The sequence below is a fragment of the Ectopseudomonas toyotomiensis genome, assembly GCF_900115695.1.
Taxonomy (GTDB): Bacteria; Pseudomonadota; Gammaproteobacteria; order Pseudomonadales; family Pseudomonadaceae; genus Aquipseudomonas; species Aquipseudomonas toyotomiensis.
The window spans coordinates 230687-286885 of record NZ_FOXK01000009.1; the positions used below are offsets into that span (position 1 = coordinate 230687).

Here is a 56199-nt window from a genome sequence, read left to right on the forward strand (position 1 = left end):
GCCGAAAAAGCCGGCCAGCACACCGAACACCAGCAATGGCAAGGCCAACGGGCTGAGGCTGAGATTCTGCCCCGCCAGCGCCAGCAACCAGATACCGCTGGTGGCGCCGAGGTTGGCGCCGAACAGAATGGCGATGCCGCCCGCCAGCTGAATCAGCCCGGTGCTGATGAAGGCGATGGTCAGCAGCGACACCAGGGTGCTGGACTGCAACAGCAAGGTGCCGCCAACGCCGAACAACAGACTCTTGAAGGCAGTGGACGTGCTGCGCCCGAGTATCTGCTCCAGCTTGCTGCCAGCCAGTTGGCGCAAGCCCTCTTCCAGGCACTGCATGCCGAACAGGAAGATCGCCAGCCCGGCGCAGAGTTGCAGCCAGCCCTGGCTGAACCAGAACGAGGCGATCAGCCCCATTACCACCAGCAGCACCATCACCCAGCGCAGGTACTTCATCACCACCGCTTCTTCCTTTTCTCGGCGTTCAAACGCAAACGGCCCCTCGCCTTCATGGAGAGGCGAGAGGCCGCGACAAACGGATTACAGCGAATCAGTCTTGCTTGTAGCCGCTGCTGGTGCAGCCCAGGCAGCGTACGAAGGCTTCTTTGCCCGGCGCTACCACGAGGGACTGCGCTGCCTCGCCGACGTTGCCACCCAGCGCGGTGAATGGCAGGCTGACGATGAAGGCTGCAGCACCGATCGCAGTGGCGCCGATCAGCAGGGGGCGGGCGATGACCAGATCACCAATCATGGCATAGCCCTTGGGCGCCTCGACGGTGTACAACGGATCACCGCTGGCGTTCTGCTGAACCACTTCCGCTTGCGCCGATAGCGCCAGCAGGCCAGAGGTCAGCGCCAGGACAACGGCGGAAGTGCGGAACGCTTTCATGGATCGATCCTTCAGATTATTCGGGAAAGTGCCAGTAACTATAACAGCGCATTGATAATTGTCAGCGTGACGGACGTCAATCGCCGTGAAAGGCATATTCCGGCTTTTTCGGCACGTATGGACGAAAGAATGCCAGCATGGCCGCCAGGTCGGCTTGCTCGTCACCAGTTGGCTGGAAGGTCGGACCGATCACCACCCGTCGATTCTGGTAATCCAGCGCACCCAGCACTATGGGTACACCCGCGCCCAGCGCGATATGGTAGAAGCCCATCTTCCAGCGCTCGACCTTCTTGCGCGTGCCTTCGGGCGACAGCACCAGAATGAACTCGTCATGCTCGCGAAAGGCCTGAATGGCCTGTTCGACGGTGTTCAACTTGCGGTCCCGGCGAATCGCGATGCCGCCCCAACTGCGCATGAGGCCGCCGAAGGGCCAGCGAAAGATGCTGTGCTTGCCGAACCAGCGGGCGTTGAGGCGCAGTACGAACTTCAGCGCAATGAAGATCACGAAGTCCCAATTGGACGTGTGGTGGGCGCCGATGGCGACGAACTTGTCGAGCTTGGGCAACTCGCCCTCGATACGCCAGCCCATGAGCTTCAGCACGCTGCGCCCCAGCCATTCGGCGGCCGGATTGCGTGGCAGGTAGTTACCGGACATCGATCAACCTCGGTGTTTCTTATTCTTTTGGCAGTGTGGTCTTGCTCAACGCTGGCACTTGGGACAGTAGACACTCGCGCGCTGTCCCAACTTCACCTCACGCAACGTAGTGCCGCAGACCTTGCAGAACTCGCCGCCGCGACCATAGGCGAACAGTTCCTGCTGGAAGTAGCCGGGCTGGCCATCCCCGCCGACGAAGTCGCGCAAGGTGGTGCCGCCACGCTCGATGGCATGAGCGAGGATGCGTTTGATCTCCTCGGCCAGGCGCAGGTAGCGCGCCCGCGAGATCGAACCGGCCTCACGGCGCGGATCGATACCGGCGGCGAACAGCGCTTCGGTGGCGTAGATATTGCCCACGCCGACGACCACGGCGTTATCCATGATGAAGGGTTTGACCGCCATGCTGCGCCCGCGCGACATCTGGAACAGGCGCTCACCCTCGAACAATCCGCCCAACGGCTCAGGGCCGAGCTTGCTGAGCAGTTCGTGGCGCAGCGGGTCTTCGCTCCATAGCAGCGCGCCGAAACGCCGAGGATCGGTGTAACGCAGGGCCAGGCCCGATTCCAGCTCGATATCCACATGCTCATGCTTGGCTGCGGCCAGGCCACACTCGACCAGACGCAGGCTGCCAGACATACCCAGATGACTGATCAGACTGCCGACTTCGGCCTTGATCAGCAGGTACTTGGCGCGGCGCTCGACGCACTCGATTCGCTGGCCGGACAGGCGCACGTCCAGGTCTTCTGGGATGGGCCAGCGCAGACGGCGCTCACGCACGATCACGCGGCTGACGCGCTGACCTTCAAGATAGGGGGCAATACCACGGCGGGTAGTTTCGACTTCGGGTAATTCAGGCATGGCAATACGACAGGAAAACGGCGGTGCGCCACCTTAGCAGGAGCTACGCAACAAGCGGTAGGGTAAGCCGCCTGCCCGCTCAGTTGCACGGCGGCGCATCCCCACGAAGACTCAAAGCACCGCTAGATCGCGGATGCTTTCGCGCAGGTTCTCGAAGTCATACTCCGACAACCCCAGATACTCGAGAATCGGCTGCGCGATGTGCTGCCACTCCATGTCGATGGCCTGCCCGCCCTGCACGCGATGCGTCTCGCAGATATGCTCGGCCATCTTGAGAATGCCCAGCAGCGTCTTCAACTGAGCGTCACGCCCCGAGTCATCGCTGAAGATCGACAAGGCGTTGTGGTGGTTGGCGATGACCTCGCAGAGGTGCTCCGGCAGGCGCCAGGAGCGCGCGGTGAAATAGCCGACCACGGCATGATTGGTGGTCAGCAGACGGTTCTCGGTATCGACCACGCGGCGCTCGTCACTGGCACTGGCATAGGCTTCCTCCAGCACCTGCATGTAGTTGGGAAAGCGCTTGAGCATCAGCGGAATGCCGCAGTCGTGGAACAGCCCAAGGCTGTAGGCTTCGTCGGGCGAGTGATAACCGAGGCGCTTGGCCAGGGTCAGGCAGGTCATCGCCACGTCCTGGGCACTGTCCCAGAAGCGGTTGAGCACCAGAATCGCTTCGTCGGTCAGTTCGCCTTTGATCGACTGCGCATTGATCAGGTTGATCACGGTGTTGCAGCCCATCAGATTGACCGCCTGCTGGATCGAAGCAATGCGGTTGACCAGGCCGAAGTGTGGCGAGTTGACGATCTTCAGCAGCGCGCCGGACAGCCCCGGGTCCTGACTGATCAGCTTGGCGATGCTGCGCAGATCGGGGTTGGGCATGATCTGTTCCATCTGCAGATCGACCATGATCTGTGGTTGCGGCGGTACGCTGATCCCCTGCAGGACTTGCTGGATCTGTTCGGCGGTAAGTTCGTAGGTCATGAAAGAGGGATCGTGCAGGGTGAGAAGTAGCGCACAGTCTAGCCAAAGCACAGGCCAGCCCGCAGTCGACTTTTGTAACCGCCGGCCCCGCGTGCAAACCGCTATAATCCCGCTCTTTTCCCCGCGGAGCCCGAACTCATGTCTTCCCTGCCCAGTCTGCGCCTGAAAGCCAACGCCGACCGACGCCTGCGCGCCGGCCACCTGTGGGTGTACAGCAACGAGATCGATGTCGCCGCCACCCCGCTGCATGGTTTTGCCGCCGGTGACCAGGCTGTTCTCGAAGCCGCCGGCGGCAAGCCGCTGGGCATCGTCGCCATGAGTCCGAACAACCTGATCTGCGCGCGCCTGCTGTCACGCGACGTCAAGCACGTGCTGGACAAATCCCTGCTGGTGCACCGCCTCAACGTCTGCCTGTCGTTGCGCGAACGCCTGTTCGACAAGTCCTGCTACCGCCTGGTGTATGGCGACTCCGATCTGCTGCCGGGGCTGGTGGTCGACCGCTTCTTCGACATTCTGGTGGTGCAGCTGGCTTCGGCCACCATGGAGGCGCACAAGGACGACGTGCTCGCCGCGCTGATCCAGGTGTGCAAGCCCAGCGGCATCCTGTTCAAGAACGACTCCAGCGCGCGCGACGCCGAAGGCCTCGAGCGCTATGTGGCGACCGCCTACGGCGAGGTGCCGGAGTGGGTAGCACTGGAAGAGAACGGGGTGAAATTCGAAGCCCCGGTGATCGAGGGGCAGAAGACCGGCTGGTTCTACGACCACCGCATGAACCGCGCACGCCTGGCGCCCTACGTCAAAGGCAAACGCGTGCTCGACCTGTTCAGCTACATCGGCGGCTGGGGTGTGCAGGCTGCAGCGTTCGGCGCCAGCGAAGTGTTTTGCGTGGACGCCTCCGGCTTCGCCCTCGACGGCGTGGAGCGCAACGCCACGCTCAACGGTTTCGCCGAAAAGGTCACCTGCGTGGAAGGTGACGTGTTCGCCGCCCTGCGCGAACTGAAGTCCGCCGAAGAGCGCTTTGACGTGGTGATCGCCGACCCACCCGCCTTCATCAAGCGCAAGAAGGACATCAAGAACGGCGAAGCGGCCTACCGACGCCTTAACGAAACCGCCATGCGCCTGCTGAACAAGGACGGCATCCTGGTCAGCGCCAGCTGCTCCATGCACCTGGAAGAGGACAACCTGCAGAACATTCTGCTGACCAGCGCCCGCCATCTGGATCGCAACATTCAACTACTCGAGCGCGGCGCCCAGGGCCCGGATCACCCGGTGCACCCGGCGATCAACGAGACCCGCTACATCAAAAGCCTGACCATGCGTCTGCTGCCCAACAGTTGAGCAACCTGCACCTGCCGAGTGCGTTTCGGCAGGTGCCTCTTTCCCCCTCTCGCTGTTACCTCCCCCCACACCCGCCTCGCATCTCGCCCAGCATCGACTAGGCTTCAACCTGCATAGCTGAGCGCTATCAGCCGACCACCGGTTAACTGGCTTGCTTATTGCTTTTGGCTATCAACATAACGAACGCTCCCCACGAAGGGGGCGAATCGACTCAGAAGTTGGAGCCTTGGCCACGAGCTGACTCCATATTGCCGATAGCGGGGAGGACTATGACTGCGCAAGCTGGGAACGACGCGTTCCTGCGATTCACCAACGTCAAGAAGACCTACGATCACAAGACCCTGGTGGTCAAGGACTTCAACCTCAACGTGGCCAAGGGCGAATTCATCACCCTGCTCGGCCCCTCAGGCTCAGGCAAGACCACCTGCCTGATGATGCTCGCCGGCTTCGAGGACGTGACCAGCGGCGAGATCCTGATCAACGGCCGCAACGTCACCAGCATCGCCCCCTACGCTCGCAACATCGGCATGGTCTTCCAGCAGTACGCGCTGTTCCCGCACATGACCATCCGCGAGAACCTGGCCTACCCACTGAAAATCCGCAAATTGCCCAAGGACGAGATTCGCGCCAAGGTCGAGGAGTATCTCGCCCTGGTCGAACTGCAGGCCTTCGGCGGCCGTTACCCCGCCCAGCTTTCCGGCGGCCAGCGCCAGCGCGTGGCCCTGGCCCGCGCGCTGATCTTCGCCCCGGACATCGTGCTGATGGACGAGCCGCTCGGCGCACTGGACAAGAAACTGCGCGAGCAGATGCAGTTCGAGATCAAGCGCCTGCATGAGCAGCTCGGCTTCACCGTGATCTACGTGACCCACGACCAGACTGAAGCGCTGACCATGAGCGACCGCATCGCCGTGTTCAACAACGGCGTGGTGCAGCAATGCGCCGCGCCGCACGTGCTCTACGAACGCCCAGCCAACATGTTCGTCGCCGACTTCATCGGCGAGAGCAACAAGCTGCCCGGCGTGATCGAGGCGGTCGAGGCTGATCGCGTCCAGGTGCGCCTCGACGATGGCGGCCTGGTCAGCACGCTGAAAGCCAATTGCACCGAAGTCGGCCAGGCCACCACGGTGTCGGTACGCCCGGAAAAGCTCAACTTCACCGACCGCCTTGGCGACGCCGGCAACCAGGTCAAGGCCCGCTTCGTCACCCGCCACTACGTCGGAGAATACATTCGCTACCACTTCGAAACCGCCAGCGGCAGCGAGCTGGTGGTGAAGAATCTGAACGACAGTTCAGCCCCGCAACTCAGCGCTCAGGAAGAGATCGCCCTCGCCTGGCTGCCGGAAGACAGCCAGGCCCTGGACCGATCAGAAGTGCCGAAGACGCTCTGACCCCACAACTAGTAGAAGCAAATGGAGCACAGCAATGGCTAGATCACTGACTACCAGCTTTTCCACCTTCGCCCTGGTGGCGGCATTGGGACTCACAGCGGGCAACGCCACAGCCCAGGACAGCCTCACCGTGGTGTCCTGGGGCGGCGCCTATGGCGCGGCGCAGAAAAAACACGTCATCGACCCCTACCAGGCAGAGTCCGGCGTCAAGGTATTGTTCGAGGATTACTCGGGCGGCGTCGCCGAGATCAAGGCCCAGGTCGAATCTGGCAACATTCAGTGGGACGTGGTCGACTTCGAAGTGATCGACCTCGAGCGCGCCTGCTCCGAAGGCCTGCTGGAAACCCTCGACCACAGCGTGCTGCCGGCCGGCATCGACGGCACCCCGGCCGCCCAGGACTTTATCCCCGAAGCCCTGGCCAGCGAGTGCGCGGTGGGCAATATCGTCTGGTCGGTAGTATTCGCCTACAACCAGAACACCATCGGCGGTACCAAGGCTGCCAGCATTGGCGACTTTTTCGACACCGCCAAGATCCCTGGCAAGCGCGCCATGCGCAAACGCCCACAGGTGAACATGGAATGGGCACTGATGGCCGACGGCGTCGCGCCTGAGGAAGTCTACGAAGTACTGGCCACCCCGGAAGGCCAGCAACGCGCCTTCGACAAGCTGGCCAGCATCAAGAAGGACATCGTCTGGTTCGACTCCTGGTCGCAGGCGCCACAACTGCTCAATGACGGCGGCGCGGTGCTGGTGCAATCGGCCAACGGCCGCTTCTACGACGCCATCGTGCAGGAGAAGAAACCCTTCGAAATCGTCTGGGATGGCCACGTCTACGACCTCGACGCCTGGGCCATCGTCAAGGGCACCAAGAAGAAGGACCTGGCCATGGAGTTCATCAAGTACGCCACCGGCTCCAAGCCCCTGGCCGGCATGCCGGACGTGGCCTACGGCCCGACCCGCAAGTCGTCCATGCCGCTGGCTGACCAGAGCGCGACGCCGCACCTGCCGACCGCTCACCTGGACAAAGGCATCCAGGCCGGCTCCGAGTTCTGGGCTGACTATGGCGAGTCGCTGGGCGAGAAATTCAACGAGTGGCTGTTGAAGTAAACGCCATCAGCTCCCCTCTCCCACTTGTGGGAGAGGGGTTGGGGGAGAGGGTATCGGCCTCACCAGATCCCCTTGATTGCGCTCGGCGGGTTACGCCGCGCCCATCACTCGCATCGCCTATCTGGCCAGGCGTCATGCGCGGCTAACCCGCCTTACAACGGATCGGAGTCATACCTTGTCATCCCTGACCACCAGCGAAGCCGGCCAAGCCGCCAGCGCCCGTCGCAAGAAACGCCTCGCCGCCTTTCTCTTCGTGGTGCCGCTGCTGCTGTTCATCATCGTCACCTTCGTCGCCCCGATTGGCAGCATGCTGTGGCGCAGCGTGTATCACCCGACCGTGGCCGAGCTGATTCCGCAAACCCTGGCCGAGCTCGAACGCTGGGAAGATCACAAACAACTGCCGGACGAAAAGACCCTGCAGGTATTCGTCAGCGAACTGCACGCGCTCAACGAGCAGCGCCTGTCCGGCAAGCTGTCCGAAGAGTTCAACCGCGCCTATACCGGCATGTCCAGTGTGGTCAAAGCCACCGCGCGGCGCATCGGCCGGATGGATGCCGAAGCGCTGTCCTCCGAGGGGGTCGAAGCCCTGCTCGCCAGCCATCGCAACTGGAGCAAGCCCGAGCTGTGGTACGCCATCGAGCGCGCCGGCAAGGTCTACACCTACGACTACTACCTGACGGCCCTGGACCTGGAGATGCACCCCGACGATGGCATCCAGGTGCGCCAGGACACGCAGATCTACCTGCAGCTGTATTCCAAGACCCTGAACATGGCGCTGGTCATCACCCTGCTCTGCGCCCTGCTCGGCTACCCGCTGGCCTACTACCTCGCCGGCCTGCCATCGAACCGCGCCAACCTGCTGCTGGTGCTGGTGCTGCTGCCGTTCTGGACCTCGCTGCTGGTGCGCACCACCTCATGGATCGCGCTGCTGCAGACCAATGGCGTGATCAATTCCACGCTCATGGGCATCGGCCTGATCAGTCAGCCCTTCGAGATGCTCTACACCTCGTTCGCCACCGTGGTGGCGATGACCCACATCCTGCTGCCGTTCATGATTCTGCCGCTGTACAGCGTGATGCGCGGCATCGACCCCAGCTACATGCGTGCAGCACTCAGCCTCGGCGACAAACCGATCCCGGCGTTCGCCCGTATCTACTTCCCGATGACGTTGCCCGGGCTCAGCGCCGGGGCGCTGCTGGTGTTCATCATCTCCGTGGGCTACTACATCACCCCGGCACTGGTCGGAGGTACCGACGGACAGATGATCAGCAACATCATCGCCTTCCACATGCAGCGCTCGAACAACTGGGAGCTGGCCGCCGCGCTGGGCTCGCTGCTGCTCGGGCTGATCCTGTTGCTGTACTGGGTGTACGACCGCTTCGTCGGCGCCAGCAACATCAAGTTGGGATGACGAGACAATGAAGATCCCTGCCTACTACGGTTTCTGGCACCATCTCGGCAACTGGCTGCTCAAGGTCAGCTCCTGGCTGGTGCTGCTGTTCCTGATCCTGCCGATCCTGGTGATCGTACCGCTGTCGTTCAACGCCGAGCCCTTCTTCAGCTTCACCGAGGGCATGCTCACGCTGGACCCCGAGGCCTACTCGCTGCGCTGGTACCGGGAGATCTTCAACGATCCGAAGTGGATACTGGCGATCAAGAACAGCTTCTTCATCGGCATCCTCTCCACCATTCTGGCCACGATTCTGGGCACCTGCGCAGCCGTAGGCCTGGCGCGCGACGAGATGCCGCTTCGCCGCTTCATCACCGCCCTGCTGCTATCACCGATGATCGTGCCGCTGATCATCACCGCCGCTGGCATGTTCTTCTTCTACTCCAACCTCGGCCTGGCCGGCGGCTATCTGGGTGTGATCCTGGCCCACGCGGCGCTCGGTACGCCCTTCGTCATCATCACCGTCACCGCCACGCTCACCGGCTTCGACTACAGCCTGGCACGCGCAGCGCTGAATCTCGGCGCCACGCCAGTACGCGTATTCTTCGACGTGATCATGCCGCTGATCCGCCCCGGGGTGATTTCCGGCGCGCTGTTCGCCTTCATCACCTCCTTCGATGAGGTGGTGGTCATCCTGTTCATGGCTGGCCCACAGCAACGCACCATTCCGCGGCAGATGTTCTCGGGCCTGCGCGAGCAGATCAACCCGAGCATCCTGGCCATCGCCACCCTGCTGATTCTGGTGTCCATCGCTTTGCTGGTAACCATCGAACTGCTGCGCCGCCGCGCCGAGCGGATGCGAGGGATCGAGATACCGGACTGATACCCGCCCCGAAGGGCGAACATGACGCAGAACACTTCCCCTGTTCGTCCGAAGCCCATCACCTTTATTATCGGCGGCCTGCCCTGCCTATCCACCAGCTTCGAGCACGACACGCCCTGACCATGGATGCAACCCGAGACGTACATGAGCAGCGCCTGGTGGAGCAGGAGCATGCTCTGCTGTTCGAACGCCCGCATGCGGGGTCGCGCAAACCCTACGAACGGGACAAGCCACCGCCCCATGTGCTGGAAGACCGGCGCATCCTGCGCGCCATTCGCTACATTGAAGCCCACTTGGACCGGCCGCTCTCGCTTGATCGTCTGGCGGCTCGCGCCAGCCTGAGCACCTTCCACTTTCAGCGCCATTTCCGCGAGGTAATGGGCGAAAGCCCAAGCGAATACATTCGTCGCACCCGCCTCGACCGCGCGGCGATTCACCTGTTGATCTACCCGGAGTCGGTGCTTTCCATCGCGCTGTCCGTTGGCTACTCCAGTCATGAGGCCTTCATCCGTGCCTTCCATCGCCAGTTCGCCCTGACGCCCACCCAGTACCGTCAGTTCGCGCGCCAGGCCAGCATCCCCGCCACAGCTGAGGAACATCGTCGGGCAAGCGAAGTACAGATCACTCACCTTCCCGATCTGGCGCTGCTGAGCATGCGTTTCTACGGCAGCTATGCACGAGTTGCGGAGCACTGGCGACACTTTGCCGAAGAACTGCAACGTATCGGCTATCCATTGGATAACGCCAGGGCCATCGGAGCCATCACCGACAACCCGGAGATCACCCCCAACGACCTGGTGCGCTACGACTGCGCTGTGGTCGATCTCGGACTCCCCATCGGTGACGCCCCACTGAGCCGAATGAGGCTGCCAGCCGGACGTTACGCCTGCCTTCAACACCGAGCACCCTACAACCAGGTATTCGCGGCCTATCGCACCCTCGCCGTGGCCTGGCCGGAAAGCTCCGGTGAGCGTTTTGTCCCCCAGGGCGGCTATGAACTCTATCGCCAGCCCCCCTGGTCAGGTGATGCCACGCAATGTCTGGATATCGCCCTCGGCCTGGAGAGCTGAGGCAAACACCGCAAGTTCTATCAAGCTACATCCAGGTCACACGACCTAGGCTTCCTCTTTGTCTTCGGCCTGATGCAGATCACTCAGGCCTGGGCAGCCGTCTCCCAGAAGGAAGCTGATCGCCATGCGTGTTGCCACGAGCCTGTTGTCCGTCGCCTTGCTGGCCGCCGGGAATATCCTCACCAACTCGGCTCTGGCAGCCGTAGCGCCGGATGCTGGTCAGACCCAACAAAGTCTCGACCAGAAGCCTCTGCAGTTACCCAAGCGTCAATCCATAGACATCAATCTGCCCGACTCACCCGGTGATCAGGAGCAAAGCGCTGGGCCGAGCCTGCAAGTCACAGGTTTCGTCCTCGAGGGCAACAGCGCCATCCCCAATGAGCAACTGCTGACGCTGCTCGATGACCTGAACAATCGCACCCTCACACTTGGCGATCTGCAGGGCGCCGCCAATCGCATCACCCGCTTCTACCGCGAACGCGGTTACCCGCTGGCACGCGCCTATCTGCCCGCCCAGGAGATCGATGGCGGCATGGTTCGGATCGCTGTGCTCGAAGGCCGCTACGGCCAGGTGCAGATCAACGACCAGGCCGGCCTGGGTGGCAGCGCCCTCGCGCCCCTGGCGGCACTGCAAGCCGGCGATGCGGTGCAGGCCAGGCCGCTCGAACGCAGCCTGTTGCTGCTGCAGGACACTCCCGGCGTCGAGGTGAAGTCCACCCTGCGCCCCGGCACCAGCACCGGCAGCACCGACCTGCTGGTGAATATCGAGCGCGCACCGCTGCTGTCCGGCTCCATCGACGCCGACAACTACGGCAACCGCTTCACCGGTCAGTACCGCCTTGGCGGCACACTCAACATCAACAGTCCACTGGGACTGGGTGACCGTTTGACCCTGCGCGCCATGGGTTCGGACGAAGAACAGAATTACGGCCGCATCGCCTATCAGCTACCTGTCGGCCCCTGGTCGACTCAGCTCGGCGTGGCCTATTCGGACATGGACTATGAGCTGGCCAAGGACTTCGAAGACCTCGATGCCCATGGCAATGCACGCATCGCCAGCGTCTTCGCCCTGCAACCACTGATGCGCTCGAGGGATTTCAACCTCTATGTGCAGGCCCAATTCGACGACAAGCGCCTGCAGGACGACATCGACCTGTTCGACCAGCAGAGCGAGAAACGCTCGCGCGTGGTCATCCTGACGCTCAACGGCAACAGCCGTGACACCCTGCTCGGCGGTGGCATCAACAGCTTCGCCCTGGCCTGGAGCCAGGGCAGCCTGAACCTCGACGATGCCACTGCGCAGCGTATCGACGACCTCACTGCCGGCACGGCCGGCCGCTTCCACAAGCTCAACCCCAGCCTGGTTCGCCTGCAACGCCTGAGCGAGCGCTTCAGCCTCTATTCCCAGCTGCAAGGCCAATGGGCCGACGGCAACCTCGACAGTTCGGAAAAGCTCTACCTGGGCGGCGCCTACGGTGTACGCGCCTACCCGCAGGGCGAAGCCTCCGGCGACCAAGGCTGGCTGGCCAATCTCGAGCTGCGCTATGCGCTGACCGATGCCTGGCAGCTCAGCACCTTCGTCGACCATGGCCAGGTGCGCCTGAACAAGGACAGCTGGGCCTCCGGCGAGAACCATCGCAGCCTTTCCGGTGCCGGCCTGGGCGCACGCTGGGCGGCCCACGGCTGGCAGGTCAGCGCCGTGACCGCGTGGAAACTGGGCAACAGCGAGCCGCAGAGCGATGTCGACCGCAGCCCGCGCGTATGGGCACAGGTGGTGCGCTTCTTCTAACGCTGCAAACCCTTGATGGTTACACCGCAGGCCGAAACGCAGCACTCCGCAGCCAGACGATTGATAAGGGGACATCCATGAACCGCAGCTACGCTCTAATCTGGAACCACGCCCTGGGCGCCTGGGCCGTCGCCCATGAACACGCCCGCAAACGTGGCAAGGGCGCCGGTGCGGTATTGGCGACAAGCCTCGTACTGGCCGGCTCGACCTTCGCCGCCGACCTGCCCACTGGCGGTCAGGTGGTCTCCGGCAGCGGCAGCATCAGCCAGCCCAACGGCCAGCAGATGGTCATCGATCAAGCCAGCAACAAGCTGGCCATCGACTGGCAGAGCTTCGACATCGGCAGCGGTAACAAGGTGACCTTCAACCAGCCCGGAACCGACTCGATCGCCCTGAACCGGGTGCTCGGCGCCGACGGCTCGAAGATTATGGGCCAGCTCGATGCCAATGGCCGGGTGTTCATCATCAATCCCAACGGCGTGCTCTTCGGCGCCGGGGCGCAGGTCAACGTCGGCGGTCTGGTGGCTTCCACCCTGGATCTGTCAGTGAGCGATTTCGAAGCGGGCAACTACGCCTTCAAGGGCAACGGCAGCAACGCTTCGGTCATCAACAATGGGCGCATCAGCGCCGCCGATGGCGGCAGCGTCGCCCTGCTCGGCGGCACGGTCAGCAACAACGGCGTGATCGTCGCCAACCAGGGCACGGTGGCCCTGGCCGCTGGTAATTCGGTCACCCTCGACTTCGCGGGTGACGGCTTGCTCAGCGTACAGGTCGACGAGGCGGTGAAGGACGCGCTGGTGGAAAACCGTCAGTTGATCCAGGCCGACGGCGGCAACGTCATCCTCACCGCCAGCGCAGCCGATGCGCTGCTGCAGACGGTGGTCAACAACGAGGGCGTGATCCAGGCCCGCACCCTCGGCGAGAAGGAAGGCAGGATCGTCCTGCTCGGCGACTTCGACGGCGGCACAGTGCAGGTCGCCGGCACCCTGGATGCCAGCGCGGCGGATGGCGGCAATGGCGGTTTTATCGACACCAGCGGCGCCCATGTGCAGATCGCCGCGGGCACGACCGTCACCACCAAGGCCACGACCGGGCAAACCGGCACCTGGCTGATCGACCCGACCGACTTTACCGTCAGCGCCGGCAGTGCCAGCCAGACCCCCAGCGGCATCGGTGCCAGCACCCTCAGCGCCAACCTGCAGAACACCAGCATCACGCTACAGACCGTGGCGGGAGGCAGCGAAAACGGCGACATCAACGTCAATGCTGCCGTGAGCTGGAGCGCAGATACCACGCTGACGCTCGATGCCCACGGCCGCATAAACGTCAACAAGGACATCACCGCCAGCGGCGACAATGCAGCGCTGGTGCTGGCCTACGGCAACGGTTACAGCCTGAACCAGGGCGCCCGCGTCACCCTCTCAGGAGGCAATGCCGGACTGAGTCTCGGCGGCGTCGACTACACCCTGATTCGCGACCTCAGCGCCCTGCAAGGCATTTCGGGAAACGGTCACTACGCGCTCGCCATCGACCTCGATGCCGCTGCGACCAGTACCTGGAACGCAGGAGCCGGCTTCGCTCCCATCGATGGCTTCAACGGCACCTTTGCCGGCCTCGGGCACACGGTTGACGGTCTCTTCATCTATCGCCCCAATAACGGGGTTATCGGTATGTTCGGCCTCACGGCAGCCACCATCCGCGACCTGACCCTCTCCAATGTTTCCATCACTGGCATTGGCACGGTAGGAGGCCTAGTGGCAAGGCTGAGCGGTGGCACCATGACCAATACCCATGTCACCGGCCAGGTATCCTCGCTGGGTGATCAGGTCGGCGGCCTGGTGGGCCTGAACGATCAAGGCTTTGTTAGCCAGTCCTCCTCCACAGCGACGGTCAGCGGGGCGAGTGAGGTAGGCGGCTTGATCGGCCGTAATCGTGCGGCCTCGGTCACGGACGCCTATGCAACGGGAGCGGTAACCGGTACGGGTGATGCTATCGGCGGGCTGATCGGCAGCACCGTGCAGGGCACCACATTGACCAATACTTACGCCAGCGGCCGAGTGACCGGCACTGGCGGGCTGGTGGGGAACGTTGACGGCTCCGGCGCCACGGTCACCAACAGCTACTGGGACATGGACTCCACCGGCCAAGCAAGCAGTGCAGCCGGCACTGGTATCGACTCCACCAACGCCCGCACCCAAGCCACCTACGCCGGCTTCGACTTCACCAACACCTGGGTGATGTTCGAAGGCGATACACGACCCATGCTGCGCGGCGAGTACTCGACGACCCTGTTCACGCCCCACGCCCTGCAACTGATGGCGCTGGATCTGTCAGCCGACTATCGCCTGGGCACCGACCTGGATCTCGGTGCCGCGCTTGCAGCAGGCGGTAATGGCTACTACGGCGATGTATGGGGAGTGGCTGGGTTCAAACCAGTGGGCAACTCCAGCACCCCCTTTACCGGCTCGCTGGATGGTCAAGGCCACCTGATTCGCGACCTCAGGATAAATCGCGCAAACGAAAGCGAAGTGGCATTGATCGGGCAGACAGCCGCCGGGGCGCAGATTCACGACCTGGGACTGGTCGGTGGCAGCGTTCATGGCGGATTCAATGCTGCCAGCCTGGTAGGCATCAACTACGGCGGCATACTGAGCGACCTTCATACCAACGTCACCGTCAGCTCCACTGCACGCGGTGCTGGTGGCTTGGTGGCACGCAACCGGGACAACGGCATCATTCGCAACAGCTATGCCACTGGCGATGTAAGCGGCGCGGAGAACGTCGTAGGTGGGCTGACCGGAGAAAACTGGGGCCTGGTAGAAAATTCCTACGCCACGGGAAACATCAGCGGTGTCGTAATGACCGGCGGCCTGGTGGGTGCCAACACCGGCACCATCCGCAATGCCTATGCCACCGGTCAGGTACAAGGCACAGAGTATGTAGGTGGTTTGGCCGGTTATAACGGCAGCCTGATCGAATACACCTACGCCACTGGCAGCGTGACCGGGGTGACGTCCGTAGGGGGGTTGGTAGGCAATATAGCAACCGGACGCGTAGCGGACTCGTTCTGGAACACCGACACCTTCACCGGTCCCGGCGCGGGCAGCATTGGTGGTGTTGCGACTGTGGAAAATCTACGCGGCCTGGATAGCACAGCGTTACGCGACGCCTCCAACTATGCCACCTGGAACCTGGCCACCAACGGCGGCAGTAATGCAGTCTGGAGGATCTATGAGGGGCATACTGCGCCACTGCTGCGCAGCTTCATGCAGAGCGTGACCGTCACGGCGACGGACATTGGCAATAAAACCTACGATGGCCAGAACAGCGGCACCAGCGGATACACAACGGACCTTGGCGATACCCTGAATGATGATCTACTGCTTGGTAGCCTGACCTACTCCAGCGCCTCGCAGAACGCTGGCAGCTACAGCACCACCGATGGTGGTCTCAGCCTGGACGGGCTGTATTCGGGTCAGCAGGGCTACGACATCAGCTACGCCGATACCACCCTGACCATCGACAAGGCCGCGCTCGCCGTCACCGCCAACGACGCCAGCAAGACCTACGACGGCCTCGCCTTCAGCGGCGGCAATGGCGTCAGCTACAGCGGCTTCGTCAATGGCGAGGATGCCAGCGTGCTCGGCGGCAATCTTACCTATGGTGGCAGTGCTCAGGGTGCAGTCAATAACGGCAGTTATGCTATCAGCGCCCATGGTCTGACCTCTGGTAACTACGCCCTTACTTTCGTAGACGGCACCCTGACCATCAGCGGCCAATCCCAGGGCCAGCCGAGCAACCCGGCGGTAGAAATACCTCAGGCCTATAGCGATATTCTCGCCGCCACTCAAAGCGACCCGGATAGCGAGGCGAGTGCTCCGTCATTCAGCCCAGACGAACTCTATCGAATCGCCGATAGCGGCATCCGGCTACCGGAGGGCCTTGACGGCGCGTCGCGAGGCAATTGATCACTGCATCACCCCACCACCCCGAATCTGACGGATCACCAGCGATGGTGACCGTCAGCAGCCTTTCCCCTGGCGCCTACTGCGGCGTAGAATCGAGGTATTTCCCGCCAGGCATCCTCCGGCGGGCCTGTGAGCCCTGGCCGCGCGAACGGTGATCCCGTCTCGTCATGCAGCCCACGACACGCGGTGACCTGCCGCCCACGACGCTCACCGCCTATATAACCGAATTAGCCGCAGGATCATCGTCATGCCTGACTACCGCTCGAAGACCTCTACCCACGGCCGCAACATGGCCGGCGCCCGCGCCCTGTGGCGCGCCACCGGGATGAAGGACGAAGACTTCAAGAAACCGATCATCGCCATCGCCAACTCCTTCACCCAGTTCGTGCCCGGCCACGTGCACCTGAAGGATCTGGGTCAACTGGTCGCCCGCGAGATCGAGAAGCACGGCGGCGTGGCCAAGGAATTCAACACCATCGCCGTCGACGACGGCATCGCCATGGGCCACGACGGCATGCTCTATTCGCTGCCGAGCCGCGAGATCATCGCCGACTCCGTGGAGTACATGGTCAACGCCCACTGCGCCGATGCCATCGTCTGCATCAGCAACTGCGACAAGATCACCCCCGGCATGCTGATGGCCGCCCTGCGCCTGAACATCCCGGTGGTGTTCGTTTCCGGCGGGCCGATGGAAGCCGGCAAGACCAAGCTGGCCAATCACGGCCTGGATCTGGTCGATGCCATGGTCATCGCTGCCGACTCCAGCGCCTCCGACGAGAAGGTCGCCGAGTACGAGCGCAGCGCCTGCCCGACCTGCGGCAGCTGCTCCGGCATGTTCACCGCCAACTCGATGAACTGCCTGGTCGAAGCCCTGGGTCTGGCACTGCCAGGCAACGGTTCGACCCTGGCCACCCACAGCGATCGTGAACAACTGTTCCTGCGCGCCGGTCGCCTGGCCGTCGAACTCTGCCAACGCTACTACGGCGAAGGCGACGAGTCGGTACTGCCACGCAACGTCGCCAGCTTCAAGGCGTTCGAAAACGCCATGACGCTGGACATCGCCATGGGCGGTTCGACCAACACCATCCTGCACCTGCTGGCTGCAGCCCAGGAAGCGGAGATCGCCTTCGACCTGCGCGACATCGATCGACTGTCGCGCAAGGTGCCGCAGCTGTGCAAAGTCGCGCCGAACATCCAGAAGTACCACATGGAAGACGTGCATCGCGCTGGCGGCATCTTCTCCATCCTCGGCGAGCTGGCGCGTGGCGGCCTGCTGCACACCGAAGTGCCCACCGTGCACACGCCGAACATGGCCGAAGCCATCGCCCAGTGGGACATCACCCAGACCCAGGACGAAGCGGTTCATCACTTCTTCAAGGCAGGCCCTGCTGGCATCCCCACCCAGACCGCGTTCAGTCAGAGCACCCGCTGGCCGAGTCTGGATGATGACCGCGAGAATGGTTGTATTCGTAGCGTCGAGCACGCTTATTCCCAAGAGGGTGGACTTGCGGTGCTGTACGGCAACATCGCCCTCGATGGCTGTGTGGTGAAGACGGCCGGCGTCGATGAGTCGATCCACGTCTTCGAAGGCAACGCCAAGGTCTTCGAAAGCCAGGACAGCGCGGTCAAGGGCATCCTCGCCGACGAAGTGAAGGAAGGTGACATCGTCATCATCCGCTACGAAGGCCCGAAAGGCGGCCCGGGCATGCAGGAAATGCTCTATCCGACCAGCTACCTGAAGTCCAAGGGGCTGGGCAAGGCCTGCGCCCTGCTCACCGACGGTCGTTTCTCCGGTGGTACCAGCGGTCTGTCCATCGGTCACGCCTCGCCGGAAGCTGCAGCAGGCGGTGCCATCGGCCTGGTCAACGATGGCGACAAAATCCTCATCGACATCCCCAACCGCAGCATCAACCTGCTGGTGAGCGATGAAGAACTGGCCGCCCGCCGCGCCGAGCAGGACAAGAAAGGCTGGAAGCCTGCCGCACCGCGCACCCGCAAGGTGACCACGGCACTCAAGGCCTATGCCCTGCTGGCCACCAGCGCCGACAAGGGCGCGGTGCGCAACAAGGCGATGCTGGACGGCTGATTCGTCAGCCCACACCAGAGAAAAGCCCGGCCTGGTTTGCCGGGCTTTTTGTTGACGGAAGGTTTTGCATCCGACGCTGATCGCCAGCAAGCTGGCTCTTACATCCATGCTCAGGAGCCCATCATGCGTATCGGCCTGATCGCTGACACCCACAATCTGCTGCGCCCCGAGGCGCTGGCAGCGCTGCAAGGCGTCGATCATCTGATCCATGCCGGTGATATCGGCGGGCCGCACATCCTGACCGAACTTGAGCGCGTCGCGCCGCTGTCGGTGGTACGCGGCAACAATGATCAGGACAGCTGGGCCGACGCCATCCCCGAGCGCCAGACGCTACGCTTCGGCGCCATCGCCCTGCATGTGCTGCACGACCTCAAGCAGCTGGATATCGACCCGACTGAGCAAGGCATCGACGTGGTGATTGCCGGGCACTCGCATAAACCACAGCATGAAGAGCGCAACGGCGTGCTCTACCTCAACCCCGGCAGCGCCGGGCCACGGCGCTTCAAGCTGCCCGTCGGCGTGGGCATCCTGCATATCGACGACCAGACGGTCCGGGCCGAGCTGATCACGCTACAGGCCTGAAGCCACCCTACGCGCTGGCCAATCGCGGTAAAGCGGCTCACGTAGGGTGCGCCATGCGCACCGCGGCGACTGCGAAGGGCCCGGGTGCGCACGGCGCACCCTACCCTTGAAAAACACCCTCAGCGAGTCCATCTAAGCTGGTACAGCCTTTTCCCCGCCTGATGGAGAACCCCATGACCCTCGACGAGCTCAACGCCATTGCCGGCGTGACCGCCAAACCCGATGTCGCCACTGCCGACTTCGTCTACAACCACACCATGATCCGCGTGAAGGATCTGCAGAAATCCCTCGATTTCTACACCCGTGTGCTGGGCTTCACCCTGCTGGAGAAGAAGGACTTCCCCGATGCCGAGTTCAGCCTGTACTTCCTCGCGCTGATCAACGACAAGTCGCAGATCCCGGCTGACCCGGCAGCTCGCCATCAGTGGCGCAAGTCGATCCCAGGCGTGTTGGAGCTGACCTACAACTACGGCACCGAGAAAGACCCGGAATTCTCCTACCACAGCGGCAACAGCGACCCACGTGGCTTCGGTCACCTGTGCGTGTCGGTGCCGGACATCAAGGCGGCCTGCCAGCGCTTCGAAGACCTCGGTGTGGACTTCCAGAAACGCCTGACCGACGGCCGCATGCGCGACATCGCCTTCATCAAGGACCCGGACGGCTACTGGGTCGAGATCATCCAGTTCACCGAAGTGATCTGATTCTCGCGTCCGCGACAAACGAAACAACGAGGGGCTGCCTCCAGCGAGGCAGCCCCTCGTTCGTTGCGGGGTTCAGCTGACGCCAACGTAACGGTCCGCCCGGTGATTGATCGCCAGCACCAGATTGAGCATCACCGCCCCCAGCACCGAGAGCAGCACCTTGTCTGGCGACACGACGAAGATCGCCGCCAGCACGATGCTCGCATCGATGGCCATCTGCACGGTCCCCGCACGGAAACCGAAGCGCTCCTGCATGTACAGCGCGAGAATGTTCACCCCGCCCAGGCTGGCGCGGTGGCGGAACAGCATAAGCAAACCCAGCCCCATCGCAGCGCCACCGAACAGCGCGGCATACACGGCGCTTAGATGGGCGAAGGCGACCCACTGCGGCGTCAGCTCGGCCAGTAGCGAAACCAGCATCACCGCGCAGCCCGTGCGCAAGGTGAAAGCCCAGCCCATGCGCCAGATGCCCAGCAGGTAGAACGGCAGGTTGACCAGGCAGAACACCAGACCGAACGACCAACCAGCCTGGTAGTTGGCCAGAAAGGCGATGCCGACGGTTCCCCCCGTCAACAACCCCGCATGGGCGTAGAAGGCGATGCCCAATGCCACCAGAGCGGTACCGAACAGCAGGGCCAGCGCATCTTCCCAGAGTGGATGGCGCACGAAGAGTGCAGCGACGGCGCTCGGGCGCTCGTCGACGGGTGATTGCTCAGTCATGACAGAACCTGCATCAGGATGCACGAAAGAAAATTACGGCAGAGGCAAGGCAAGGCAGTGGCCATCACGGCGCGCCAGGGAATCTGTCTGGCGGCAGAGATGGCCGGAACGCCAGGCAGGATTATGCGCCGCGGCGCTCCCACACTTCGAAGGCGTAGAACGGTGTCTCGGCCGAAGCCGGGTGCTCGAGGCTGGAGGTCATGCGCCAGGTAGCCTCGTCGACCTCAGGGAAGAAAGCATCGCCTTCAGGGTCGAGGCCGACACGCGTCAGGTACAGGCGATCAGCCTGGGCCAGGCCCAGCTCATAGAGCTGCGCGCCGCCGATCAGCATCAGTTCCTCGGCATTCTCTTCACGTGCCCAGGCGTCGGCTCGTTCGATGGCCTCTTCCAGCGTCGCGAATACCTCGGCACCTTCCAGGGTCAGGCCCGCCTGGCGACTGACCACGATGTTGAGCCGGCCCGGCAATGGCCGACCGAGTGAATCCCAGGTCTTGCGCCCCATGATGATCGGCTTGCCGAGCGTCAGCGCCTTGAAATGCTTGAGGTCCGCCGGCAGGTGCCAGGGCAGTTGGTTGTCGCGACCGATCACGCGGTTGTGCGCGAGCGCGGCGATCAGGGAAAGGGGTAGAGTCATTTTCATGAACGCGAGCATAGCAGAGCGTCCTGCGCACCCGCAGCCCACCTTTGGCTTGCCGAGTGGCACACAGAACCGTCTAGGCTTGGACCTCTGTAGCAGAATCGTCACCCTTGTCGGTGCAGGCTTGGGTTTCCATCCCCGTGCAAGGAGGTACCACCATGTTGACCACACCGCTTCGCAGCTGGCTGCTCTGCGCCGGCCTGTTGCTACCGGCCCTCGGCCTCGCCGCGCCAGCCAAGCCCGACAGCGTGCAGGCCGCCATCGACTGGGCGCAACAACAGCCTTTGGCGCAGAAGGGCGAGCCCCATGCCGACGCCAGGCCACTGATCATCGCCCACCGTGGCGCCAGCGGCTACGCCCCCGAACACACCCTGGCCGCCTATGCCCTGGCGGTTCTGCAGGGCGCCGACTATGTCGAGCCGGACCTGGTGATGACCCGCGACGGGCAACTGGTGGCCCGCCACGACAATGAACTGGGCCTGACCACCGACGTGGCGCAGCGTCCGGAGTTCGCCAACCGCAAGCGCACCCAGACGGTGGATGGCGTCAGCCTGGAAGGTTGGTTCAGCGAGGACTTCAGCCTGGCCGAACTCAAGACCCTGCGCGCCATCGAGCGCATCCCGCAGGTGCGCCCGGCCAATACCCGTTTCGATGGCCAGTTCGAGATCCCAACCCTGCAGGAGATCATCGACCTGGTGAAAAGTCTGCAGCTCAGCCAGCAGCGGGTCATCGGCCTGTATCCGGAAACCAAGCACCCGACCCACTTCCAGCAGATCGGCCTGGCCATGGAGCAGCCACTGGTCAAGATCCTCAAGCGCAACGGCTACAACAGCGCCAAGGCGCCGGTTTACATCCAGTCCTTCGAAGTGGAGAACCTCAAGACCCTGAGCCGTCTGACCCAGGTACGACTGGTGCAACTGCTGTGGACCGAGGGCCAGCCCTATGACCAGCAGGTGCTCGGCACCGGCCTGGGCTACGCCCAGATGATCACGCCCAAGGGCCTGAAGGCCATCGCCCGCTACGCCAGCGGCATCGGCCCGGAGAAAGGCATGATCATCCCGCGCGACGCCGCCGGCAACCTGACCACGCCCACCAGCCTGGTGCGTGACGCCCATGCGGCCAAGCTCAAGGTCCATCCCTACACCTTCCGCGCCGAGAACGCCTTCCTGCCCACCAGCCTGCGCAACGGCAGCGAGCCGGCCGAACGTGGCGACATCGAGGCCGAACTGCGCGCCTTCCTCGCCACCGGCGTCGACGGCCTGTTCATCGACCAACCGGACATCGCCGTGCGCTTGCGCGAACAGCGCTGATTCGCACCGGGGCGGATCAGGGGTTATTCTCAACCCCTGATCCGAACGACGAGACGCCGCGTGACAGACGCCTCCTCCCCTACGCCCCTGCAACGCCTCTGGCTCAGCGAGACCATTCGCCTGCGTGAGGAACACGCCGGCCCGCTCGAAGATGCCGAGGCCAATCGCCTGGCCCGCGCCGAGCACGGTGACCTGGCCCAACGCATCCAGCATCGCGCCCTGCACCTGGCCCGTCGAGATGGTCAGTGGCAGGCGCTGTTGCACTGGCTGCAGGGCGCACGCCTGGCCGGTGGGCTGCTGGCACTGCTGGCCCTGCTCAGCGGCTTCGGTCTGGCTCTGGCCGCGTTGGGTGACGGGCGCCAACCCGTCAATGTGTTCTGGGCGCTGGGCAGCCTGCTCGGGCTCAACCTGCTGATGCTGCTTGGCTGGCTGCTGGGTCTGCTGCTGACCCGAGACCGCCCTGGCGCGCTCGGTCGCCTGTGGCTGTGGCTCAGCGAAAAGCTGGCGCGCGACGCCAGCGCCGCGCAGTTGGCCCCGGCCCTGCTGCTGATGCTGCAACGCCAACGCCTGACCCGCTGGGGCCTGGGTCTGATGGTCAACGGCCTGTGGACCCTGGCCATGCTCGCCGCGCTGACCACCCTGTTGCTGCTGCTCGCCACCCGCCGCTACGGTTTCGTCTGGGAAACCACCATCCTCGGCGGCGACACCTTCATCGCCCTAACCCAAGCCATAGGCGCCCTGCCTGCGCTGCTCGGCTTCAGCCTGCCGGATATCGACGTCATTCGTGCCAGCGGCGACGCCGCCATCGCCAGCGAAGCCGCCCGGCAGAGCTGGGCCGGCTGGCTGGTTGGCGTAGCGCTGGTCTATGGCCTGCTGCCACGCCTGCTGCTGGCGCTGCTGTGCCTGTGGCGCTGGCAGTCAGGCACGCGCAGGCTGCGTCTGGACCTCGACCTACCGGGCTACAGCCTGCTGCGCCAGCGCCTGCAACCGGACAGCGAACGCCTCGGCGTCTGCGACCTGGCCCCCGCCGCGCTGCATCAGCCGCAAGGCGGCGCCAGTACCCAAGCCGGCAGCGGCGCGCTGCTGCTCGGCATCGAACTGGACGAGCGTCGCCCCTGGCCGCCGACACCGCTACCCAAGGGCGTGGCCGATGCCGGGGTGATCGACAGCCGTGAACAACGCCGCCAGTTGCTCGAACAACTGACCCGTTTCCCGCCCCAGCGCCTGGCCATCGCCTGCGACCCACGCCGCTCGCCGGATCGCGGCACGCTGGCGCTGCTCGGTGAACTGGCGCGTTGTGCGAGCGCCACGCGCATCTGGCTGCTGCCGCCCGCACCCGGCGAATGCCTGGACAGCGCGCGCCTGACGGACTGGCACCAGGCCCTCGGCACGCTGGGACTGCCCCATGGCGACACGGCGCCGCTGAACTGGCTGGAGAGCGGACATGATTAGGGAACCGCAGGCACATGGACTTCATGTAGGAGCGAGCTCTGCTCGCGAAGCTTTTGCCGTTTGCCATGGTTCGCGAGCAGAGCTCGCTCCTACCGCAATGCACGCTCTGCTTCCGGGCTACTCGGCCGAGGCCACGCCATGAACCCGCCGCTGAAACTCGCCCTGGTCGGCCATACCAACGTCGGCAAAACCTCGCTGCTGCGCACCCTGACCCGCGACGTGGAGTTCGGCGAAGTCTCGCCGCGCGCCAGCACTACTCGCCATGTCGAGGGTGCGCGACTGTCGGTAGACGGCCAGGCGTTGCTAGAGCTGTACGACACCCCCGGCCTGGAGGACGCCATTGCCCTGCTCGATTACCTGGAACGCCTCGACCGCCCCGGTGAACGCCTGGACGGCCCGGCGCGCCTGGCCCGCTTCCTCGACGGCAGCGAGGCGCGCCAGCGCTACGAACAGGAGGCCAAGGTGCTGCGCCAGCTGCTGGCCTCCGACGCCGGCCTGTATGTGATCGACGTGCGTGAGCCGGTGCTGGCCAAGTACCGCGACGAACTGGCGGTGCTGACCATGTGTGGCCGGCCGCTGCTGCCGGTGCTCAACTTCGTCGCCAGCGTCAGCCACCGCGAAGGTGAATGGCGCGAAGCCCTGGCTCGCCTCGGCCTGCATGCCCTGGTGGCGTTCGACAGCGTGGCACCACCGGAAGATGGCGAACGACGCCTGTACGAAAGCCTCGCCCTACTGCTGGAGCGTTCGCGCCCGCAGTTACAACGCCTGATCGAGGATCATGAAGCGCAGCGCCAAGCCCGTCGCCAGGCCGGCAACCGCCTGATCGCCGAGCTGCTGATCGACTGCGCCGCCTGCCGCCGCAGCGTCGCCGCTCAACCGGTGCTGGAACAGGGCGCCATTTCTGAGCTGCGTGATGCGATTCGTCAGCGCGAGCAGCGTTGCGTCGAGGCCCTGCTGCGCCTGTATGCCTTCCGTAGCAGCGATGCCAAGGCGGCCGACCTGCCTCTGCTCGATGGCCGCTGGGGCGACGACCTGTTCAATCCGGAAACGCTGAAGCAACTGGGCATCAAGGTCGGCGGCGGCATGGCAGCGGGCGCGGCCACCGGCGTTGGTGTCGACCTGCTGGTCGGCGGCCTCACCATGGGCGCAGCTGCCGCATTGGGCGCAGTGATCGGCGGCAGCGCGCAGACTCTGCGCAACTACGGGGAAAGGTTGAAGGGAAAGCTCAAAGGTCAGCGCGAACTGACCGTCGACGACGCCGTGCTGCGCTTGCTCGCCCTGCGTCAGCAGCAACTGCTGGCGGCACTGGATAAACGAGGCCACGCCGCCATGGACGCCATCACCCTCAGCGCCCCGCAGGATGCCCTGTGGCGCCACGGCAAGCTGCCCGCCCCGCTGAACGTGGCACGCGCCCATCCCGAATGGTCGTCGCTCAACCCCAGCGCACGTCTGGAAGAGGCCGAGCGCGCCGAACAGGTGGAGCGTTTGTGCAGTGAAATCGCCATGCAAGCGGTGGGCTGAAGCCCACCCTACGTTTGGCGGCGATACACACCTGTAGGGTGGGCCGGGCGGCGCTCCGCTTCAGCCCACCAAAGCCCACCTTACGACCGCTCGCACTCGCCCGGTCTCAAACCGCCACCGGCGCCTTGATATGCGGGTGCGCTTCGTAGCCGACCAGTTCGAAGTCCTCGAATTTGAAGGCCAGCAGATCCTTCACCTCGGGGTTGAGCTTCATGGTCGGCAGCGGCAGTGGCTGGCGGGTCAGTTGCAGGTCGGTTTGTTCGATATGGTTGGCGTACAGGTGGCAGTCGCCGCCGGTCCAGATGAACTCGCCCGGCTGCAGGTTACACACCTGCGCCACCATCAGCGTCAGCAGCGCGTAGCTGGCGATGTTGAAAGGCACGCCGAGGAAGATGTCTGCCGAACGCTGATAGAGCTGGCAGGAGAGCTTGCCGTCAGCGACGTAGAACTGGAACAGCGCGTGACATGGCGGCAGCGCCATCTGCTCGACCAGCGCGGGGTTCCAGGCCGAGACGATCAGGCGACGGGAGTCCGGGTTCTTCTTGATCATCTCGATCAACTTGGCGATCTGGTCGATGGACTCGCCATTGGGCGCCGGCCAGCTGCGCCACTGGTAGCCGTAGACCGGGCCGAGGTCGCCGTTCTCGTCGGCCCACTCGTCCCAGATGCTGACGCCGTTTTCCTTCAGGTAACGGATGTTGGTGTCGCCCTGCAGAAACCACAGCAACTCGTGGATGATCGAGCGCAGGTGACACTTCTTGGTGGTGACGATGGGGAAGCCATCGGCCAGGTCGAAGCGCATCTGGTAGCCGAACACGCTGTAGGTGCCGGTACCGGTGCGGTCTTCCTTGAAGGTGCCGTGCTCGCGCACGTGGCGCATCAGGTCGAGGTACTGTTTCATCAGGCGGCTCCTTGTACGGGCTGGCGCTTGTAGGCGTAGGCGATCAGGCCGATGCCACCGAGGATCATCGGCAGGCAGAGGATCTGCCCCATGGTCAGCCAGCCCCAGGCCAGGTAGCCCAGCTGGGCATCCGGCACGCGGACGAACTCGACGATGAAGCGGAACACGCCGTAGCAGGCGGCGAACATGCCGGACACGGCCATGGTCGGCCGCGGTTTGCGCGAATAGAACCAGAGGATGGTGAACAGCGCCGCGCCCTCCAGGGCGAACTGGTACAGCTGCGACGGATGGCGCGCCAGTTGCTCAGGGTCGGTGGGGAAGACCATCGACCAGGGCACATCGGTGGCCTTGCCCCACAGCTCGGCGTTGATGAAGTTGCCGATGCGTCCGGCGCCGAGGCCGATGGGTACCAACGGGGCGATAAAGTCCATCAGCTCGAAGAAGCTCTTGCCGTTGCGCTTGCCGAACCACCAGGTCGCCAGCATCACCCCGATCAGGCCGCCATGGAAGGACATGCCGCCCTCCCAAACCCGCAGGATCTTCGCCGGTTCGGCGATATAGGCGGCAAAGTCATAGAAGAACACGTAGCCCAGACGGCCACCGAGAATCACCCCCATGGCCACCCAGAACACCAGGTCGGACAGCTTGTCCTTGGTCCAGGTCGCATCGAAACGCTCCAGACGGCGCGATGCCAGTAGCCATGCACCACCGATGCCGACCAGATACATCAGGCCGTACCAATGGATTTTCAGGGGACCAAGGGCGATGGCCACCGGGTCGATCTGCGGATAAGGCAGCATCCAGGACTCCTTAAATGAAAAAACTCAGACCCACGCTGAACAGCAGCAGGGCGAACAGACGCTTGAGTAACAGTGGCGACAGGCGATGAGCCAGACGCGCACCAAAACGGGCAAAGAACATGCTGGTCACGGCGATGCCCAGCAATGCCGGGAGATACACGAAACCGACGCTCCATGGCGGCAGATTCGGATTCCCCCAGCCGGTAAACATGAAACTCAGCGCGCCGGCGATGGCGATCGGCAAACCACAGGCCGCCGAGGTTGCCACCGCCTGCTGGATCGGCACGCTGCGCCAGACCAGAAAGGGCACGGTAAGCGAACCACCGCCAATGCCGAAAATCGCCGAGGCCCAACCGATCACCCCGCCGGCTACCGTCAGCGTCGGCTTGCCTGGGACACCGAGACTGGCCTTGGGTTTCAGGTCCAGCGCCATCTGCGCGGCAACGATGATGGCGAAGGTACCGATGATCTTCTGCAGCAACGGCCCCTGGATCAACGCCGCCGTCATGGCCCCCAGCGCAGCACCCAGTAGGATGCCAATGGTCAACCAGCGAAACAGCGGCCAGCGCACCGCGCCCTTGCGATGGTGCTCGAGCAGCGAATTGATCGAGGTAAAGACGATGGTCGCCAGGGACGTTCCCACTGCCAGGTGAGTGAGGATTTCCGTTGCCATACCCTGGGCGGTGAAGCTCAGCACCAGCACCGGCACGATGATCAGACCGCCGCCCACGCCGAACAGGCCAGCCAGCACACCGGCAGCCGAGCCCAGCACCAGGTAGAGCAGCAGCTCCATCGACACCCCCAAAAACAAAGCGGCATGGTAGCGGAAATGCCTCCTCAACGGCACACGGATCGACGGAACGGTTGCCGCCCTTGGCTGAGCTCGCTAGCCTGCCAGACTCCGCCATAGGAGGAATGCGCATGTGCCTGATCGTCTTCGCCTGGCAGCCCGAAAGCCCGACGGTGCTGCGCATGGCGGCCAATCGCGACGAGTTCTACGCGCGCCCCAGCGCCGCATTGAGTGAATGGCCGGATGCACCTGGCGTATTCGCCGGTCGCGATCTGCAAGCTGGGGGTACCTGGCTCGGCGTTACCGCGCAAGGCCGCTTCGCGGCGCTGACCAATATCCGCGACCCCAGGCAGAAAGCCGGCCCCCGTTCACGCGGCGTGCTGACAGCCGACTACCTGCTGGGTCAGGAGTCCGCGCCTGCCTATCTCGACAGGATCATGCGCGACGCACAAGAGCATGCCGGCTTCAACCTGCTGTTGGGCGACCGCCATCAGCTCTGGCATTTCAATTCTCAGGAAGGCCTGCCTCGGCAATTGCAGAGCGGCATTTATGGTATGTCCAACGCCGACCTAGACACGCCGTGGCCGAAGCTGCTGCGTGCCAGAAATGCCCTGAGCGATAGACTCGAAAGCGAGGATGAAGCGCTACTGGAGCTGCTGACCGATCGCAGCCAGCCGGCCGACCACCTGTTACCGGACACCGGCGTCGGGCTGGCGACGGAGCGCGTGCTGTCGAGTGTCTTCATTACCACGGCCACCTATGGCACCCGCGCCAGCACGGTGCTGAACGTCTGCCGAGACGGGCGTTGGAATATCACCGAGCGCAGCTTCGGCCCGCATGGTGCCTTGGTGGGCGAGGTCGCGTTACGCGGATAGCTCGGATGCGATCCGCGGCAACGCCGCTGATGGGATATATCCCCTGAGGTAGGAGCGAGCTCTGCTCGCGAATCAGGCCTGGATATTCGACGCCGGGTTGATCACCCGACCGAGCCCCAGATTGCGCAGCGCCAGGTGCAGGGTACTGTAGATCAGATGCGGGTTGTCCATGGTCATCACCTGGCCGAGCAGCTCCTTGGCCTTGCTCTGGGTCACCTGACGCAGCAGCCATTTCACCTTGGGCAGGTTGGTGGCGTTCATCGACAGCGAATCGAAGCCCATCGCCAGCAGCAACACGGCCGCCGCCGGGTCACCCGCCATCTCACCGCAGATGCTCACCGGCTTGCCTTCGAGGTGCGCGTCGTTGACCACTTTCTGCAAGGCCTGCAGCACCGCCGGGTGGAGGAAATCGTAGAGATCGGCCACACGCGGGTTGTTGCGGTCGACCGCCAGCAGGTACTGGGTCAGGTCGTTGGAGCCGACCGAAAGGAAATCCACCTGGCGCGCCAGTTCGCGGGTCTGATAAACGGCGGCCGGGATCTCGATCATCACGCCGATAGGCGGCAGCGGCACATCGGTACCCTCGTCACGAACCTCGCCCCAGGCGCGGTGGATCAGGTGCAGCGCCTCTTCCAGCTCCTGCGTGCCGGAAATCATCGGCAACAGGATGCGCAGGTTGTTCAGCCCCTCGCTGGCCTTGAGCATGGCGCGGGTCTGCACCAAGAAGATTTCCGGGTGATCCAGGGTCACGCGAATACCGCGCCAACCCAGGAAGGGGTTCTCTTCCTTGATCGGGAAGTAGGACAGCGCCTTGTCGCCGCCGATATCCAGGGTGCGCATGGTCACCGGCAACGGGTGGAAGGCCTGCAATTGCTCGCGGTAGGTGGCGAGCTGCTCCTTCTCGCTGGGGAAGCGCTCGTTGATCATGAACGGCACTTCGGTGCGGTACAGACCGACACCCTCGGCGCCGCGCTGCTGGGCACGGGCAACATCGGCGAGCAGACCGGTGTTGACCCACAGCGGCATGCGATGGCCATCGAGGGTTTCGCAGGGCAGCGCGCGCAGAGCGTCGAGCCCTTCGGTGAGCTGGCGCTCCTCCTCGACCACATCGGCGTACTGCTTGCTCAGCAGCTCACTGGGGTTGGTGAAGACTTCGCCGTGATAGCCATCGACGATCAGCTTGATGCCGTCGATCTTCGAGTACGGCAGGTCGACCACACCCATGACCGTGGGAATACCCATGGCGCGGGCGAAAATCGCCACGTGGGAGTTGCCCGAGCCGGTCACCGAGATCAGACCGACCAGCTTGCCTTCCGGCACCTCGCCGAGCATCGCCGGCGACAGTTCCTCGCTGACCAGGATGGTGTTGTCCGGGTAGACCAGCGTGGTCTTGCGCTCTTCCTGCAGATAGGCGAGCAAGCGGCGGCCGAGGTCGCGCACATCGGAGGCACGCTCGCGCAGGTAAGCGTCATCCATCAGCTCGAAACGATTGACGTGGTCGAGCACCACCTGGCGCAAGGCGCCTTGCGCCCACTGGCCGGTACGAATGACCTTGCGCACCTCGTTACCCAGTGCGGCGTCCTCGAGCATCATCAGGTAGACGTCGAACAGCGCACGCTCTTCCTTGCGTAGCTGAGTGGCGAGTTTCTCGGACAGCTCCTGCATGTCCTCGCGCACCCAACCCAGCGCTTTGTCGAACAGCTCCAGCTCGGCAGCGATGTCATCGACACTGCGGTCTGGAACCACATTCAGATCAGCCGGGGGCAGCACCACGACAGCAGTACCGACCGCTGCCCCCGGCGCACCCGGCACGCCGACGAACTTGGCCTCCTGCACGCCCTTGCCCTGGCGCCCCAGGCCGCGAATCGAGCCGGTCGCCTCGGCATGGGCGATAACGCCGGCGAGCTGCGCGCTCATGGTGACCAGGAAAGCTTCCTCGCCTTCGTCGAACTGGCGGCGCTCCTTCTGCTGCACCACCAGCACGCCCATCACCCGGCGATGGTGGATGATCGGTGCACCGAGGAAGGAGGCATAACGCTCCTCGCCAGTTTCGGCGAAGTAGCGATAGCGCGGGTGGCTGGCGGCGTCTTCAAGGTTCAGCGGCTCTTCGCGGCTACCGACCAGGCCGACGAGGCCTTCGCTGGGCGCCATGCTGACCTTGCCGATGGAGCGCTTGTTGAGGCCGTCGGTGGCCATCAACACGAAGCGGTTGGTTTCCGGGTCGAGCAGGTAGACCGAGCAAACCTGGCTGCCCATCGCTTCCTTGACCCGCTGCACGATGATCGACAGCGCCGCCTTGAGATCCTTGGCAGCGTTTACTTCCTGGACGATCTTGCGCAGCGTATTGAGCATGCTCGATTGGGGTCCGTATCAGTCGCGCACTATCAGGCGCGGGGCGAGTTCCTTGAGCGCGCGGCGGTAGACCTCGCGCTTGAATGTGACCACCTGGCCCAGCGGGTACCAGTAGCTGACCCAGCGCCAGCCATCGAACTCGGGCTTGCCGGTCAGGTCCATGCGTACGCGGTCTTCAGCCCCCGTCAGGCGCAGCAGAAACCACTTTTGCTTCTGCCCGATGCACAGCGGCTGACTGTGCGTGCGCACCAGACGCTGCGGCAAACGATAACGCAACCAGCCGCGGGTGCAGGCGAGGATCTTCACATCCTGCTCTTCGAGCCCGACCTCTTCATTCAGTTCACGGTAAAGCGCCTCTTCCGGCGATTCACGATCATTGATGCCGCCCTGGGGAAACTGCCACGCATCCTGGTTGATACGCCTGGCCCAGAGCACCTGGCCGACATCATTGGTCAGGATGATGCCGACATTCGGGCGGAAACCATCAGAATCGATCACGGCAAGCAACCTCGTACACGCAAGTTCCGGCATTGTTCCACAAAGCCGGCGACAGCAGCAACGCGGGTTTAGGCGCTGTTTGAAAGCCCCGGCAAAGCGGCTATTCTGGCGCGCCTTCCCTTTCTACAGAACAGGTAACGAACCGTGCGCTTGGCCCTTTTCGATCTCGACAACACCCTGCTGGCTGGCGACAGCGATCACAGCTGGGGCGAATTCGTCTGCCAGCGCGGCCTGGTCGACGCGGCCGAGTACCTGGCGCGCAACGATGCCTTCTATGCCGATTACTGCGCCGGCAAGCTGGACGTGGTGGCTTATCAGAATTTCAGCCAGGCCATTCTCGGCCGCCACGACATGGCGCAACTGGCGCAGTGGCATCGCGAGTTCATGGCCGAGGTGATCGAGCCGATCATCCTGGCCAAGGGCGAGGCACTGCTGGCCGAACACCGCGCTGCGGGCGACAAACTGGTGATCATCACCGCCACTAACCGCTTCGTCACCGCGCCCATCGCCGAGCGCCTGGGTGTGGAGACGTTGATCGCCACCGAATGCGGTATGCAGGACGGCCGCTATACCGGGCAGATCACCGGCATGCCGTGCTACCAGGGCGGCAAAGTGACCCGCTTGAACGAATGGCTGGCGGAGACGGGGTACAACCTCGACGACGCTTACTTCTACAGCGACTCGCGCAATGACCTGCCGCTGCTTGAGGCCGTGGCCAACCCGGTGGCGGTCGACCCGGACGACGTGCTGCGCGCCACAGCTCTCGAACGCGGCTGGCCGGTGATTTCGCTGCGTTGAGAGGGATCGGCATACTGCTTCGCGACGACTGCATGGATGCAGGAGGTAGAGCGACGCAGGAAGCCAAAGCCGAGTACGCCCTACGCTGAGGCCGTGTACCAGAACCACGTGCGGTCGCCGGACGTAGGGCGGCCTCGCGAGCGAAGCGAGCAGCCCGCCGATCTGCTTAGACCGGCTTGGCGCCCATCAGCGCCATGATGGCGATCAAGAGCAGCAGAATCAGCCCGGCATAGATCAGGCACAGACGCTTGAGCGAAGTCGGCGCCGGTGTATCACCCAGCGCACGCCAGACCGCCAGGCGACCAGCCAGCAACAAACCGAGCAGCATCATCAGCACATAGAGGATGCTGCCCAGCAGCAGCCAGGTCTGTCCCAGCGGCCAGCCGGCGGTGTCCACCAGCCAGTAGCCGGTAACCGGCAGGCTCAGCGCCAGCACGGCGAATGCCGGGAAGCTGAACAGCAGGGTCACGCGCAGCTTGCGCGCCAGCACGGCTGCATCGCCACCGCGCTGCGCTTTGAGCAGCATGACGCCATGGGCGATCAGGCCGAGCAGCAGCAACACGCCTGGGGCGCTGTGGAGGATGCGAACCAGCAGGTAGTGTTCCATCAGGGGCTTCCTTGATTATCAGGCGATTACGCAGGGCGGCGTACACCCGCCCTAGGGTTCGAAGGTCGTGTTCAGCCCAGAAACAGGCGATAAGCCGGGTTGTCGCTTTCATCCCAGTAGGGATAACCGATGGCATCCAGCGCCGCCGGCACCAGATGACGTTCGTTCGCCGGCACCTGTAGCGCTGCCAGTACGCGACCATCGGCAGCGCCGTGATTGCGGTAATGGAACATCGAGATGTTCCAGCGCCCGCCCAGTTTCTGCAGGAAATTGAACAGCGCACCCGGCCGCTCGGGGAATTCGAAGCGCAGCACCATCTCGTCACCGACACCGGCGGCATGGCCACCTACCATATGGCGGATATGCAGCTTGGCCAGTTCGTTATCGGTCAGGTCCAGCACCGGAAAGCCCTGCGCGCGCAGGCCCTCGACCAACGCTTGGCGCGGGTCATTCTCCGGATGGGTCTGCACACCGACGAAGATGTGCGCTTCGCGGTCGGTGTGATAGCGATAGTTGAATTCGGTGATCTGACGCTTGCCCACCGCCTCGCAGAAGGCCTTGAAGCTGCCCGGCTGCTCGGGGATGGTCACGGCGATGATCGCTTCGCGCTTCTCGCCCAGCTCGGCGCGCTCGGCCACATGGCGCAGGCGGTCGAAGTTGACGTTGGCGCCGGAGTCGATGCCCACCAGCACTTCGCCATTGGCGCCCTGGCGCTCGACGTACTTCTTGATCCCGGCCACGGCCAGGGCGCCGGCCGGCTCGGTGATCGAGCGGGTATCGTCGTAGATATCCTTGATCGCCGCGCAGATTTCGTCGGTGCTGACGGTGATCACCTCATCGACGTGATGCTTGCAGAGATCGAAGGTGTGCTGGCCGATTTGCGCCACTGCCACGCCATCGGCGAACAACCCGACCGTCGGCAGCACCACACGCTCGCCAGCCGCCATCGCCTGCTGCAGGCAGTTGGAGTCGTCCGGCTCGACGCCGATCACCTTGATTTCCGGGCGCAGGTACTTCACATAGGCCGCGATGCCGGCGATCAGGCCGCCGCCACCGACCGGCACGAAGATGGCATCGATATGCCCCTGGTGCTGGCGCAGCACTTCCATGGCCACGGTGCCTTGGCCGGCGATCACCAGTGGGTCGTCGTAAGGGTGGATATAGGTGTAGCCCTTCTCTTCCACCAGCTTCAGCGAATGCGCCAACGCCTCGGGGAAGGCGTCGCCGTGCAGCACCACCTTGCCGCCCCGCGAACGCACGCCCTGCACTTTCAGCTCCGGCGTGGTGCGCGGCATGACGATGGTCGCTTTCACCCCCAGGTGCTTGGCGGCGAGAGCCAGGCCCTGTGCATGGTTGCCAGCCGAGGCGGTGACCACGCCGCGCGCCAGTTCTTCAGGGGACAGTTGCGCCAGCTTGTTGTAGGCGCCACGAATCTTGAACGAGTACACCGGCTGCAGATCTTCGCGCTTGAGCAAAATCTGGCTGCCCAGCCGCTCACTGAGCTGGCGGGCGGGTTGCAGCGGGGTTTCCACCGCGACGTCATAGACGCGCGAGGTGAGGATCTTCTTCACGTACTGTTCGAGCATGGCGATTTCGCAGGCGGTCGGGCTTTGAGAGGACTGCCGAGTCTACCCCAGCGCCGCGCCGGGCGACCATACGAAACGCACGGGTTTTAGGGGCAGACACCTCCCGTCATCAAGCCATTTACGGCTATAGCAAGTCACTTGCGGCTATAATTCGCGCCTTGTCCTCCCACCTTCCCAGGCATTCCCCCGCGATGAACCAGGATCAGCTGAAACAGGCCGTGGCCCAGGCCGCCGTCGACCACATTCTCCCGCGCCTCGACAGCAAGAGCATCGTTGGCGTCGGTACCGGCTCCACCGCCAACTTCTTCATCGACGCACTGGCCAAGCACAAGATGGACTTCGATGGCGCCGTCGCCAGCTCCGAAGCCACCGCAGCCCGCCTGAAGGGCCATGGCATCCCGGTCTACGACCTCAACAGCACCGCCGAGCTGGAGTTCTACGTCGATGGCGCCGACGAAAGCGACGAACACCTGCACCTGATCAAAGGCGGCGGCGCGGCGCTGACCCGCGAGAAGATCGTCGCCGCCGTGGCCAAGACCTTCATCTGCATCGCCGACGCCAGCAAGCTGGTGCCGGTGCTGGGCGCCTTCCCGCTGCCGGTGGAAGTCATTCCGATGGCGCGCAGCCATGTGGCGCGCGAGCTGGTGAAGCTGGGCGGTGACCCGGTGTACCGCGAAGGCGTGCTGACCGATAACGGCAACGTCATCCTCGATGTACATAACCTGTCGATCACCGACCCGGTGAAGCTGGAAGCGGACATCAACGCCATCGTCGGTGTGGTCACCAATGGCCTGTTCGCCGCCCGCCCGGCCGACCTGCTGCTGCTCGGCACCGCCGACGGCGTGAAAACGCTCAAGCGTTAAACCGTAGCCCGGATGAAATCCGGGGCAGACTCAGCGGAATGTCCCGGATTTCATCCGGGCTACGGAGCCTGTCAATGCACCGCCTACTCGAGCAGGCGGCGCAGTTCCTCGCTGATCGGCATGGGTTGAAAGGCACTGACCCGTGCCCGCCCGGTGTTGCCGATGGGCACCCAGATGCGCGAGAACAGCAGCGCCGCCAGGATGCGCGGCATTTGCCCAAGCACCTCACGCATATCCCCTTGTTGCCAGCCGGCCCACAGCATCAAGTAATGTGAACGTGCATGTAGCCATGGGCGACGCTGGGTAAGGATGTGCGCCCGCTCCAGCCAGACCAATGCTTCGGCGCTGCGGCGAGCACGCAGTTCTTGTTGCGCCTGAGCGAAAGCCTCGTCGATGGCGGCTTGCAGTTTCATGTTCATATCGCCCTCCTTCATTTGCGCAGCAGGCGCAGGCCGTTGAACACCACCATCAGGCTCACGCCCATATCGGCGAACACCGCCATCCACATGGTCGCCTCGCCTGCCAGGGTCAGGGCCAGGAAGGTCGCCTTGATGCCCAGGGCCAGGACGATGTTCTGTACCAGGATGGCGTGGGTCTGCCGCGACAGGCGAACGAAGGCCGGAATCTTGCGCAAATCGTCGTCCATCAGTGCGACATCTGCCGTCTCGATGGCCGTGTCGGTGCCGGCGGCGCCCATGGCAAAGCCGATCTCGGCCTTGGCCAGGGCTGGCGCATCGTTGATGCCGTCGCCGACCATGCCGACCACCCTGCCCTGTGCCTGACGCGCCTCGACCCAGGCCAGCTTGTCGGCTGGCAACAGGTCGCCGCGTGCCTCGTCGACACCGACCTGTTCGGCAATGGCCGCGGCGGTATGGGCGTTGTCACCGCTGAGCATGCAGGTGCGTACACCCAGTTCGTGAAGTTCGGCGACCGCCTCGCGACTGCTCTGGCGCACCGTGTCGGCCACGGCGAAGAGCATCAGCGCGCGCTGTTCGTCGCACAGCACCACCACGCTCTTGCCCTGGCGCTCCAGTGCCTCGAGGCGCTGCTCCAGTTGCGCCGAGCAGAGTCCGAGGTCTTCGACCAGGCGGTGGTTACCTATATAGAGAAGCGTGCCCTCGATCCGACCTTTGCTACCCCGCCCTGGCAGTGCCTCGAAATCCTCGACACCGTGCAACGCCTGCCCCTGCTCTTCGCCACGCTGGGCCAACGCCCTGGAAACCGGGTGATCCGAGCGCGCGGCCAGGCTCGCCGCCCAGGCGACGTGCAGCGGTTCATCCACTTCCAGCAAGTGGAGGCTGTCGGTCTGCACCGGTTTGCCATGGGTCAGCGTGCCGGTTTTGTCCAGCGCCAGCAGAGCCAGGTGCCGGCCGTTCTCCAGATAGACGCCGCCCTTGATCAGGATGCCCTTGCGTGCGGCGGCCGCCAGGCCGCTGACGATGGTCACCGGCGTGGAAATCACCAGCGCACAGGGGCAGGCCACCACCAGCAGCACCAGGGCGCGGTAGACCCAGTCGAGCCAGGCGCCACCGATGACCAGCGGCGGCAGCACGGCGACCGCCAGGGCGAAGGCGAAGACCACCGGGGTATAGATGCGCGAGAACCGGTCGACGAAGCGCTGAGTCGGCGCGCGCGAGCCCTGTGCCTCCTCCACCGCATGGATGATGCGCGCCAGCGTGGTGTCACGCGCAGCCGCCGTAACGCGAAACTCCAGCGAGCCCGCCTCATTGATGGTGCCAGCGAACACCGAGTCGCCCACACGTTTTTCCACCGGCAGGCTTTCCCCGGTGATCGGCGCCTGATTGACCGTCGAGCTGCCGCCGACCACCTCACCATCGAGGCTGATGCGCTCGCCAGGACGCACCCGCACCACCGCGCCCAGCCTGATAGCCTGCACGTCGAGCTCCTGCCAACTGCCATCGGCCTGCTGCACGGTAGCGCGCGGTGGCGCCAGATCCATCAGCCCGCGTATGGCATTACGCGCCCGATCCAGCGAACGCGCCTCGATCAATTCGGCCAGGGTGAACAGGACCATCACCATCGCCGCTTCCGGCCACTGGCCGATCAGCACCGCGCCGGTCACGGCGATGCTCATCAGGGCATTGATATTGAGGTTGCGGTTCTTCAGGGCGATCCAGCCCTTCTTGTAGGTGTTCAGCCCGCACATCAGAATGGCGGCAACGGCGAGCAGTGCCACCAGCCAGTCGGGGCCAAGCCCGGCGAAATGCACGACTTCCGAAGCGGTTGCCACCCCACCAGCCAGTACCAGTGGCCACCAGGGCTTTTTCGCCGGTGCAGCAGCCGGCTGCTGCGCAGTGCGATCATCTTCGACCTGCGGGGTGAACCCCAGCGCGCGGATGGCCGGCAGCACCTGCGCCAGCATGCCTTCGTCATGGCTGACGGTGAGCACGCGCTGCAGCAGATTGAAATGCAGACCGGCCACGCCAGGCAGGCGACCCAGCGCGTCGCGAATCAGGCGCTCTTCCGTGGGGCAATCCATCTGCTCGATGCGTATACGGGTATTGCACGCGCCCGTCAGCGCAGCGTCCGCTGGCTGCGGCACGGCCTCGTGATTGTGTCCAGTGTGATCGTGGGCATGCTCAGGGTGAGCAGGTGGCTGTTGGTGCGAGTGATCGCAGCAGCGGCTCATGGCAAATCTCCGTCAGGTCTCTGTTGCCGAGTACACACCCTGTAGTCACTATAGGGTCAAGCACTCACGGAGCGATCCCATGAAAATCGGAGAATTGGCGAAAAAGGCCGGCTGCCAGGTAGAGACCGTACGCTACTACGAACGCGAAGGTCTGCTGCCGGCGCCCGCACGTAGCGAAGGCAACTACCGCCTGTACGGCGCCCAGCATCTGGAACGTCTGGTGTTCATCCGCAATTGCCGGACGCTGGACATGACCCTGGAAGAGATTCAACGACTGCTGGCCCTGCGCGACTTGCCCCACGAGAGCTGCGCCGGCATCAACAGCCTGGTGGACGAACATATCGAGCATGTTCAGGCGCGCATCGACAGTCTGCAGGCGCTACGTGATCAACTCACCGAGTTGCGCGACCGTTGCAACGGCCCCAAGGAGGCGGAAGACTGCGGCATCCTGCGCCAGCTCAACGTCAGCGGCGGTGTGCAACCGCTACCGGACGATGGCCATACCCATGTCGGCAAGAGCCACTCGCATTGATGAACTACGCTTGCTGAACATCGCTGCGGCATACCGCCGAGTGCTCGGGGAGAAATGAACATGTCTGGAAAGTTCGAGCTGAAGAAGGCCAAAGACGGCCAGTTCCACTTCAACCTGCTGGCGACCAATGGCCAGGTCATCCTCAGCAGTGAGATGTACAAAGCCAAGGACTCGGCGCTTAACGGCATCGAGTCGGTGAGGAAGAACTCACAACGCGAGGGCGCCTTCGAGACCAAGACCTCGAGCAACGACAAACACTACTTCCTGCTCATGGCCACCAACGGCCAGGTGGTCGGGCAAAGCCAGATGTATGCCAGCGCCGCCAGCTGCAAGAGCGGCATCGAGTCGGTGCAAAAAAATGCACCGAGCGCGGTGATCGACGACCAGACGAGTTAGTCGCCCTGCTTCCTGAACACATAGAACAGGTTCGGCTCACTGATCAGGTACAGGTTGCCGTCGTCATCCGTCGCCACCCCCTCGGCCTGCGGCACGCTGCGCTGCAGGCCATGCTGGCCACGTAACAGCGACAATGTACTGATCGGTTTGCCTTCGGCATTGAGTTCGATCACCAGGCGCGACTCATCCGACAACGCCAACAGATGGCCGGTCGCCGTATCGAAGTCGAGACTGGAAAGGTCGCGCACGAACAAGCGCGCATCGCGCTTTGGATCGGTATTGACCTGCAGCGCCAGTGGCTTGCTTTCGTCGACATGAGGGAAGCCGAGCACCTCGAAGATGCGCACCGGATCGCGCTCCTTGGCCACCAGCAGACGCTGATTCTTCGCATCGTAGGCCAAACCCTCAAAGCCCTTGTTACCGTTGCGCCCGATACCCAGGGAAAGTTGCTGGAAGTCGGCTGCATCAAGCGCGCGCGTGGCATCGTCGATGCGCACCTTGACCAGGCGCTGCTCGCGCTCATCGGCAATCACATAGGTGCCGGGCGCCACATATTCGATGGCCTCGGGATCACCAAAACCTTCGAGATCGATGGTGCGCTTGAGTTCGCCCTGCAGGCTGATCTCGATCACCTTGGCCGGCTTGTTGGTGACGCTGAACAGGCTGCGGCGATCCGGATCATAGGTCAGCGCCGACACATCGCTGATATCGGCAATGGGCTTGGCTTCGATCACCACGCGGTAGTCGCCCAGCCACAGCGACTGATCGCGCCACTGCGCACCATGCTGCCACTCCTGCACGGAGAACCAGGCTCGCTCGAACAGCCGATACTGCTGGCCCAACACGGCGCCAAGCAACAAGACGAAGAACAGCAGATAGAGCCAGGGGTTTATGGAGAGCAAACGACGCATGATGAATTTCTCTGACTACCACAGAAAAGCCCGCCACGGGCTTAGCGTGGCGGGCAGCGGTGAAATCGCGATCAGTTGATCAGCTCGACGCGATCGACATCGATCTCGCGGCTGTTGAAGTCCTTGTCGACTTCACCGGTCAGGCGCACCTTGGCGGTTTCAGAGACTTTCTGGCCCGGCCAGTCTTCGTCGTCGATTTCGACCTGGATGGTGCCGGTGGCGTCCTTGAACTCGTAGAGTTCGTCCTGCAGGCGCTTGACGATCTGACCTTCCAGAACAACATGGGTGTCGTCAGCAGCCTCCAGTGCAGCAGCCACGGTGGTGACCTGCGGGGTGGCGCCAGGGCCGGTGTAACCGGTGGCGAAAGCAGCGGAGCTGAGCAGCGGCAGAACCATCAGAGCGAGAGCGGTACGTTTCATGGTGTGAACCTCGTTGTTCGTAAGTGACGGGCTCAGATTAGTGCCGCTAGCTGAAGCCAGACTGAATCGCGGCTTAAGCCAAACTGAATCCGCCACTCCACTCAACTGGGATCCGGCTGCGCCTTGCTGAAGACGTAAAAAAGATTGGGCTCGGCGACGATATAGATATTGCCTTCTTCGTCCATGGTCACGCCCTCGGCCTGCTTGATGCCTTGTTCCAGACCGTTGAGACCGCCGGTAAGGCTGAGAAAGCTGACCGGGTGACCGCTACGATCCAGCTCCAGCAGCATGCGCGACTCATCCGACAGCACCAGTGCGTGACCGGTACGCGAATCGATACTCAGCGAAGAAATATCGCGCATTCCCAGATTGCCGTAGTTGAAAGGCTGCATCACGCCAGCAGCACCATCCTCGCCAGGAAAAGGCAGGCTGAACAAGCCCATCGGGCTACGCTCCTTGCCCAGCATCAGGCTGCTGCTGCGCGCATCCCAGGCAACGGCTTCGAAGCCCTTGTTACCCGATTCGGCAAAGCCCAGGTCGAAGCCGGGGAAATCGGCCGCATCCAGCTCCAGGTCATCGTCATGCAGGATAAAGGTGGTGAGCTGACGTCGACGCTCATCGACGATGGCCATGCGCCCGTTGTCCATCATTTCCACCGCTTCCGGATCGGAGAAGCCCTTCAACTGAATACGCCGCAACACCTCACCCTCACGCGAGAGTTCCACCAGCAGGGGATTCTTACCCGTGACGGTGAAGAGAGTGCCGGTTACCGGGTTGTAGGTCAGCCCCGAGGTTTCATCTCGTTCCAGGCCAGACAACGCCTTGGCCTGAATCACCGCACGGTAGCCAGGCAGCCAGACGCTGGACAGGCGCTCGACCAACGGCGTATGCCCCTCCTGCCACCAGAACAGGACGCGATCATCCAGATGCAGGGTTTTTACGACCGTGATCACGGCGAGCACGGCTATGCCGGACAACCAGTAACGGGGGCGGGAACGGAGGGAAGGCATCGGCGACGGCTCGGCTGCTTGATGGCGATCCGACATCCGATGTCTGGAAGAGTTCCGCCGCCTGAAGAGGCAGCGGTCAGAGCTTATAGCACGGTACTGGTGAAACTACTGTGACCGACCAACTCCAGCACCAACTCATCGCCCTTGCTCAGCGCACCAACACCGACGGGCGTGCCGGTGAGGATCACGTCCCCCGGCTGCAAGGCGAAGTGCCCGGCCATGTGCTGGATCATGCTGACGATGGGGTTGAGCATGTCGCGGCTGTTGCCGTCCTGGCGGGTTTCACCGTTGATCACCAGGCGAATGCCGATATCGGCCAGGTCCTCGATGGCATCGCCGGGCACGAAGGGCGCCAGCACGCAGGCGCCGTCGAAACTCTTGGCGATTTCCCAGGGATAGCCCTTCTCCTTGAGCTTGGCCTGCACGTCGCGCAGAGTCAGATCCAGCGCCGGGGCGAAGCCGCTGATGGCATCACGCACTTCCTCAGCGTCCGGTTTCTTCGACAGCGGCTTGCCGATCAGCACGGCGATCTCCGCCTCGTAATGCACCGAGCCACGCTCTTCAGGAATGGCAAAACCGCCATCGAGCGGCACCACACAGGAACCCGGTTTGATGAACAGCAAGGGTTCGCTGGGCACCGGGTTATTCAGTTCCTTGGCATGCTCGGCGTAGTTGCGGCCAATGCAAACGACCTTGCCGAGGGGGAAGTGGACGGTGGTTCCGTCGACGTACTGGTGCTGATAGCTCATCGTTGCCTCTCCAAATCAGATTCACATTCGAAAGCGTCACGAGCCTAGGTCAGGCAAGGCGGCGGGGTCGGGAAAAAGCGGAGTTGGCTGGTGCCAATGAGCATTTTTCCCGACTTCGCCAACGCAGCATGGCGGAGCGCAGTAGCTTTCAGGTGTAAGCGCGCGGCAGATTTGGCACTGCCTTGCGCTATGTTTGGCACAGGCTGGCCGCGCCGCAGGTCGAGCGTTTTGCACTCTGATTGGCATACGCCCCCCCTCAGACCGCTGCCATCGGGCGGATATCGATGGTGAGGCCGCTCGCAGTTCCGCGCACCTGAATGAATGAGCTACCGGCAGGCATTTCGACCTGCGCCCCGTTAGGGTAAGGCCGAGAGACCGGCAGGTTGCACATGACCGGGCGCCCGAGAACACCTCCGAACAGCAGCCCAGCCGCGCCGTCGAACCGGAGCGTTATGTCAGCGCGGTGCCCGCCGTAGAAGAACTCATCTATGGTGATCTGCAACTCCTCAAACATCGCGGGCGGTTGCCAGTCCAGTACAACATCACGCCAAAGCCCGATGGCGTCATTTGTATCGCTCTCGTGCAAAGGGACCGGGGCCAGTTGTACCCAGTCACCCTCATGGCTTGTGCCAACCGACATATAGAGCCGTCGTGTGTCCACGTCGATGTAGTGGAGTTGCAGCGCGCTAGGGACAGTGGCAGGTGGGCCGCTCCCTTCGATGATGTGCGTTACGTTGTCGCCAGCCATTTCAGGCCTCCTTCACAAGATAGTTACCCTGGCCGTCGACCAGGTAGTTACCCAGGCCATCGACCAGGGCTCCTTCGGGCATATCTCCACCGCCGCCATGCTCCAATGCCTCAATGCGGCTGAGCAAACTGGCTAGCTGGTTTTGAATACCCGTCATATGTCCCGCAGTGACCGGCGCGTAGACCAACGCCCCAGCAGGCCAGGATTGCGCTACGGTGCCTTCGGCTCCGCGCACCAAATTGACGCTACCGCCAGTGGTCCCGACGGCTACGATGACCTCGGCAACTTGCGATAGCGGATTAAAACTGCCGGTAATGACCAACGTACAGCGGTCCCCATTCGCTAGCCCAAGTCGTGCTAGCGCGGGATTGGGGATCGGAAGAGCCGTACCGCCCGCTGGCAAGTCGGCGCCTAGAACATAGGCCCAGTGATTGACGAATTTCATAGTCACACCCAGCAAACAGGATTGATGGCGTCCCGCACGTTTTGCCCGGTTATGGGGTTGTGCGAGCCGAACAGATGGTTAAGTGCTCCACTTCGAGAAACTGAGCCCGGCGCTATGCCGCCGCGTGTGGCGACCTTGCCGATGGTGGTTCGGTCGCTTACCCCTGGCCGCTTATCACGCACGGCCAGCGCAACCATTTGCGAGCTGTAGCGCATAGGGACGATCTCGAATGCTCGGCCAACAAGCTCAGGCTCCGTAGTTCCTGCCAGGATTACGGGTTGCCATGTGACCCAGTTCGTCCTGATACCGCGCCCTGCATAACTGCCCCCAACCGCGACGCTTTCGGCGCCTGGGGCGCTGCTTGATACGCTCGATGAAAAAACCTCGACTCCATCTAGCAGGATCGTTTCGGTGCGTGACGCCGAGTTAGATGACGATGATGAGCGCTCCTCGACTGCACCGTTAGCAGGCCCGGCCACCAGTGCCAAACTGGCCTGGTAGCTCGCGCTCATACTGGCCTGTACGGACATAACCACTCGGCTGGTTTCAACCCCGGCGTCCAGCAACCGAATGGTCGTGATAGAGCTTGAAGAGCTGGAGTAGCTAGCGTTCAGCTGATAGTTGCCGGGCGTGATCAGTTCATGCCCGCCTGGGTGCCCATATGGGTTATGGCGTGTAACTGCTGGGGATGACGACATAGAACTGTCCAGCGCCGCGCCGAACGTATCCTCGACAGTTATCGCCACACGAATCTCTGCCACATTACCGGCGTCATCGTAGTACGCCCCAACCAGTCGGCCGGACTCCCGGTAGCTCCAACCGCCTGGTTCCTGGTCCAGGTAGGAGGGGGTGTTGCCCACTGACAGAGAACCGCCATCTTCCCCTCCGATCCCTGTCCACTCAGCCGGGCCGCTGGCTGTCTGCTCCCAGCGCACTGCCATCGCAGCAGATAGTTGCCGCCAAGCAGGCCGGGCTGGATTGCTTGCCGTGCCGATCACCTGTGCGGGGGTGCAGATGCATTCGTACTCCCCACTCCATTCGCCCTCTACCTGCGATAGCCGCAGCTCCCATAGCTCAACAAGGGGAATCCGGCACGGCGCGAACCACGCGGGATCGTCATTGACGGACTGGGGATTGCGTAAGTACGTAGCGACAAGCGCACGGGTGCCGTCCGGCATAGCGTCCACCACTACATATCCATACGTGCCCAGAGGGAACTGGTTTGGAGCGTAGCTACCGACCAGCGTCATGGTCACATGGACTGCTTCAAGCGCACTTCTGTCGCGCCCAAAAACCAGGCTATTCAACCTCAGCTGGGAAATGCCAGATACCATGCGCACCAACCAGTTGCGCTCGCCCCCGTGGACGATCCAGCTTGCGCTGTTGAGGCGCTGGCCATAGAGAACGCGAGCTACGGGGCTTAGCAATACCTCCGGCAGCCAGGTCATGCCAGCGGCTGCATCAGCTGATTGCTCAGCCTCGGTACGCTCCAGTTCCCCGGCTCTCGGGTCACGAAAACGAACAACATCACCCGGCAGCGCAAAGGCAGAGGGGCTGACCATATTCTCCCAATAGGCAGGCGCCAACAGGTGTTGGCTGCCGTTAGCCAATTCCACGCCGACCCTGACCTCTCCAGCCGCAGCAGGCAGGGACATGAGTCCATGCCACGGCCAGCCCAGAAGCCGAAGGCGGCCAGGTATTTGGTCAGCAATAGGTTGATCAAACATCAGTCGGAGGCTCCTTAAATTCGAACAGCACCTCGTCGCCGTTGCCGTCCTCCACCGTCAAGCGCTGCAGGGGTTGCACCTCTATTACCAGTAGAAACTCACTGCTGTAAAACTGCGTCTTCCTGCTGAAGTATTCGCGGCTGTTCTCCTTTTCGGTGAACGGTCCTACAGCGCCGCCCCCAACTGCTTCGGCTTGCCGTGGCTCTCCGACCCCACGGCGGGCCGGCAGTGCGCCGCGAGGCTCTAACGCTTCCAGGTCGCCTTTGCGGCTGCTCGCACTACCTGCGACGGCGCGCAGGTCTGTTCTTACTTTCTGGCTAATATCGAGTGTCATCACAGCTCCAGTGGGTCAGCGGGAATTGCGACCTGGTATTCAGCGGTTATCGAAACCTTGTGTTCGTCGCGCAGCGTTTCGGGGATTTCCGGTGCAGTAATGGCGAAGCGGCGCGGGTACGGCTCTTGCCCCACGTTGTTGTCGATCATCGAGTAGTTACCCGCGAAGCCGTCCCGCTCTTCATCAAAAGGTGGGCTGTTTGAACGCCCTCCAAGCTGCGTAGACAAGGCGGTCACACCGCCAGAAATGGGCGGCGAGGTAGAGTGAGCAGGCATCACCAGCAGGTCGCTACTGCCGCCACCACCGTCCATGATTGCGACGCCAATAGCGGTGGCGGCCATACCACTGTCCAAGTCGAAGGTGTCATAGAGTCGGCGGCACTTACCGATGCCGAACGCGCCCTGATCATCCAGCTCTATGGTGTGGATCAGGTCTAGACCCAGCGCCATGCTGGTCAGCGTTTCGAACATGAGCGTTGTGGTGCGGCTGGCCTGCCAGAGCTTTACTCGGCCCTGCTGTAGGGTGCAGGCACCGGCAAGCAGCCGGCGCTCATCCTCTCGGGCATCCTCATGACCACTGGAGCCGTCCGAGAAAACGCCACTTTCCCACTCGCTGGCACGGTCGCGGCCAACTTCAAAACTGAAGCTCTCCCGCGATACATTCTCGCCTGAGGTCGCGACACCGGGTTGGTGGACCAGTCGTAGCGTGTACGTCTCGGTGACGCTCTGGCTCCAACGTCGGCCAGCTGTAAATGAAGCGGCAAGCACCAAGTCTGTAAACTTGTTGATCCACGGCAACGGCGGGTTGCAGTAGACCCCGGTGGGCGGCAGCATCGTGTAGCTCCCCCCCAGCATGGTCTGGCCGCTGCTCTCAACGGCCGCCCGGATCATGTCCCTGTCTGGCAACTCGGTGGTGTCAGCGCGATAGCTACAAAACCCCTGCAAACCACTGAATCCAGCCATCCCTGGATGAACCCAGCCATAGCCTCTATTCAACTGATGCAACCGGGGAAAGCGAACGGTGAAGGTGATCTCCACCACGTTGATCATCTTGGAAACATCGCCCAGCTCGACCTTCACGCTGCCGTCGAGCGTTGTGTCAAAACCAAAGCGAAAATGGGGCGTCTCTGCGCGCTGCCAATCAGTGATGCGAATGTCGCCCAAGGCCGAACAGTCCATGCTGGCCGGGCGGCTGGAGAGGCGCTCCAGGGCGTAATCCCACCGGCTACGCCCCTCGACAGCATCGAAGATATCGGCCGACCACAACCCACCCACTAGCGCGTCGATCTGCGCGACCTCCATGGCGCCAACACGCTGCTGCAGGGCATCACTGCATTCGCATATCAACAGGCGCGAACGCGGGTTGAGTTTGGGCAGCGTGATACGGCCGGTGAATCGCCGCGATATCAGGCGCCCCCCGAGACTCTCGCTGATGTAGTCGATGGTCACGGGCCGGCCATACCAGTCCTCGCGACGGAATACACCATCGAGCATCAGGGTGAAGTCGGCCAAGCCGGCCACACCTTCCTCCCGGTCAACCTTCACCGTGCCGACCAGCCTATGACTGAGGTCAACGCCATCGATACGCACACGCAGGCGCCAGCGCCAGGCCAAACCGAGCGGGAAACTGTAAGGGACGCCGGGTTGCGGCTGCTCGCCAACAGGCTCGACGATGACGCTATCGGGCAATGTCGGCCATGTGATCTGTAGCTCGCCGGTCTCAGGATTGGGGCCGACCTGAACAGGCGCCTCGCTCGACGGCGCGTAGAACATAGCGAGCGGTAGAGAAGCGAGAGGGGCGGCGCCAATCATCAGACTTGCTCCGCAACCAGGGACCAGTTGTAGCGGCCTGAGGCTTGGTCGAACTCGCTTACAGGGCCTTCTGTAGAAACCAGCAGGCGCGGCAGGTAGCAGAAGCGATAGCGCACGGCGCCGGTTACCGCCGCAAGCTGGGCGTTGCCTTCACCTATCACCAGGGTGGTCTCGATCCATTGGTCACCCAACTGGGCCAACGCCCACGGCGCCTCGTCGGTACGCCATGCGATACCTGGAGGCAGCTCAATACTGGTTGAGGCTGACTCGATGCCACGGGGTTTGACGCACAGCAGCTCCAGGTGCTGCGAGTAGTCGAGCAGGTCAAGTCCGGGGTCTAGCTCGCCCGTACCGGCAGCCGTGGTGCGCCACTTGCGCCAGTGGGTGAGCTTGACGCCCGTACCGCCCGAGAGCCTGGCAAGCGTGCTACCGCCTATAGGTTCGTAGTTCTGCCGGATCGCTCCAGCGTGCTTAGAGATGGCGACACCGCCGAGCACCAGGGCCAGAGGGTTCATGGCGTGCCCCCGAGCTTGCGACGCGCATAATGCAGGTCATCGGACAGACGCCGTACCTCGCTCGGCGCGCCCTCCAGCGCATAGCTGCCGCCCCAAGGCATGGCCAGGTTAATGGGCTGACGCTCGCCTACACGGTCGAGCGATTGCGGGAAGTCGGGGAAATCCGGGAGGTTGACGGCGCGCTGTGGCAGATCACCCGTGCTGTTGAGGTACTCCAGATTGGCCGCGCCCAGGCGCTGAGCGGCCCAGGCGTTTACCACGAACTCGCGGCGCGAGGCAGCCAGCAGCACGCTGTCACTGGTCGGGCTGCCAGGGCCATCGACCCAGCCTCCGGCTGCACGTTTTACCGGCTCCGTACCGAGCACCTCGGCAGCCTTCTTGTCCGCCTCGCTCAGCGCCTTGCCGTCCGTGCCGACGTAATTGACCGGAATCACCATGTATTGCTTGAGGCGTTCGGCCAGTGCCTTGGCTTGCTGTTCCAGGTATTCGGCCGACTGCTCAAAGCCGGTGAACTCGATATTGATGCGCTTGAACGCCTCGGCCTGGGCTAGCAGGTCATCCATGCGGACCTTGATTTCGTCAACGCGCCCTTGAGCGTCGATCCGTTCAACGTCCGCAGTCACTTCATCCAATCGAGCAGCCTCATCGGCTAGCTTTGCCAACTGTTGTGCAATACCAGCAAAGCCATAGGTGTTGGCTCCGGCCTGCTGCAACTCACGCAGCACCTCGGCGCCAGCGCGGGCTTGGCGAATGGCCTCCTCAGTGTCACCACGTTGCAGCGCCTGACGTCCCGCCGCCTGCGCGGCTGTAACGTCGCCAAAGGTGGCTGGCCCCGTGTCGGTCGGCGCGCGCATATCCTTGACGAGCTGATCGAACTCTTTGGCCAGCTCGGCGCGGGCCTTCATAGCCGCCTGGGTCTTTTTGTTGGAAGCGTCCAGCGCCTTGGCGGCCTCGTCGTAGGCGAGGATTTCCTTACCCAGCGCGTCCTGAATAGATTTCAGGTTGTCGGCCTTGATCTTGGCCAGGGTGTCGGTATGGCGGCGCTCGGCGGCTTCGCGCTGTGCGTGGGCGTTCTGCAGGCCCTGCAAGGCTTCACGGTACTGCCGCGCGGTGCGCGCCGATGCCAGGGCGTCCGGGCTTACCGTGCTGATGTCTGTGTGCTGGCGGCTCAGTAGCTCGGACTGCTTGCGGTAGTGTTCCTCGGCAAGGCGAAGACGCTCGGCGTAGGCCTGGCGCTCCGTTTCGGTCATGCGTGCAACACTGGCCGCAGGCATTACCACAGTGTCAGCGTATTCCACCGTGCGGGTAATGGTGTCCTGCAGCGCCTGCTCGTAATCGCGCTGGCTTTGGGTTAACTCCTGGTTCTGTTTGTACAGGTCATACAGCTCAGCCAGGTTGCCGCCCGTCCAGCTCACCACGCCCAGGGCCAGGCCGCCCTTGGCCAGCTTGGCCACGTCGGCCAGGGTGCGCAGCTTGGGGATCAGCGAGGTGGCGGCGGTGCCTACGGTGCTCATGCCTGTTGCGGCGGCGCCTGCGGCGGCTGGGGTGGCGGCCATGTGGCCGAGAAATAGGCCGAATGGGTTGCGCAAAGCCAGAATTACCGCACGCATGCTGAGCAGACTGCTCACCAAGAAAATTAGGCCAGCGGTTATGTTCCTGATCGGAGATGGCAGAGCATTGAACGCATTCAATGCTTCAGTTGCCCCTTGGACTAAAGGCAGAAAGGCGGTGGCGGCTTCGCCCAGTTGCAACTTCAGCTCACCCCAGCTCGCATTAAATCTATCCAGCTCGGCCTGGGGCGTGGCGGCCATCTTTTCATAGGCAGCATCGAGCGCGCCGCTGGCGTTGCCCATGGCTTCGACCTCGGCCTTGAGACCGGCCATGTTCTGCGTCAGGGCCAGCACGGCGGTACGTGCTTCCACATCCGGCAGGATCTCGCGTAACGCCGCCAGGCCCAGGTTACGGCTGGCGATATCCTCCAGCGTCGCGGTCAGGCCACGCCACTCGATACCCAGCCCGGCCATGGACTTGGCGGCTGCTTCGCCCGGCGCCGCCAGGGCGTTGATGGCCCCTTTGAGTGCGGTGGTGGCTTGCGGCGTGCGGATGCCTGCCTTGGTCATCAGGGCGATGGCGGCGGCAACTTCGGAGAACTCCACACCTGCCGCCTTGGCAGTGGGCAGGGTGTCGCCGATGTAGCTGGCCAGCTCGGGGAAGGTGGTGACACCGTCACGCACGGCCAGAAACAGCTGGTCATAGCGCAGGCCGAGGTTATCGATGCCCTCGCCGTAGGCGTTGACCACTGCCAGGCCACCGCGCACGGCCGTGGCGGTATCGGTTACGCCGGCCACGGCGGCGCGGGTGGCCAGCTCCAGGGTCTGGATGCTGTTATCCGGGCTGACGCCCGAGGACAGGATGTCGTAGAGCGCCGCCGCCGACTGCGCCGCTTCCTTGCCCATGGCCTGGCTGAGCTGGCGCACGTCGGTGCTCAGGGCCTGGAACTGCGCCTGGTTCAAATCGGTAATGCTGTTGACCTCGCCCATGCGCTGGGCGAACTGGGCATAGAACTTGAGCACCGCGCCACCGGCATAAACCATGGCGCCCATGCTGGCTGCAGCAGCGCCCACCTGCAGGCGGGCCTGGGTCAGGCTCTGCGCCCAGCCATTGGTGCCTTGTTCCAGCTCGGCCACGCGCTCGCGCAGGCGCACCTTGGCCTGGGCCAGCTCGGCGCTGGTCAGTTGCCCGGTGCGGGCCAGCAACTGGTACTGGCGCTGCAGTTGGACGATCTCCCCGCGAATCTCTCGGTGCGGGCGAACGCCCAGTGCATCGCGGGCACCAGCAATACGCGCCTGCTGGTCGGCGGCGCGGCTGGCCTGTGCCATATCCGCCGCTAAACGCTTCTGCTCGTTGCTCAGTTGGTTGGTGTCGACGCCCGCATTCTTGAGCGCGGCCGACAGTTGCGCGAGCTGGCCTTTCTGGCCTGCGATGGCCTGCTCCAGGTTGCGCGCCTCGGTCGTTGCTGCGCGGTAGGCGTTCTGCTGGTCGCGGGTGGGCTTCTCGGTGCGGATCAGTTCGTCGCGCAGCTCACGCACGCGCTGGCGCGTTGCATTGAGCTGTGCCTCATTCTGGACTAGGCTTGCCTGCAGGTCGCGAAAGGCGCCGATCTGTCCCAGCGGCTGGCGCAACTGGTCGACCAAGGCTTTATAGCCGGCCTGGAAGGTCTGCAGAGTGCGCCGGCCCTGGTCGGCATCGACGGATACTGAGAGACGGACATCAGTCATGAAACTTCACCACATTGTCTTCCTGGTCGTATTGGCACTGATGGTTCTAGCGCCAACCTTTCTCTTGAAAGGCATGGCCTATGCCCTGGTAGTGCTGCTGGTACTTTTCGTGCCGATCACCATCGCCAGTTGGTTCGTGCCTCGTAAGCGGTGATCTTGTGAAAGCCTTCCCGCTGCTCGGCCTGCTGCTCTGCCTGGCCATGTTTCCGCGCTTCACCGCCTCGGCTCTGGCGCTCACCGTGCTGGCCGGCCTGGCCATCTGCCTTGTGGCGCTGTTCCTTAGCGCCCTGTTTGCGCCTTCTCGGCCGCGCTAGTCGCTTCTTCCAACGCCGCCAGGAACGTGCCCCAGGGGTACGTCCACACCTGGCTGTGCCCGTGCCGGGTCAGTGCGCTGGCGTTTCGCTCAAGTCGCTGGAGAGCCTTTCGAGGATCTGGCGCCCGGCGCTTTCGATCCGATCCCGTAGGCCGAAAAAATCAGGGTTCACCTCCCGGCAACCGTCGAACACCAGGCGCAGTTGGCTGGGCGTCAGGCTCTCGGCCTGGCCCGCCGGCAGGTCGGTCATGACGTACAGGTCGGCCAGGCTGACCTCCTGCAGCAGGGTGTCGTCTACCGGATCGTGCCCGCCCTCGGCGGTGCGCTTCATCCAGGCGCGAATCTCGCCCACGGTCAGCTCGCGAACGGTCACCGCCAGGTTGGGCAATTGAATGGTTTTGCTCAGGGTCATGCTCATGCGTGCAGGCTCCAAGGCCGGGCCGTTGCGGCCCGGCGTTATGGGTGGTTACAGCCAGGTGATGCTGTAGAACGGCGACTCGCCGGCCGGGGCGTTGGGATTTGCCAGCACCTCGCCCTTGGCCAGCAGCTTGCCGGGGTTTTCGGCATCGATCAGTGCCAGCTCTTCGGCGGGAGGTGCCTTCCAGCGGTACACGCGAACGATGCAAGGGCGGTTGCCCTCGGCTTCGTTGATGCCGTCAAACAGCAACTCGTACTCTTCGCCGGCCTCGACCAGCGGTTCGATACGCTTGGCCGCTTTGCTGACGTAGGCGATGGTCGCCGGAGTCGCTTCGGTAATAACCGTGCTGTCAGCGGGCACAGAGACACCGGCCGGGGAGATGCGTACAGCCGCCAGCGGAATTTCGCTGCTGTCACTAGCCTTGGTCAGCACGACACTGCCAGCGCCAGGGAACTCGGTCGGGCTGAGCATGCCTGGTGCGAGCACAATTTCTTCGCCGCTGACGGTTTCAGACGCAACGTCCACGACCTTGCCCTGCAGGGCCATGGCCATGTTCTCGTCCGTCCACTCCTGCATCTGCACGTCGAGGCTCACGCCGTCCGGGGTGTCCAGGGTCGCCAGGTTGCCGCCACCAGGCTTACGGTGCTGTTTCCACACCTGCTGGTTGTTGCGGTGAGCCAGCTTCAGCGTCTCGACGTCACCGAGGTCGCGAAACAGCGCGGCGGTAATACTGTTACGGCGGGCATGCACGATGCCTACGCCCTTGAATACCTTGGGTGCTGCCATGATCAGTTCCCCTTCACACGTTCGCCGACCTTCAGGCGGTCAACGATGATTTCGGCATCGCGCTCGGAGACGCTGATAGTTGCGTCCTTGCCGTGCAGTTCGCCCTTATGGCGGTGGCCCCCCTCGCGGGTGATCTTCACCTTGACGGTCTTGGCCTGTTTGCCCGCTTCGGCGGGAGTCTCGGTAGTGCTCATGTGTCCTCCTAGCGGACGCGTGGGTGTTGGAACTTCACCGGCCAGGTGATCACCCAGCCGGCTGTGCCTGCCGCATCGAGCGCGGCGTTGTAGAGGTTGGCGCTGCGCACGTCTTTGGCATTGATGCTGTCCTGTAGCGCCAGGCCGCAGCGGCTGGCCGGCAACGCGGCCTGCAGCACGCCGGCCACCTGCAGAACGTTGAGGGCGCGGGTGTCTTTCTTGCCGTTGTCGCCGGCCAGCACCACCACCACGACCTGGCCAGTGGTGATCAGCTCGCCACGGCCGGTGACCTCGAAGCGCAAACCCTCCAGGGCAATGCGGCAGGCGCGAGCGGCGGTGGCGTAGCGCTTGAGGTCGGCCGGGGTGAAGCGGCCGCCATGCAGCGCCACTTCCACTTTCTGGCCGGCCTGCTGGTAGCACTGTTCGGCCCATTCCTTGATGCCTTTCAGCACCTCGTCGGCGGTGTACTCAGTCACTTGCGATGTCCTCCAGGTAGTCCTCGACCAGGCCCACCACGTCGTCCAGGTCTTCACCCTCCAGGCCGAGTAGCTCGCGCTGCTCTATGCCACGTTCAGGGTCGCCGTACTGGTGGGTGGCGACGTAGACCAGCGGGCTGCCGATCAGCGCGCTGTCGCCTTCAACCTGGTGCGTGATGCTGTCCAGCAAGTGGCCATCGCCTTGCAGCAGGCTCTGGCCGCTGTGCCGCGTTTTAGCGTATTCGGTCGACCACTCCGGCCAGGGCAAGCCGGCCGGGCTGGTCTTATCGACGGCAATGCGGCGGCGCGTCTGGCTCTCGACCTCGGCGCCGATAGCCTCCAGCAGCGGCGTCGTGTCGAGCTGGGCCAAGCGCTCCAGGCGTCCAACCAGGCGCGGATCAGCCAGCAGGTTGGTACGAATGCCCGCGCCGCTCACAGCAACCGCCCGAAGCGCACGGGTTGGGCTTCAAACCATGCGTCACCGCTGGTTTCCTGCTCGGGCGGGGTGGCCAGACCGAGCGATGCGGTGCCAGCGGCCACGCGCTTCAAGTAGTCGACGGCATCCTCATAGCGCTGGCGTTTGTCCTCGGTTAGCTGGCCACCCTCGGACGACATGCGGTACAGGGCAATATCGCCACAGACCCGCACCAGCACGTCTGGCACCTGCGGCAGCGGCAGGCGATGTTTCACGCCCACATAGCTGTCGATTTCGGACGTGGCGGCGGTCAATGCGTCCTCAACCACGTCCGCATCGATATCGCCGTCCTGGTCACGGTCAGCCACAAGCAGCACGGCGTCCAGGCCGTACTGCTTGATCAGCGCCTCAAGGGTCGCGTAGGCCATGGTTATGCCTCGCCGTCCTGCTGCGCGGCCGGTTGCTCGCCGGCTTGCTCGTCCTGAGCGGCAGGCGTGTCAGCCTCGGCTTTGTCAGCCGCTTTTGCGGCTGGCTTAGCGGCTGGCTTGGCCGGCGCTTTTGCAGCGGGTTTGGCACCGGCCTTGGCTGCCTTCGGCTTGGCCGGCGCTGCCCTGGTCGGCTTGGCCGGGGCCGACTTGGCACCTTCCTGGGCGGTGTTGCTGCCAGTGTCACCAGGCTCCGAGCCGCCACCTTGGCCAGCACTCTGCTGCGCCGGGCCAGGCAGTTCGCCATCGATCAGCTCGACGGTAAGCACCGGGTCGGCCTGGAGCTTTGCCAGCATGCTTTCGGTGAAGCGCTCGGCCGGGTGGTCGGTGGCAAGCCGGGGGTGGCTGATGCCACAGCGCCGGTAGCCGTCCCGTTTTGACTTGATACGAACGATCATGGCGGCGCCCCCTTAGACCAGCTCGTCGCATACGAACAGCTCGGCCGTGCCGGCCCATTCGTTGCCACCGTTCTCGTCCTTGACCAAGAGCTTGCGTGCCTGCGCTTCCAGTTGCGGCGGCACGACCAGGAGCGTCGGCTTGATCTTCATCGGGCGGCCGCCATCAGCGGTGAAGCCCTGCATGGCAGCGCGGGCTTTGCCGTAGTTATCGCCAGTCAGCGGTTGCTGAGAGGCGTAGGCCATCTGCCAGAAGCCAAAGCCGGCGTTGCAGCGGTAGCGCACGCCATGCACGTAAACGTCATGGTTGAACACATGGTCGCTGTTGTTGGGATCGGTCTTGCTGGTGATCTCGGGCTTGGTGCGTTCCTGGAAGATCAGCGGCTTGATCGCGCGCGTGGTGTCCAGCAGGAACCAGGCCGGGCCGGGGTCAGCGGCTGGCACGTCCATATTGCTGACCGAGGTCACGGCGCCAGTGCCATCGGTGTTCTCGTAGACCGGGTGTTCTTCGTCGAAGAAGTTCTGGCCGTCGTAGCAGGCGGTGGTAAAGCCTGCCTTGAGCAGCTCGAAAACCAGCGACTCGGGGTGGTACGCAGCGGCGCGGCCCATCTCGGTGAACATCGGCATGAACACGCCAGCCAGGTCGTCCTCGACCTTGTCGCGCTCGATGGTGACGGTGCCCTCGAACTTGCGGTTTTTGATGGCGTAGCCGTGCGCCGCCATGTCCTTGAGTACGCGGGCACCGATCCACTCGCGCAGGGTCGGGAACTGGCCCAGCCACGGGTAGATGTTCTCGCTGGTGGAACTGGGCACCAGGGTGGCCACCTTGGCCCACTGGGTCGTTTGCTGGGCGGCTGCCAGCGCCTTCTGGTACTCGGCGCGGTAGCCGGCGAACAGCGCGGCCAGCAACGCGGGGGTAATGGACACTGCCATGTTATTGAGCCTCGCTGATGTGTTTGCGGTATTGGTCGTCGCTCATGCCGAACATCCGCGCGGCTTGCTGCTGCTCGGCGTTGAGCGCGGTTTTGTTCTGCTCGTCCACCTTGCCTTCGGGCACGACCGTAGCCGTCACCGAGGGCGCCGCTTTGACGAACTCGCGGAAGCGTTCCAGGCCGCCTTCCTCCTGACAGGCCGCCAGGTGGTAGCCCTTGGTGGCCGGGGTGATCTTCCCGGCGTTGAGGGCCGCGTCGATTTCGGTGTTGATGGCCTTGTCATGCTCGGCCTTGTCGCGCTGCTTGAGCTGCTGTTCGGCGTTGAGGGCGCGCTGCTCCAGGGCGTTGTAATCGAGGCGCGGCACGTACAGATTCAGTGAAGGCACGCCCTCGGAGTTGAGGGCAGCCTTTTCCTTGGCCGCCGTCAGCGCGTTGATGGCAGCGACGGCGTCCTCTTCCGTCGCGGTTTCAGGCAAGCCCAGGGCTGCCCGGATGGCTGCTGCGAGCATCGGGATGTTCTCCGTGGTGGGTTGTTCGGCGTTGAGCGCCTTGGTCAGCAAGTTCGGCTTGTTGACCAGGCCAAAGCTGCTAAAGCGGTGGATGCGGCCGGTGTCGTCGTAGGTGAAGACCGGCGAGATGTAGCGGTACTCGCGCTCGGCGATGGCATTGCGGGCCTTGGCAGTCCACTCCACGCGGGCCTCAATGGCGCCGCGCTCGTTGATGCGGTACTCACGCGCCCAGCCGGATGCCGGGGCGTCTTCGCCTTGCGGGGCTTTCAGCTCGGTGGCGTGTACGTAATCAAACGGCAGGTCAGCGCCTGCGGTGTGCGCCTTGGTGGCTGCCAGCACCTGGGCCGGGTCATACGACCAGGTGCGG

At 63.5% G+C, this 56199-nt stretch carries 57 protein-coding genes (2 of these 57 only partly in view); 21 read left to right on the top strand and 36 right to left on the bottom strand.

From position 1 onward, the window contains the following. The 5 genes from BM186_RS19215 to BM186_RS19235 form a co-directional block, all read right to left on the bottom strand. Positions 1–447, bottom strand: the start of a protein-coding gene (locus tag BM186_RS19215) for a Na/Pi cotransporter family protein (protein WP_074917472.1). The gene continues 1389 nt to the left of window position 1, outside the view; the window shows 447 of its 1836 coding nt (coding positions 1–447); its start codon is at positions 445–447; its stop codon lies beyond the left edge, outside the window. 94 nt (positions 448–541) lie between these two features. Further along, positions 542–880 (bottom strand): multidrug transporter, encoded by a 339-nt coding sequence (locus tag BM186_RS19220; protein ID WP_072424888.1) that lies wholly within the window; start codon positions 878–880, stop codon positions 542–544. 76 nt (positions 881–956) lie between these two features. Continuing rightward, on the bottom strand, positions 957–1535 hold the full coding sequence (locus BM186_RS19225) for a lysophospholipid acyltransferase family protein (protein ID WP_074917474.1): 579 nt from the start codon (positions 1533–1535) through the stop codon (positions 957–959). Positions 1536–1580: 45 nt separating this feature from the next. After that, entirely contained in the window at positions 1581–2393 is an 813-nt protein-coding gene (gene mutM / locus BM186_RS19230) for a bifunctional DNA-formamidopyrimidine glycosylase/DNA-(apurinic or apyrimidinic site) lyase (protein ID WP_072424886.1), read from the bottom strand. A 111-nt stretch (positions 2394–2504) separates the two neighbouring features. Next, positions 2505–3371: an HDOD domain-containing protein gene (locus BM186_RS19235; RefSeq protein ID WP_072424885.1), complete on the bottom strand. Its 867-nt coding sequence runs from the start codon at positions 3369–3371 to the stop codon at positions 2505–2507. Positions 3372–3509: 138 nt separating this feature from the next. On the opposite strand from BM186_RS19235, the gene BM186_RS19240 reads away from it, so the two are divergent. From BM186_RS19240 to gloA, 11 genes are all read left to right on the top strand, one after another. After that, positions 3510–4709: a class I SAM-dependent rRNA methyltransferase gene (locus BM186_RS19240; RefSeq protein ID WP_074917476.1), complete on the top strand. Its 1200-nt coding sequence runs from the start codon at positions 3510–3512 to the stop codon at positions 4707–4709. A 269-nt stretch (positions 4710–4978) separates the two neighbouring features. Next, the gene (locus BM186_RS19245) at positions 4979–6097 is read left to right on the top strand and encodes an ABC transporter ATP-binding protein (RefSeq protein WP_072424883.1); all 1119 of its coding nucleotides are present in this window, start codon (positions 4979–4981) and stop codon (positions 6095–6097) included. 34 nt (positions 6098–6131) lie between these two features. Beyond that, positions 6132–7205, top strand: a complete 1074-nt coding sequence (locus BM186_RS19250) for an ABC transporter substrate-binding protein (protein WP_074917478.1) — start codon at positions 6132–6134, stop codon at positions 7203–7205. Between the two features lie 175 nt (positions 7206–7380). Further along, positions 7381–8616, top strand: a complete 1236-nt coding sequence (locus tag BM186_RS19255) for an ABC transporter permease (protein ID WP_074917480.1) — start codon at positions 7381–7383, stop codon at positions 8614–8616. Between the two features lie 7 nt (positions 8617–8623). Further along, the gene (locus BM186_RS19260; RefSeq protein ID WP_074917482.1) at positions 8624–9478 is read left to right on the top strand and encodes an ABC transporter permease; all 855 of its coding nucleotides are present in this window, start codon (positions 8624–8626) and stop codon (positions 9476–9478) included. A gap of 122 nt (positions 9479–9600) precedes the next feature. After that, positions 9601–10548, top strand: a complete 948-nt coding sequence (locus tag BM186_RS19265; protein ID WP_074917484.1) for an AraC family transcriptional regulator — start codon at positions 9601–9603, stop codon at positions 10546–10548. 124 nt (positions 10549–10672) lie between these two features. Continuing rightward, on the top strand, positions 10673–12337 hold the full coding sequence (locus tag BM186_RS19270; RefSeq protein ID WP_074917485.1) for a ShlB/FhaC/HecB family hemolysin secretion/activation protein: 1665 nt from the start codon (positions 10673–10675) through the stop codon (positions 12335–12337). A 77-nt stretch (positions 12338–12414) separates the two neighbouring features. Then, positions 12415–16305 carry a two-partner secretion domain-containing protein gene (locus tag BM186_RS19275; RefSeq protein ID WP_074917487.1) on the top strand — a complete coding sequence of 1297 codons (3891 nt, stop codon included), beginning with the start codon at positions 12415–12417 and terminating at the stop codon, positions 16303–16305. A gap of 247 nt (positions 16306–16552) precedes the next feature. Beyond that, positions 16553–18391, top strand: coding sequence for a dihydroxy-acid dehydratase (gene ilvD / locus BM186_RS19280; protein WP_074917488.1), 1839 nt, complete (start codon positions 16553–16555; stop codon positions 18389–18391). Between the two features lie 123 nt (positions 18392–18514). After that, a complete protein-coding gene (locus tag BM186_RS19285; RefSeq protein WP_072424865.1) occupies positions 18515–18973 on the top strand; it encodes a metallophosphoesterase family protein in 459 nt (152 codons plus the stop codon). 173 nt (positions 18974–19146) lie between these two features. After that, a complete protein-coding gene (gloA, locus tag BM186_RS19290) occupies positions 19147–19674 on the top strand; it encodes a lactoylglutathione lyase (RefSeq protein ID WP_017675905.1) in 528 nt (175 codons plus the stop codon). A 72-nt stretch (positions 19675–19746) separates the two neighbouring features. Here gloA and BM186_RS19295 read toward each other — a convergent pair whose 3' ends face one another. Both BM186_RS19295 and BM186_RS19300 read right to left on the bottom strand, forming a co-directional pair. Continuing rightward, the gene (locus BM186_RS19295) at positions 19747–20394 is read right to left on the bottom strand and encodes a YitT family protein (RefSeq protein ID WP_072424864.1); all 648 of its coding nucleotides are present in this window, start codon (positions 20392–20394) and stop codon (positions 19747–19749) included. 121 nt (positions 20395–20515) lie between these two features. Continuing rightward, a complete protein-coding gene (locus BM186_RS19300) occupies positions 20516–21046 on the bottom strand; it encodes a dihydrofolate reductase (RefSeq protein WP_074917491.1) in 531 nt (176 codons plus the stop codon). A gap of 143 nt (positions 21047–21189) precedes the next feature. On the opposite strand from BM186_RS19300, the gene BM186_RS19305 reads away from it, so the two are divergent. From BM186_RS19305 to BM186_RS19315, 3 genes are all read left to right on the top strand, one after another. Further along, on the top strand, positions 21190–22341 hold the full coding sequence (locus BM186_RS19305) for a glycerophosphodiester phosphodiesterase (protein WP_074917493.1): 1152 nt from the start codon (positions 21190–21192) through the stop codon (positions 22339–22341). 60 nt (positions 22342–22401) lie between these two features. Continuing rightward, a complete protein-coding gene (locus BM186_RS19310) occupies positions 22402–23793 on the top strand; it encodes a DUF2868 domain-containing protein (RefSeq protein WP_074917495.1) in 1392 nt (463 codons plus the stop codon). 138 nt (positions 23794–23931) lie between these two features. Continuing rightward, positions 23932–25314, top strand: coding sequence for a GTPase/DUF3482 domain-containing protein (locus BM186_RS19315; RefSeq protein ID WP_074917497.1), 1383 nt, complete (start codon positions 23932–23934; stop codon positions 25312–25314). 106 nt (positions 25315–25420) lie between these two features. Here the strand turns inward: BM186_RS19315 and BM186_RS19320 are convergent, their stop codons facing one another. Genes BM186_RS19320 through BM186_RS19330 form a run of 3 tightly spaced genes read right to left on the bottom strand, consistent with a single transcriptional unit; the run spans position 25421 to position 27808 of the window. Further along, complete coding sequence (locus BM186_RS19320; protein ID WP_074917499.1) at positions 25421–26215, bottom strand: thymidylate synthase; 795 nt, start codon at positions 26213–26215, stop codon at positions 25421–25423. Continuing rightward, the gene (gene lgt, locus BM186_RS19325; RefSeq protein WP_074917500.1) at positions 26215–27015 is read right to left on the bottom strand and encodes a prolipoprotein diacylglyceryl transferase; all 801 of its coding nucleotides are present in this window, start codon (positions 27013–27015) and stop codon (positions 26215–26217) included. The genes BM186_RS19320 and lgt overlap by 1 nt, the downstream gene beginning before the upstream one ends. Before the next feature lie 10 nt (positions 27016–27025). Next, complete coding sequence (locus tag BM186_RS19330) at positions 27026–27808, bottom strand: sulfite exporter TauE/SafE family protein (RefSeq protein WP_072425065.1); 783 nt, start codon at positions 27806–27808, stop codon at positions 27026–27028. A 128-nt stretch (positions 27809–27936) separates the two neighbouring features. Between BM186_RS19330 and BM186_RS19335 the strand changes: the two genes are divergently transcribed. Then, a complete protein-coding gene (locus BM186_RS19335; RefSeq protein ID WP_074917502.1) occupies positions 27937–28680 on the top strand; it encodes an NRDE family protein in 744 nt (247 codons plus the stop codon). A 72-nt stretch (positions 28681–28752) separates the two neighbouring features. Here the strand turns inward: BM186_RS19335 and ptsP are convergent, their stop codons facing one another. Continuing rightward, positions 28753–31032: a phosphoenolpyruvate--protein phosphotransferase gene (gene ptsP / locus BM186_RS19340; protein WP_074917504.1), complete on the bottom strand. Its 2280-nt coding sequence runs from the start codon at positions 31030–31032 to the stop codon at positions 28753–28755. Positions 31033–31050: 18 nt separating this feature from the next. Beyond that, complete coding sequence (locus BM186_RS19345; RefSeq protein WP_004373919.1) at positions 31051–31530, bottom strand: RNA pyrophosphohydrolase; 480 nt, start codon at positions 31528–31530, stop codon at positions 31051–31053. A gap of 144 nt (positions 31531–31674) precedes the next feature. Between BM186_RS19345 and BM186_RS19350 the strand changes: the two genes are divergently transcribed. After that, positions 31675–32328, top strand: coding sequence for a histidinol-phosphatase (locus BM186_RS19350; RefSeq protein ID WP_074917506.1), 654 nt, complete (start codon positions 31675–31677; stop codon positions 32326–32328). A gap of 166 nt (positions 32329–32494) precedes the next feature. Here BM186_RS19350 and BM186_RS19355 read toward each other — a convergent pair whose 3' ends face one another. Both BM186_RS19355 and ilvA read right to left on the bottom strand, forming a co-directional pair. Continuing rightward, a complete protein-coding gene (locus BM186_RS19355; RefSeq protein WP_074917508.1) occupies positions 32495–32935 on the bottom strand; it encodes a DUF2269 family protein in 441 nt (146 codons plus the stop codon). A gap of 71 nt (positions 32936–33006) precedes the next feature. Beyond that, positions 33007–34521 carry a threonine ammonia-lyase, biosynthetic gene (gene ilvA / locus BM186_RS19360; RefSeq protein ID WP_072424853.1) on the bottom strand — a complete coding sequence of 505 codons (1515 nt, stop codon included), beginning with the start codon at positions 34519–34521 and terminating at the stop codon, positions 33007–33009. Positions 34522–34712: 191 nt separating this feature from the next. Here ilvA and rpiA point away from each other — a divergent pair, with 191 nt between their 5' ends. Beyond that, positions 34713–35384, top strand: a complete 672-nt coding sequence (rpiA, locus tag BM186_RS19365) for a ribose-5-phosphate isomerase RpiA (protein ID WP_072424852.1) — start codon at positions 34713–34715, stop codon at positions 35382–35384. A gap of 83 nt (positions 35385–35467) precedes the next feature. Here the strand turns inward: rpiA and BM186_RS19370 are convergent, their stop codons facing one another. Continuing rightward, positions 35468–35803, bottom strand: a complete 336-nt coding sequence (locus BM186_RS19370) for a DUF3703 domain-containing protein (protein WP_074917510.1) — start codon at positions 35801–35803, stop codon at positions 35468–35470. 11 nt (positions 35804–35814) lie between these two features. Continuing rightward, positions 35815–38034 (bottom strand): heavy metal translocating P-type ATPase, encoded by a 2220-nt coding sequence (locus BM186_RS19375; RefSeq protein WP_074917512.1) that lies wholly within the window; start codon positions 38032–38034, stop codon positions 35815–35817. 79 nt (positions 38035–38113) lie between these two features. Here BM186_RS19375 and cadR point away from each other — a divergent pair, with 79 nt between their 5' ends. Then, complete coding sequence (gene cadR, locus BM186_RS19380; protein ID WP_072424849.1) at positions 38114–38566, top strand: Cd(II)/Pb(II)-responsive transcriptional regulator; 453 nt, start codon at positions 38114–38116, stop codon at positions 38564–38566. A gap of 60 nt (positions 38567–38626) precedes the next feature. Further along, positions 38627–38962 (top strand): YegP family protein, encoded by a 336-nt coding sequence (locus BM186_RS19385; protein WP_072424848.1) that lies wholly within the window; start codon positions 38627–38629, stop codon positions 38960–38962. Here BM186_RS19385 and BM186_RS19390 read toward each other — a convergent pair. From BM186_RS19390 to BM186_RS19440, 11 genes are all read right to left on the bottom strand, one after another. Then, positions 38959–39873 (bottom strand): SdiA-regulated domain-containing protein, encoded by a 915-nt coding sequence (locus BM186_RS19390; protein WP_074917515.1) that lies wholly within the window; start codon positions 39871–39873, stop codon positions 38959–38961. The two genes, BM186_RS19385 and BM186_RS19390, sit on opposite strands and share 4 nt — an antisense overlap. 71 nt (positions 39874–39944) lie before the next feature. Next, a complete protein-coding gene (locus BM186_RS19395; RefSeq protein ID WP_072424846.1) occupies positions 39945–40292 on the bottom strand; it encodes a NirD/YgiW/YdeI family stress tolerance protein in 348 nt (115 codons plus the stop codon). Between the two features lie 101 nt (positions 40293–40393). Continuing rightward, complete coding sequence (locus tag BM186_RS19400; RefSeq protein WP_074917615.1) at positions 40394–41302, bottom strand: SdiA-regulated domain-containing protein; 909 nt, start codon at positions 41300–41302, stop codon at positions 40394–40396. 83 nt (positions 41303–41385) lie between these two features. Continuing rightward, positions 41386–42051, bottom strand: a complete 666-nt coding sequence (locus tag BM186_RS19405) for a fumarylacetoacetate hydrolase family protein (RefSeq protein ID WP_074917518.1) — start codon at positions 42049–42051, stop codon at positions 41386–41388. Positions 42052–42307: 256 nt separating this feature from the next. Beyond that, positions 42308–42799 (bottom strand): hypothetical protein, encoded by a 492-nt coding sequence (locus BM186_RS19410; RefSeq protein ID WP_074917522.1) that lies wholly within the window; start codon positions 42797–42799, stop codon positions 42308–42310. 1 nt (position 42800) lies between these two features. After that, positions 42801–43244, bottom strand: coding sequence for a hypothetical protein (locus BM186_RS19415; protein WP_074917524.1), 444 nt, complete (start codon positions 43242–43244; stop codon positions 42801–42803). A 2-nt stretch (positions 43245–43246) separates the two neighbouring features. Next, complete coding sequence (locus BM186_RS19420; RefSeq protein ID WP_139228021.1) at positions 43247–44899, bottom strand: hypothetical protein; 1653 nt, start codon at positions 44897–44899, stop codon at positions 43247–43249. Positions 44900–44963: 64 nt separating this feature from the next. Continuing rightward, positions 44964–45305, bottom strand: coding sequence for a hypothetical protein (locus BM186_RS19425; protein WP_074917531.1), 342 nt, complete (start codon positions 45303–45305; stop codon positions 44964–44966). Beyond that, positions 45305–47116 (bottom strand): hypothetical protein, encoded by a 1812-nt coding sequence (locus BM186_RS19430; protein ID WP_099481842.1) that lies wholly within the window; start codon positions 47114–47116, stop codon positions 45305–45307. The genes BM186_RS19425 and BM186_RS19430 overlap by 1 nt, the downstream gene beginning before the upstream one ends. Next, positions 47116–47631: a hypothetical protein gene (locus BM186_RS19435; protein ID WP_074917534.1), complete on the bottom strand. Its 516-nt coding sequence runs from the start codon at positions 47629–47631 to the stop codon at positions 47116–47118. The genes BM186_RS19430 and BM186_RS19435 overlap by 1 nt, the downstream gene beginning before the upstream one ends. After that, complete coding sequence (locus tag BM186_RS19440; RefSeq protein WP_074917537.1) at positions 47628–50909, bottom strand: phage tail tape measure protein; 3282 nt, start codon at positions 50907–50909, stop codon at positions 47628–47630. Before BM186_RS19440 ends, BM186_RS19435 begins: the two co-directional genes overlap by 4 nt. Here BM186_RS19440 and BM186_RS26660 point away from each other — a divergent pair. Both BM186_RS26660 and BM186_RS26665 read left to right on the top strand, forming a co-directional pair. Beyond that, positions 50908–51063, top strand: a complete 156-nt coding sequence (locus tag BM186_RS26660; RefSeq protein ID WP_158234286.1) for a hypothetical protein — start codon at positions 50908–50910, stop codon at positions 51061–51063. The two genes, BM186_RS19440 and BM186_RS26660, sit on opposite strands and share 2 nt — an antisense overlap. Before the next feature lie 4 nt (positions 51064–51067). After that, positions 51068–51223 carry a hypothetical protein gene (locus tag BM186_RS26665; RefSeq protein ID WP_158234287.1) on the top strand — a complete coding sequence of 52 codons (156 nt, stop codon included), beginning with the start codon at positions 51068–51070 and terminating at the stop codon, positions 51221–51223. 69 nt (positions 51224–51292) lie between these two features. Here the strand turns inward: BM186_RS26665 and BM186_RS19445 are convergent, their stop codons facing one another. The 9 genes in view from BM186_RS19445 to BM186_RS19485 are tightly spaced (at most 48 nt apart) and all read right to left on the bottom strand, a layout consistent with a single transcriptional unit that may run on beyond the window. Further along, complete coding sequence (locus tag BM186_RS19445) at positions 51293–51640, bottom strand: hypothetical protein (RefSeq protein WP_074917540.1); 348 nt, start codon at positions 51638–51640, stop codon at positions 51293–51295. Between the two features lie 48 nt (positions 51641–51688). Beyond that, the gene (locus tag BM186_RS19450) at positions 51689–52426 is read right to left on the bottom strand and encodes a phage tail tube protein (protein WP_074917544.1); all 738 of its coding nucleotides are present in this window, start codon (positions 52424–52426) and stop codon (positions 51689–51691) included. Between the two features lie 2 nt (positions 52427–52428). Further along, a complete protein-coding gene (locus BM186_RS19455; protein ID WP_074917548.1) occupies positions 52429–52620 on the bottom strand; it encodes a hypothetical protein in 192 nt (63 codons plus the stop codon). 8 nt (positions 52621–52628) lie between these two features. Next, on the bottom strand, positions 52629–53096 hold the full coding sequence (locus BM186_RS19460; RefSeq protein ID WP_074917553.1) for a hypothetical protein: 468 nt from the start codon (positions 53094–53096) through the stop codon (positions 52629–52631). Further along, positions 53089–53532: a phage virion morphogenesis protein gene (locus BM186_RS19465; protein WP_074917557.1), complete on the bottom strand. Its 444-nt coding sequence runs from the start codon at positions 53530–53532 to the stop codon at positions 53089–53091. Before BM186_RS19465 ends, BM186_RS19460 begins: the two co-directional genes overlap by 8 nt. Further along, positions 53529–53939 (bottom strand): gp436 family protein, encoded by a 411-nt coding sequence (locus BM186_RS19470; RefSeq protein WP_074917559.1) that lies wholly within the window; start codon positions 53937–53939, stop codon positions 53529–53531. The genes BM186_RS19465 and BM186_RS19470 overlap by 4 nt, the downstream gene beginning before the upstream one ends. 2 nt (positions 53940–53941) lie before the next feature. Then, positions 53942–54394 (bottom strand): HI1506-related protein, encoded by a 453-nt coding sequence (locus tag BM186_RS19475; protein ID WP_074917563.1) that lies wholly within the window; start codon positions 54392–54394, stop codon positions 53942–53944. A 12-nt stretch (positions 54395–54406) separates the two neighbouring features. Continuing rightward, on the bottom strand, positions 54407–55324 hold the full coding sequence (locus BM186_RS19480; protein WP_074917566.1) for a Mu-like prophage major head subunit gpT family protein: 918 nt from the start codon (positions 55322–55324) through the stop codon (positions 54407–54409). A gap of 1 nt (position 55325) precedes the next feature. Continuing rightward, positions 55326–56199 carry the 3' portion of a phage protease gene (locus BM186_RS19485; RefSeq protein ID WP_074917569.1) on the bottom strand. It continues 125 nt past the right edge of the window, so 874 of the gene's 999 nt are visible here — the last part of the coding sequence; its start codon lies off the right edge, out of view; it ends in the stop codon at positions 55326–55328.

Excerpts from the sequence above, each read along its gene's own strand:
- BM186_RS19220 (WP_072424888.1), bottom strand. The coding sequence starts at position 880 with ATGAAAGCGTTCCGCACTTCCGCCGTTGTCCTGGCGCTGACCTCTGGC.
- BM186_RS19225 (WP_074917474.1), bottom strand. The coding sequence starts at position 1,535 with ATGTCCGGTAACTACCTGCCACGCAATCCGGCCGCCGAATGGCTGGGG.
- mutM (WP_072424886.1), bottom strand. The coding sequence starts at position 2,393 with ATGCCTGAATTACCCGAAGTCGAAACTACCCGCCGTGGTATTGCCCCC.
- BM186_RS19235 (WP_072424885.1), bottom strand. The coding sequence starts at position 3,371 with ATGACCTACGAACTTACCGCCGAACAGATCCAGCAAGTCCTGCAGGGG.
- BM186_RS19240 (WP_074917476.1), top strand. The coding sequence starts at position 3,510 with ATGTCTTCCCTGCCCAGTCTGCGCCTGAAAGCCAACGCCGACCGACGC.
- BM186_RS19245 (WP_072424883.1), top strand. The coding sequence starts at position 4,979 with ATGACTGCGCAAGCTGGGAACGACGCGTTCCTGCGATTCACCAACGTC.
- BM186_RS19250 (WP_074917478.1), top strand. The coding sequence starts at position 6,132 with ATGGCTAGATCACTGACTACCAGCTTTTCCACCTTCGCCCTGGTGGCG.
- BM186_RS19260 (WP_074917482.1), top strand. The coding sequence starts at position 8,624 with ATGAAGATCCCTGCCTACTACGGTTTCTGGCACCATCTCGGCAACTGG.
- BM186_RS19265 (WP_074917484.1), top strand. The coding sequence starts at position 9,601 with ATGGATGCAACCCGAGACGTACATGAGCAGCGCCTGGTGGAGCAGGAG.
- BM186_RS19270 (WP_074917485.1), top strand. The coding sequence starts at position 10,673 with ATGCGTGTTGCCACGAGCCTGTTGTCCGTCGCCTTGCTGGCCGCCGGG.
- BM186_RS19275 (WP_074917487.1), top strand. The coding sequence starts at position 12,415 with ATGAACCGCAGCTACGCTCTAATCTGGAACCACGCCCTGGGCGCCTGG.
- ilvD (WP_074917488.1), top strand. The coding sequence starts at position 16,553 with ATGCCTGACTACCGCTCGAAGACCTCTACCCACGGCCGCAACATGGCC.
- BM186_RS19285 (WP_072424865.1), top strand. The coding sequence starts at position 18,515 with ATGCGTATCGGCCTGATCGCTGACACCCACAATCTGCTGCGCCCCGAG.
- gloA (WP_017675905.1), top strand. The coding sequence starts at position 19,147 with ATGACCCTCGACGAGCTCAACGCCATTGCCGGCGTGACCGCCAAACCC.
- BM186_RS19295 (WP_072424864.1), bottom strand. The coding sequence starts at position 20,394 with ATGACTGAGCAATCACCCGTCGACGAGCGCCCGAGCGCCGTCGCTGCA.
- BM186_RS19300 (WP_074917491.1), bottom strand. The coding sequence starts at position 21,046 with ATGCTCGCGTTCATGAAAATGACTCTACCCCTTTCCCTGATCGCCGCG.
- BM186_RS19305 (WP_074917493.1), top strand. The coding sequence starts at position 21,190 with ATGTTGACCACACCGCTTCGCAGCTGGCTGCTCTGCGCCGGCCTGTTG.
- BM186_RS19315 (WP_074917497.1), top strand. The coding sequence starts at position 23,932 with ATGAACCCGCCGCTGAAACTCGCCCTGGTCGGCCATACCAACGTCGGC.
- BM186_RS19320 (WP_074917499.1), bottom strand. The coding sequence starts at position 26,215 with ATGAAACAGTACCTCGACCTGATGCGCCACGTGCGCGAGCACGGCACC.
- lgt (WP_074917500.1), bottom strand. The coding sequence starts at position 27,015 with ATGCTGCCTTATCCGCAGATCGACCCGGTGGCCATCGCCCTTGGTCCC.
- BM186_RS19330 (WP_072425065.1), bottom strand. The coding sequence starts at position 27,808 with ATGGAGCTGCTGCTCTACCTGGTGCTGGGCTCGGCTGCCGGTGTGCTG.
- BM186_RS19335 (WP_074917502.1), top strand. The coding sequence starts at position 27,937 with ATGTGCCTGATCGTCTTCGCCTGGCAGCCCGAAAGCCCGACGGTGCTG.
- ptsP (WP_074917504.1), bottom strand. The coding sequence starts at position 31,032 with ATGCTCAATACGCTGCGCAAGATCGTCCAGGAAGTAAACGCTGCCAAG.
- BM186_RS19355 (WP_074917508.1), bottom strand. The coding sequence starts at position 32,935 with ATGGAACACTACCTGCTGGTTCGCATCCTCCACAGCGCCCCAGGCGTG.
- ilvA (WP_072424853.1), bottom strand. The coding sequence starts at position 34,521 with ATGCTCGAACAGTACGTGAAGAAGATCCTCACCTCGCGCGTCTATGAC.
- rpiA (WP_072424852.1), top strand. The coding sequence starts at position 34,713 with ATGAACCAGGATCAGCTGAAACAGGCCGTGGCCCAGGCCGCCGTCGAC.
- BM186_RS19370 (WP_074917510.1), bottom strand. The coding sequence starts at position 35,803 with ATGAACATGAAACTGCAAGCCGCCATCGACGAGGCTTTCGCTCAGGCG.
- BM186_RS19375 (WP_074917512.1), bottom strand. The coding sequence starts at position 38,034 with ATGAGCCGCTGCTGCGATCACTCGCACCAACAGCCACCTGCTCACCCT.
- cadR (WP_072424849.1), top strand. The coding sequence starts at position 38,114 with ATGAAAATCGGAGAATTGGCGAAAAAGGCCGGCTGCCAGGTAGAGACC.
- BM186_RS19385 (WP_072424848.1), top strand. The coding sequence starts at position 38,627 with ATGTCTGGAAAGTTCGAGCTGAAGAAGGCCAAAGACGGCCAGTTCCAC.
- BM186_RS19390 (WP_074917515.1), bottom strand. The coding sequence starts at position 39,873 with ATGCGTCGTTTGCTCTCCATAAACCCCTGGCTCTATCTGCTGTTCTTC.
- BM186_RS19395 (WP_072424846.1), bottom strand. The coding sequence starts at position 40,292 with ATGAAACGTACCGCTCTCGCTCTGATGGTTCTGCCGCTGCTCAGCTCC.
- BM186_RS19400 (WP_074917615.1), bottom strand. The coding sequence starts at position 41,302 with ATGCCTTCCCTCCGTTCCCGCCCCCGTTACTGGTTGTCCGGCATAGCC.
- BM186_RS19405 (WP_074917518.1), bottom strand. The coding sequence starts at position 42,051 with ATGAGCTATCAGCACCAGTACGTCGACGGAACCACCGTCCACTTCCCC.
- BM186_RS19410 (WP_074917522.1), bottom strand. The coding sequence starts at position 42,799 with ATGGCTGGCGACAACGTAACGCACATCATCGAAGGGAGCGGCCCACCT.
- BM186_RS19415 (WP_074917524.1), bottom strand. The coding sequence starts at position 43,244 with ATGAAATTCGTCAATCACTGGGCCTATGTTCTAGGCGCCGACTTGCCA.
- BM186_RS19420 (WP_139228021.1), bottom strand. The coding sequence starts at position 44,899 with ATGTCCCTGCCTGCTGCGGCTGGAGAGGTCAGGGTCGGCGTGGAATTG.
- BM186_RS19425 (WP_074917531.1), bottom strand. The coding sequence starts at position 45,305 with ATGACACTCGATATTAGCCAGAAAGTAAGAACAGACCTGCGCGCCGTC.
- BM186_RS19430 (WP_099481842.1), bottom strand. The coding sequence starts at position 47,116 with ATGATTGGCGCCGCCCCTCTCGCTTCTCTACCGCTCGCTATGTTCTAC.
- BM186_RS19435 (WP_074917534.1), bottom strand. The coding sequence starts at position 47,631 with ATGAACCCTCTGGCCCTGGTGCTCGGCGGTGTCGCCATCTCTAAGCAC.
- BM186_RS26660 (WP_158234286.1), top strand. The coding sequence starts at position 50,908 with ATGAAACTTCACCACATTGTCTTCCTGGTCGTATTGGCACTGATGGTT.
- BM186_RS19440 (WP_074917537.1), bottom strand. The coding sequence starts at position 50,909 with ATGACTGATGTCCGTCTCTCAGTATCCGTCGATGCCGACCAGGGCCGG.
- BM186_RS19445 (WP_074917540.1), bottom strand. The coding sequence starts at position 51,640 with ATGAGCATGACCCTGAGCAAAACCATTCAATTGCCCAACCTGGCGGTG.
- BM186_RS19450 (WP_074917544.1), bottom strand. The coding sequence starts at position 52,426 with ATGGCAGCACCCAAGGTATTCAAGGGCGTAGGCATCGTGCATGCCCGC.
- BM186_RS19455 (WP_074917548.1), bottom strand. The coding sequence starts at position 52,620 with ATGAGCACTACCGAGACTCCCGCCGAAGCGGGCAAACAGGCCAAGACC.
- BM186_RS19470 (WP_074917559.1), bottom strand. The coding sequence starts at position 53,939 with ATGGCCTACGCGACCCTTGAGGCGCTGATCAAGCAGTACGGCCTGGAC.
- BM186_RS19475 (WP_074917563.1), bottom strand. The coding sequence starts at position 54,394 with ATGATCGTTCGTATCAAGTCAAAACGGGACGGCTACCGGCGCTGTGGC.
- BM186_RS19480 (WP_074917566.1), bottom strand. The coding sequence starts at position 55,324 with ATGGCAGTGTCCATTACCCCCGCGTTGCTGGCCGCGCTGTTCGCCGGC.